Source organism: Treponema sp., from assembly GCF_052169735.1.
GTDB lineage: Bacteria > Spirochaetota > Spirochaetia > Treponematales > Treponemataceae > Treponema.
In genome coordinates this window covers 1-41287 of the sequence record NZ_JBQNBW010000018.1, presented here as the reverse complement: position 1 = coordinate 41287, position 41287 = coordinate 1, and the positions used below count along the sequence as shown (strand labels likewise).

28 protein-coding genes and 2 pseudogenes are annotated in these 41287 nt (G+C 45.0%); 17 read left to right on the top strand and 13 right to left on the bottom strand.

The window, feature by feature from the left end; genetic code table 11:
* Positions 1-403: 403 nt before the first annotated feature.
* Positions 404-1783, bottom strand: coding sequence for an MATE family efflux transporter (locus ACTTJ8_RS04610; RefSeq protein ID WP_442720454.1), 1380 nt, complete (start codon positions 1781-1783; stop codon positions 404-406).
* Positions 1784-2071: 288 nt separating this feature from the next.
* On the opposite strand from ACTTJ8_RS04610, the gene ACTTJ8_RS04605 reads away from it, so the two are divergent.
* A complete protein-coding gene (locus ACTTJ8_RS04605; protein WP_442720453.1) occupies positions 2072-3517 on the top strand; it encodes an aminoacyl-histidine dipeptidase in 1446 nt (481 codons plus the stop codon).
* 136 nt (positions 3518-3653) lie between these two features.
* On the opposite strand, the gene ACTTJ8_RS04600 is transcribed toward ACTTJ8_RS04605, so the two are convergent.
* Positions 3654-5954 carry a peptidase U32 family protein gene (locus tag ACTTJ8_RS04600; protein ID WP_442720452.1) on the bottom strand — a complete coding sequence of 767 codons (2301 nt, stop codon included), beginning with the start codon at positions 5952-5954 and terminating at the stop codon, positions 3654-3656.
* Positions 5955-6386: 432 nt separating this feature from the next.
* Here ACTTJ8_RS04600 and ACTTJ8_RS04595 point away from each other — a divergent pair, with 432 nt between their 5' ends.
* The 4 genes from ACTTJ8_RS04595 (at position 6387) to ACTTJ8_RS04580 (ending at position 12509) form a co-directional block, all read left to right on the top strand.
* Entirely contained in the window at positions 6387-6611 is a 225-nt protein-coding gene (locus ACTTJ8_RS04595; protein ID WP_442718242.1) for a hypothetical protein, read from the top strand.
* Positions 6612-6674: 63 nt separating this feature from the next.
* A complete protein-coding gene (locus tag ACTTJ8_RS04590) occupies positions 6675-8228 on the top strand; it encodes an ATP-binding protein (RefSeq protein ID WP_442720451.1) in 1554 nt (517 codons plus the stop codon).
* 858 nt (positions 8229-9086) lie between these two features.
* Complete coding sequence (locus ACTTJ8_RS04585) at positions 9087-10607, top strand: peptidylprolyl isomerase (RefSeq protein WP_442720450.1); 1521 nt, start codon at positions 9087-9089, stop codon at positions 10605-10607.
* Between the two features lie 141 nt (positions 10608-10748).
* On the top strand, positions 10749-12509 hold the full coding sequence (locus ACTTJ8_RS04580) for a 6-hydroxymethylpterin diphosphokinase MptE-like protein (RefSeq protein WP_442720449.1): 1761 nt from the start codon (positions 10749-10751) through the stop codon (positions 12507-12509).
* Positions 12510-12705: 196 nt separating this feature from the next.
* On the opposite strand, the gene ACTTJ8_RS04575 is transcribed toward ACTTJ8_RS04580, so the two are convergent.
* From ACTTJ8_RS04575 to ACTTJ8_RS04550, 6 genes are all read right to left on the bottom strand, one after another.
* On the bottom strand, positions 12706-13881 hold the full coding sequence (locus tag ACTTJ8_RS04575) for an SGNH/GDSL hydrolase family protein (protein ID WP_442720448.1): 1176 nt from the start codon (positions 13879-13881) through the stop codon (positions 12706-12708).
* A 16-nt stretch (positions 13882-13897) separates the two neighbouring features.
* The gene (locus ACTTJ8_RS04570; RefSeq protein WP_442720447.1) at positions 13898-15466 is read right to left on the bottom strand and encodes an MBOAT family O-acyltransferase; all 1569 of its coding nucleotides are present in this window, start codon (positions 15464-15466) and stop codon (positions 13898-13900) included.
* A 19-nt stretch (positions 15467-15485) separates the two neighbouring features.
* A complete protein-coding gene (locus ACTTJ8_RS04565; protein ID WP_442720446.1) occupies positions 15486-16109 on the bottom strand; it encodes a periplasmic-type flagellar collar protein FlbB in 624 nt (207 codons plus the stop codon).
* 199 nt (positions 16110-16308) lie between these two features.
* Positions 16309-17298 carry a protease modulator HflC gene (hflC, locus tag ACTTJ8_RS04560; RefSeq protein WP_442715092.1) on the bottom strand — a complete coding sequence of 330 codons (990 nt, stop codon included), beginning with the start codon at positions 17296-17298 and terminating at the stop codon, positions 16309-16311.
* Complete coding sequence (gene hflK, locus ACTTJ8_RS04555; protein ID WP_442715093.1) at positions 17298-18233, bottom strand: FtsH protease activity modulator HflK; 936 nt, start codon at positions 18231-18233, stop codon at positions 17298-17300. The genes hflC and hflK overlap by 1 nt, the downstream gene beginning before the upstream one ends.
* Before the next feature lie 26 nt (positions 18234-18259).
* Positions 18260-19213 (bottom strand): D-2-hydroxyacid dehydrogenase, encoded by a 954-nt coding sequence (locus ACTTJ8_RS04550; RefSeq protein ID WP_442715094.1) that lies wholly within the window; start codon positions 19211-19213, stop codon positions 18260-18262.
* 254 nt (positions 19214-19467) lie between these two features.
* Between ACTTJ8_RS04550 and ACTTJ8_RS04545 the strand changes: the two genes are divergently transcribed.
* The 7 genes from ACTTJ8_RS04545 to ACTTJ8_RS04515 all read left to right on the top strand — a co-directional run bounded on the left by ACTTJ8_RS04545 (position 19468) and on the right by ACTTJ8_RS04515 (position 29327).
* Positions 19468-20775, top strand: coding sequence for a M18 family aminopeptidase (locus tag ACTTJ8_RS04545; protein ID WP_442720455.1), 1308 nt, complete (start codon positions 19468-19470; stop codon positions 20773-20775).
* A gap of 151 nt (positions 20776-20926) precedes the next feature.
* The gene (flcA, locus tag ACTTJ8_RS04540; protein ID WP_442720445.1) at positions 20927-24760 is read left to right on the top strand and encodes a periplasmic flagellar collar protein FlcA; all 3834 of its coding nucleotides are present in this window, start codon (positions 20927-20929) and stop codon (positions 24758-24760) included.
* A gap of 249 nt (positions 24761-25009) precedes the next feature.
* Complete coding sequence (locus ACTTJ8_RS04535) at positions 25010-25294, top strand: CC/Se motif family (seleno)protein (protein WP_442720444.1); 285 nt, start codon at positions 25010-25012, stop codon at positions 25292-25294.
* A 647-nt stretch (positions 25295-25941) separates the two neighbouring features.
* Positions 25942-26868 carry a hypothetical protein gene (locus ACTTJ8_RS04530; RefSeq protein ID WP_442718255.1) on the top strand — a complete coding sequence of 309 codons (927 nt, stop codon included), beginning with the start codon at positions 25942-25944 and terminating at the stop codon, positions 26866-26868.
* Complete coding sequence (rdgB, locus tag ACTTJ8_RS04525; protein ID WP_442715099.1) at positions 26843-27448, top strand: RdgB/HAM1 family non-canonical purine NTP pyrophosphatase; 606 nt, start codon at positions 26843-26845, stop codon at positions 27446-27448. The genes ACTTJ8_RS04530 and rdgB overlap by 26 nt, the downstream gene beginning before the upstream one ends.
* Positions 27449-27558: 110 nt before the next feature.
* A complete protein-coding gene (locus ACTTJ8_RS04520) occupies positions 27559-28284 on the top strand; it encodes a GTP-binding protein (protein WP_442718256.1) in 726 nt (241 codons plus the stop codon).
* Positions 28281-29327, top strand: coding sequence for an ATP-binding cassette domain-containing protein (locus ACTTJ8_RS04515; protein WP_442720443.1), 1047 nt, complete (start codon positions 28281-28283; stop codon positions 29325-29327). The genes ACTTJ8_RS04520 and ACTTJ8_RS04515 overlap by 4 nt, the downstream gene beginning before the upstream one ends.
* 157 nt (positions 29328-29484) lie before the next feature.
* Here ACTTJ8_RS04515 and clpB read toward each other — a convergent pair whose 3' ends face one another.
* The gene (clpB, locus tag ACTTJ8_RS04510; protein ID WP_442720442.1) at positions 29485-32061 is read right to left on the bottom strand and encodes an ATP-dependent chaperone ClpB; all 2577 of its coding nucleotides are present in this window, start codon (positions 32059-32061) and stop codon (positions 29485-29487) included.
* A 461-nt stretch (positions 32062-32522) separates the two neighbouring features.
* On the opposite strand from clpB, the gene ACTTJ8_RS04505 reads away from it, so the two are divergent.
* From ACTTJ8_RS04505 to ACTTJ8_RS04490, 4 genes and pseudogenes are all read left to right on the top strand, one after another.
* Complete coding sequence (locus ACTTJ8_RS04505) at positions 32523-33077, top strand: cache domain-containing protein (protein WP_442720441.1); 555 nt, start codon at positions 32523-32525, stop codon at positions 33075-33077.
* Between the two features lie 338 nt (positions 33078-33415).
* Positions 33416-34525, top strand: a pseudogene (locus ACTTJ8_RS04500) (methyl-accepting chemotaxis protein); the annotation flags it as partial.
* A gap of 367 nt (positions 34526-34892) precedes the next feature.
* On the top strand, positions 34893-35615 hold the full coding sequence (locus tag ACTTJ8_RS04495; RefSeq protein WP_442720440.1) for an Rpn family recombination-promoting nuclease/putative transposase: 723 nt from the start codon (positions 34893-34895) through the stop codon (positions 35613-35615).
* 145 nt (positions 35616-35760) lie between these two features.
* Entirely contained in the window at positions 35761-36255 is a 495-nt protein-coding gene (locus ACTTJ8_RS04490) for a flavodoxin domain-containing protein (protein WP_442719725.1), read from the top strand.
* A gap of 634 nt (positions 36256-36889) precedes the next feature.
* Here the strand turns inward: ACTTJ8_RS04490 and ACTTJ8_RS04485 are convergent.
* From ACTTJ8_RS04485 to ACTTJ8_RS04475, 3 genes and pseudogenes are all read right to left on the bottom strand, one after another.
* Positions 36890-37921 (bottom strand): PTS sugar transporter subunit IIC, encoded by a 1032-nt coding sequence (locus tag ACTTJ8_RS04485; protein ID WP_442719724.1) that lies wholly within the window; start codon positions 37919-37921, stop codon positions 36890-36892.
* A 52-nt stretch (positions 37922-37973) separates the two neighbouring features.
* Positions 37974-39151 (bottom strand): annotated as a pseudogene (locus ACTTJ8_RS04480) (ABC transporter permease).
* A 2-nt stretch (positions 39152-39153) separates the two neighbouring features.
* Positions 39154-39654, bottom strand: a complete 501-nt coding sequence (locus ACTTJ8_RS04475; RefSeq protein WP_442720439.1) for an FMN-binding protein — start codon at positions 39652-39654, stop codon at positions 39154-39156.
* Between the two features lie 179 nt (positions 39655-39833).
* Here ACTTJ8_RS04475 and bioB point away from each other — a divergent pair, with 179 nt between their 5' ends.
* A complete protein-coding gene (gene bioB / locus ACTTJ8_RS04470; protein WP_442716882.1) occupies positions 39834-40811 on the top strand; it encodes a biotin synthase BioB in 978 nt (325 codons plus the stop codon).
* 85 nt (positions 40812-40896) lie between these two features.
* On the opposite strand, the gene ACTTJ8_RS04465 is transcribed toward bioB, so the two are convergent.
* On the bottom strand, positions 40897-41124 hold the full coding sequence (locus ACTTJ8_RS04465) for a hypothetical protein (protein ID WP_442720438.1): 228 nt from the start codon (positions 41122-41124) through the stop codon (positions 40897-40899).
* Between the last annotated feature and the right edge of the window lie 163 nt (positions 41125-41287).

The following is a 41287-nucleotide window of genomic DNA, read 5'->3' as shown; positions in this document are numbered from 1 at the left end:
TCGCTCTTTCCATCGTACACGGATGTACGATGGAAAGAAACGCATAATCGTTGGTAAGCGTTATCTGTAATTCGTCTTCCATAGCTGTAGAAAGTATAGGGTATCCGGATATAAAATGCAATGCGCGGAGTATAGGAGAAAAACACAAAGCGGGGCAAAAGGTATTGCCGTATACAATATTTTTAAGTAGTCATAATGCGGAATCCCTGTGAGATTATACGCATATGGGGAATTACAGTCAGCTTTAATGCCTTCATGTTACAAATCAAGAAGCATCAAGGCATTAAATCACCGCATAAAGAAATCCTATAGCACTACGAAAAGGTAATCGTTCTTCACGATGATTGATTATATCATGGAAGAGGAATACCTTCAAGAAAATTTATTTCACGCCTCTGCAGTTTTATTTCTGTGCGGCAGCCAAATTTACCAACCAGCGTTCTTTCTTCAGCCAGAAATAGGCAATCACCGCTTTAACTACATCGGATAGCTTGACGATGACATACATTACAACAGGTCCCAGTGCTGTAAACCATATCAAAAGAAACATACCGCCTACAAAAAGGATATTTGCAATAGTATCACAAAGTACCCCCATCATTGTATCTCCGCCGGTACGGGAAAGTGCATACTGACCATTTAAGTACGCCCAAAGCGGTAAATATGCAGCAGCAACAATAATAAGTCCTCGTGCAATCAGCTGTGAATGGAGACTCAGCTCCTTAAATACAAACGGAATTAACAACACAGTGGAAAAACCAATAAGCATAAAAATAGCACCGAATAGTACCGAACCCGATAAAACCCAGTTTTTGTATTGTTTTGCTTCTTCTAACTCTCCTGCCCCAAGCTTTTGCCCTACAATAACAGAAGTTGCGGTTACAATTCCTGAAAAACAGATAAAAAACAAATTAGCAATAGCAAAACCGGCAGACATGCCGGCAACAACTTCAGCTCCGCCGCGGGTATTATACAAGGCGGTAGACACTGTTTCTGAGACCGCCCAAGTCAATTCAGAATAGAGAATCATAGTAGATTTTTTGATAATAGTACTAAAAAGTTTCAGTTTTATATCAAAAAGCCTTAAAATATTAAAAAGAAATGGAGGCTTTTTTATCAACACATATATGATAAACAAAAGCAACTCAACTGCACGGGCAATAACAGTTGCAATACCAGCTCCTTCTACTTCAAGCCGCGGTGCACCGAGATTGCCATAGATGAATATCCAGTTAAAAAAGGTATTAACAAGGGTGGCTACAATAGAAATAACCAGCGGAGGACGGACAATTTCTATTTCCCGGAGCGAGGAAGCAAGTGATTGCGAAAAAACCAATAAAATACCGGAAAAAGCCACCGCACGGGAATAGCGCACTGATTGGTCAATAATTAATTCAGCATCAGTATTGACGGTCAGCATAAGACCGAATAAACCGCGCGGAGCAATCAATGCAATAATCGTGAAAAAAATACCTGCGATTCCGGTAAGCAGCAGTTTGAAGCGTAAACTTTGCTGCATTCCCTCCTTATCTTTTGCGCCATTGAACTGCGACATAAAAATGCCCCCGGCAGAACACAGCGTTGATACCAAAACAAGGAATACAAAAATCAGCATTCCTGCTGTATTAACCCCCGACATCTTAATATCACCAAGACCTGCGACCATAAAATTATCAATCAACGAAACAAAATTTTGAATAAGCAGCTGCGCCATCACCGGCAGAGCGATAGACAGAGCATGTTTATAAAATGATGCCGTACCCAAGTATTCGTGTTGTATCATAAGAAACCTCAAGTCGGCGCATTATAGCGGGTTTAGGAGTATTTGAATAGAGACATGGGCATCTCTAAAAACGGTGAAACGCAGATACGCCGTATATTTTTAAACCAGCGCTTTTGCAAAGAGACGGCGTAGATACAAGGAGTTAGGCAAAAAGTACCGCAGGCGTATCTATGATACGTTGAGGACACTTTTTTGCCGTACGACGCAGTAGATACGTCGTATATTTTCAAAAGATTAAGGGCTGGCTTATTTGCCAAACTATGCTATACTTCCTTCAGGAGAAGTATTATGAGTACAACAATAGAACAAGTTCAACCCAAAGAAGTGTTCCGCTGGTTTGCTGCAATATCGGCAGTGCCCCGCGGTTCAAAAAATGAAAAAGCGATCAGCGATTTCCTCGTACAGTTTGCAAAAGAGCGGTCGCTCGAAGTGTATCAAGATGCTGCACTCAATGTTATTATCAAAAAGCCCGGAACGGCAGGATATGAAAAATCCCCTACCGTCATTTTACAAGGGCACATGGATATGGTATGCGAAAAAACAGCCGATTCGCCCCATGACTTTCTCAAAGACCCCATCAAACTGATTGTTGAAGGTGATATGCTCCATGCCGACCGGACAACCCTCGGCGGAGATGACGGAATTGCGGTAGCATATTCGCTGGCTGTTTTGGATTCTCATTCGCTTGCCCATCCCCCGCTTGAAGTGTTAATTACCACAAACGAAGAAGTCGGCATGGACGGTGCACGGGAGCTAAAGGCAGATCACTTGCAGGGCAGAATCCTCTTCAATATTGACTCGGAAGAGGAAGGTATCTTTTTAGTCAGCTGTGCAGGCGGTGCCAATACCCGTACCGATTTTAAGATTGAAACGGAACCGCTCAAAGGAACAGCACTGGCTATTAAAGTAGACGGCTTACTCGGCGGACATTCCGGTATCGAAATTATTAAGCAGCGGGCAAATGCCATCAAAATGCTGGGGCGCGTACTGGCAGCAGTAAAAGCTGAACAGCCGGTACACCTTGTGTCGCTCTGCGGCGGCGCAAAGCATAATGCCATTGCAAAGGATGCAGAGGCTGTTATTACCGTTGAAGATTCTGCCCGTGCGGTAAAAACGATTGAAACAATTACCGCAGCACTGCAAGCTGAATACCGCGTTGCCGATAAGGGACTTAGAATCACTGCAAAAGCGGCAAGCGCTGTACCTCAGGTTATGTTCACCGGTGCAGTCAGTAAAGGAATCATTGATTTTATGATGATAGTACCCGATGGCGTACAGTACATGAGTATGGATATTCCCAACTTAGTACAAACCAGCTTGAACGACGGTATTCTTGCGGTGGATGGAGATACTGTATCCTTTACCATTTCAGTGCGCAGTTCGGTAAAAAGCGCGCTGGATGAAATTGTACAGGTATTACAGCTGTGTGCAGAACGAACAGGAGGCTCCTTTACCAAGCTTTCGGAATACCCCGCATGGGAATATGCCCCGCAGTCCCGCGCCCGTGATGCTGCAGTACAGACGTATAAAGAAATTACCGGCAAAGAACCGGTTATCTCTGCCATTCACGCAGGATTGGAGTGCGGACTTATCAAAAAAACAATTCCCGATATTGATGCCGTCAGTTTTGGTCCGAATTTATATGATGTCCATACACCGAATGAGCACCTGAGTATTTCTTCTGCAGAAAGAGTGTGGAAGTTCCTTGTGAAGCTCTTGGAAAATATGCGGTAAGTCTCCGGCTTATGCGAGGGCAGCCCGAAAAATACAGCTTAAATTTGGAGGGTTGCTACTGAATATTTTGAGTAAAATCACAAAATATTCAGTAGGATTAAAAAAATCGAGCATACAAGAAAATATGATAAGCGAATCAGAATCGCCGGTTTTTCCGGGGCTGTTTTGCCCGTCCGCCGGAGCGTTTGGTACCGCGCTCTTCCGCTGATTTTTGCCCCAGCTGCTTGAGTTCTTCTACCCGCTGCGGATCATAGAATCCTTCTTTCCAGTTAAAGCGTACGGAGTCGGGGAGGGGAGTGCCGCTCCGCAGGGACTGTAAGATAAACCGGTAAGCACGGCGTTCAATAGCCGTATGAGAAAAATCCAGCAGAAAGCGTGAGAATTGATGATTCTGTAAGGCATGATAGCGGTCTATAATCGAAAACGGCTTATCCGGCAGTACAAACGAGGCTGATGGTGTGGAAAAAGCTCTGAATGCCTCACCTTGTTTGTCTGAAAAGTAAAGGAAGTTGTAGTTTTTCGGCAATGTAAAGCGCATTCTGAACAGCACCGAGTACGAAAAAATCGGCAGCAGTACCTGCGGACGCAGCTCCGGTACAAACACTGTTTCGATATTGGATTGAGAGCTTTCAGCAGGGGGAATGTAGGCGCAGATGCCGTTTTCTTGCAGCCACGAAACCGCCCAGCAGTTAAAGGTGTAGAGGTACGGTCCTGCGACTAAAAAGTTCTTTTTATTGCGGAGCATGGAAATATGCGCCGGATTATTCACAATAAACTGCGTATAGCCCTGTGCTGTTAGCTGCTGTAGCTGCTCCGCTAGAATAGGCTCTTGTTCCTGCGGGAGGAAGGGATCAAGGGAAACAAAAATTTCCCGTTTGGAAAACGGCAGCGGTTTTATCTGCTGCTGATTCAACTGTTGCTGATTGGATTGCTGTCCGACTAGAGCCGGATAGGTGTCCTCATTCAAATTGATAATAACCCGTACCGGTTTATCCGTAAGGATGGTATGTAAATCCGCAATGGAGGAAACTTGAACGTAGAGCCCTTCGGGGAAAATATCCGCAGGCTTTTTCGCAAGGCTCTTTTTTACGGATGGTGCGGTTGTTGATGTTGTGAGGGCTGCTTTGTTTGTATCGCCGAGTGTAGGGACGCCTGCCTCCAGGGTAAGCATCGGCAGGGCTTCATCGTTGGGCTGCCTGCGGTATTTTTCAAGCGATGCTGGCAGCAAACGGGGGTAGCGCTTGGTCATCGCCCTGGTTTGCAAGAGGTATACGCTGTCCCCTTTGCCGGAATCTGCAGGCAGCTGCAGCCATGCGCCGGATTTGCTTTCCATTATGTCCTGAATTTTCCAGCTTTCCCTGCCGCTGTCGTCCTTCTTATGAATACGCACCGAGTCGCCTTTCTCCGGTGTATAATGTCCGTCTTTGAGTTGCACATAATGCACAGCCCGTGTGCCGTCTTTGAATGGGACTTCCTGTACGGGACCTTTTTTAATCCCGTCGATAACGCCGAGATAGATACCGGTGCCGCCTGCCTGATCAGGATTAAGCACTTCTTCTGCATGGGTGCTTTTAAAGCGGTAGCCGGTCTTTTTCCGGGCAAAGTCATTTGCTAAGATGCGTTTGCCTGTTTCAACCGCCCCTTTTTTATCGGTTTCCCAGTTGTCAATGACATACCGGTATGCGGAGACCACCGTGCCGACATATTCGGCGCTTTTCATTCTTCCTTCTATTTTGAATGAAGCAACCCCTGCTTGGATAAGATCGGGGATATACTCGATGAGCTGTAAATCTGCCGGAGAGAAAAAGTAGCCTTCACGGTCGCCCTCCGGTTCATGCGCTGTGTAGAGACGGCGGCAGGCTTGGGTACACATTCCGCGGTTCGCCGATTTGCCTCCGAGATAACTTGAAAACAGGCAAAGTCCCGATTCGCTTACGCAGAGCGCCCCGTGTACAAACACCTCCAGTTCGCAGGAGGTGTTGGCATGGACTGTCCGGATTTCTTCCAAGCTCAGTTCCCGTGCTAGCACCGTCCGTGACACCCCCCAGCGGCTCATCGCATTGGCTGCCTTTGCGCTCGCAATATTGAGCTGTGTTGAGGCGTGGAGCTTGAGCTTCGGAAAATGTTTGTGTGCCATCTGAATCAGCCCGAGATCCTGCACGATGATACCGTCCGGTCCAATATTGTTTAAGTATGTTAAAAACCGGTAGAGCCGCTCCATCTCATCTTCGGTTACAACCGTGTTGACCGTAACATATATTTTTTTATTCCGCTTGTGCAGCACATCAACTGTTGCCTCAAACTGATTCCATGCAAAGTTTGAAGACCGCATACGGGCATTAAAGCTCTTTAAACCTAAATAAACGGCATCCGCCCCTTCTGCGATGGCTGCTTCCAGTGCTTCAGGATTTCCTGCCGGTGCTAATAATTCGACCATTCCGCCATCATACTGAAAAAATGCAGGGCTGCATAGGGTATGGAAATATGTATGCTATTAGGTATCAATGTAAAGATCACATTTTATTCGTGCGGAGAGGGATTCACCGATGCACTGTGTCAGGTTTGTTGATTCACTCGAAAAATACAGCTGCTTATTGAATATTCGGTCAAAAGACCGTATTATCCAAATAGAAGTTATATATTTTGTGTAAGGATGTAATATTTTCTTTGAAAAATACTCATCATTTTTGATGATATGCAAAATTATTCACGAGCCGTACAGCCGCTTAATTACTTTGCCGCCGTAATCTGTACAAATATTGATCGGTATGTATGATTATCATCAGGTAGAAGCAATACAAGGGCAAATTATAAAAAGCGATACCTGAATTTTTGCAGATGTCCATATATCAAGGGGAAAAGAAGAAATATGCATGAAAATGATCAGTTGTCCGAGGCATGGGCAGGATGTTATAAAATAAAATACCTCAATGAAGAAGCTGCAGTAATGGAGCAAGAACTTTTCGATACGGTTTTTTCAAAGTTGGAAAAGATACAGCAGAAAGTAATGCTTACAAAAATAGAAAAACTGGAAGCTCAGCTTGAGGTGCTTGAAGATGAACTCAATTTATTTTTAGCAAAAGATGGACGATAGATGGCAGCTCTTGAGCACTATCCGGGAGCAAAGTGTATAAGAAGCTGTGTAAAAGGGGCACTGATGAAAAAACTACCGATAGGAATACACACATTCTCTAAAATTATCGAAGGAGATTATCTTTATATTGATAAAACCAAGGAAGCGTATGAAATTCTCTGTACCTATCAATATGTGTTTTTATCACGTCCGCGCCGGTTCGGGAAAAGCCTTTTTTTAACAACCCTACAGGCGATTTTTGAAGGGAAGAAGGAGCTTTTTAAGGGCTTATATATTTACGATAAATACGATTTTGAAGCCTATCCCGTGATTAGGATACATTGGGGCGGTAATTTTACATCGGAATTTAATTTTCAAAGTGAAGTACAATCCGCCCTACGGTGGAATGCCGAATGCCTTGGTGTAACACTTGATAAATCCCTATCGCTTTCATCTCAGTTTGATTCGCTCATCAAAGAAACGTATAAAAAATACCATAAACGTGTTGTTATTTTGATCGATGAATATGATAAGCCGATACTGGACAATATTACCGATCCTGCAATGCGCTCTTATGCGCGGAATATGCTCAAAGGATTGTATGAGCATATCAAATATAATGATGAGTATATAAAGTTTGCCTTTTTGACGGGGGTGAGCAAATTTTCCAAGGTGAGTATTTTCTCCGGATTAAATAATATTGTCGATATATCGTTACGTTCTGCGTATGGGAATATTTGCGGGTATACGCAAGCCGACCTTGAAACGAGTTTTCAGCCGTATTTGGAAGGCGCTGATATGGAAAAAGTGAAGCGCTGGTATGACGGTTATAATTTCTTAAAGGATAATGTATACAATCCGTTTGATATTCTTAATTTTTGTGCGAACGAGCTGTTGTATAAAAATTATTGGTTTGAAACAGGTAGTCCGAGCTTTCTCATTAAATTAATACAAGAAAAGAGCTATTATCTGCCGGACTTGGAAAATATTAGTATAGATGAAGAACAACTGGACGCTTTTGATATTGAAAAGATCAACTTTGAAGTGCTTTTGTATCAGTCAGGCTATTTAACCATACGGGAGAAAAAACAATTCGAAGACGCAGTGTTTTATTCACTGAAAATACCGAATTTGGAAGTGAAAAGCTCACTTAATAAGGTCGTTGTATCAAGCCTTACCGATTCGGGGTCGAGGTTGATAAGCAGTACGCTATATCGTAATATGCTGACAGCTCTACATAATGCCGATATGGAGGGGATCAAAGATACGCTGCACACGCTGTTTGCCTCGCTGCCGTATCAGAACTATGCGAACAACAATATCAGTTTGTACGAAGGATTTTACGCGAGTGTGGTGTATGCGTTTTTAGCGAGTTTAGGGGTTCCGCTGATTGGAGAAGATACGACGAACCGAGGACGGATAGATTTAACGCTCACTATGGAGCAGAAAGTCTACATTATCGAGTTTAAGGTGGGCAGCGGGAATGCCTTGGAGCAGATAAAAGCAAAGAAATATTATGAGAAATATCAGAATATGCATAAGGACATCTATCTGGTTGGGATCAATTTTGATGAAGCGGAGCGGAATATTTCGGGATTTACTTTCCAAAGACTTGAAGGAAAAATGCCATCGCTGTAAGTTCCGTTTGGGATCATGGTCAATGCAAATACACCGCCTATATGTCCCGCAATATAGTGCGTATGGAGAACCTCTAAAAACCTCAGTTTTTAATGCCGCTCTAAGACGGACTCCTCTGTTCTGCACAGCTGCTGTAGACGCATCCAATTTGTCATTTCCCATTAGCTGTCTTCCAGTCTCTTATTGTGCGTGCTTGTTCATCAAATCCCGCACCAATGAGCACAATCTTCTTTCCGCTTGTCTGATACCGGGCGGCTCAAGAAATACACCTTTCCATTATTCGTGCGGAGGGTTTAATACCCCGACGCTCTGCGTCGTAACAAAGGGTATTAAAGCCGACTGCAACCACCTTATGAGAACAACAACCCCGACGCTTGCGTCGGGGTTGTTGATTGACTAATCGAGATAGGTACTCCGTTTTGTCAACATAGAGAAATCTTTTTTCGCGTAAATCCTTAAAAGTCTATATGCAAACCGGCAATTTTTGTGGGATGTTCATAAGGATAGTATAGCAGTTTTTTATTATTAAGCTTATCTTTTATTTCCTTTATAAGGAGCTGCAAGAGAGCAGTTTTTTCAATATAACAGCAGAAGCACAGAGAAAACGCAAAGGTTTTATTATATGGTATGGATTGATACTGAGTAATCAAAGCCTGCCGGAAAACCTGTATAAATAGCATTTGTTAACAGAGCGGAATCCCTGAACATATTTCTCTGAGTGATTGACATTTCACGTTCAAGCTGGTAGTGTTATATACTGTCTATCGTAAAATAGTAGAAGGAACTGCTAAAACCGGGAGTTTTCAGCAGCTCCAATAGAACATTAGTAGAGATTATAAAGATTGGGGAAACATCATTATGGCAGGTCTTAAAAAAAATACGCTCGCAATCGGGAGTATTATTATTCTTGTGTTCTCGGTTATCACATTTGTCTTTATTCCTGCTGTCGGCGGACAGTCAGGCTCGAATGCAAAGACGTTACTCGGCAAATGGAAGAATAAACGGCTTGAGTATACTGCAGACGGACTTTTTCTACAGGAATACCGGCAGCTGCACCGTGCCGCTGAAATGAGCGGGTATCTCCGCAGCGATAATAAACTCCAGCAGGAATTTATGGAGCGGCAAGTTATGCGGACGGCATTTCAGTCATCGATGATTCAGCTTGCTGCGCAGAATGAGGTTCTGAACGCAGGGTTTTACCTGCCGAACAAGAATATCAATAAGGCGCTGATGGCTTTTTATACCGATTCAACAGGGGCTTATTCCGAGAAACTGTATACACAAACCTCTGAGCAGCAAAAGCTTGCAAATAGAAAGCAAGTTATCGAGTATCTTACTGCACAACGCTATATAGAAGATAATTTTGGTACCTATGACAAGCTGTTCGGTTTAAAAACCAGTTCTGCCGAGACGGCCTTTGTCCAAAAGATGGCAGAAAATGAGCGCAATTTTAATTATGTTGTTTTTGAGGAAAGTCAATTTCCCAAGGATAAAATCCGCACATATGGTGAAGAACATGCCGATTTATTTGCAGAGCATAGCTTATCAATGCTGACTTTTACCGCTCAAGATGAAGCTGATAAAACAGCACAAGCTTTGCAGAAGGGCGAAGTCAAATTTGAGGATGCCGTTGTAACCAATTCTACGAAGCTGGGAACAGATTCAGCAGGAAAAATGCTTTCTCCTTACCGCACGACAGTAAATAGGACATTCCCGGAATCAAAAGACCTTGATACCGTATTGAAGCTGGGGGTTGATGAGGTAAGCCCGGTGGTGAAGACTGCCTCCGGTTTTGCGATCGTAAAATGCACTGCACCGGTAAAAGCTGCGGATTTTGATTTGCAGGAAACGGAAGATCGCGTCTTTGCTTATATGAAGTCCAATGAGCGCGGGCTTATTGAAGATTATCTTGAGCAAAAAGCAAAAACTTTTGCCGATGCTGCAAAAGCCAGCGGATTTACAGAACAAGCGCAGCTTAATGAATTGGTTGTGCAGACCAGTAATCCTATTGCATTGAACTACGGTAATGCCGCAATCTTGCCGCAAATTTCTTCACAGGCTGATACATTCTTTGCTTCCGGTGTACGGAATGAAGCATTTTTCAAAAAAGCCTTTGCATTAAAGGCATCTGAAATTTCGGAGCCGATTTTGCTGGGTTCCAATGTTCTTGTATTGCAGTTGAATGAAGAGACAAAAGCATCGGAAGAAGTGCAAAACAATATTGCGACTTCTTATCCGCAGTATGCTTCTGCATGGTACTATCAATATCCGCTTGCACTGTTGGCATATCAGCCGCTTTCGTGGGGACAGCAGACCTTTATTGATTTTGTGTTAAAGAACAAAAACTTTACGGATAACTTTAACGAGGTCTTTAAATAACAATAGAGAACCTCTAAAAACTTCAGCTTTTAGAGATGTCCAATGGTGCGAAGGACTGTCAAAAGACTATAAGACAGCCCCATTGCAATACCGCAGACTGGAGTCCTTACATTACGAAGGATGCCAGTGAGATGTAGATACATGGATACAGATCAATTGGAGAAGCCTCTGCTCATACCAACACGCAGGGGCTTTTCTGTTTTATACCGCAATAAATACTTATATTCTAAATACGATCCTCCGCAGGCAATGAACCGGCTTGTTGAAACGCTTAAAATTGCGGATTCTACCCTCGTGGTATGTTTTTCGCCGGTGCTTCCGTATGGATTAAACGCATTGTTGGAGCAGCTGCCTCCCTCCGCATATATGCTTGCGGTAGAGTGTGATCAATCATTGATGCGCTTGTCGCTTGACAATGGAGAGCGCACAGTATTTGCGCACCGGCAATTTTCTTATATCCGCACGGATTCCGTTTCTGAGGTACTGCATAAAATTGAATCGCTGCCGCTCTTTCCCTTCAAAAAATGTGTTTGCATCCCCTGTTCAGGCGGGGTGCAGCTGTATCAATCGTTTTATGATGGAGTCCGAAATTATGCAGAAGAAGTGATTTCCCGGTTTTGGCAAAATAGGGTAACACTTATGCATCTCGGCAGAAATTATGTACATAACACATTCCGAAATCTGATCTCGGTATACGATAGCGCTGCAAAGACGGGGACTGGGGAGCCGAGGCTGGATAGCGGAACTCGGCGGCTGGTTCTGACAGGACAGGAACGTATTAGTAAGCCTATTATGGTTGTAGGTGCCGGTCCTTCGCTTGACCAATCGCGAGGTTTTATCTGTCAGCACCGAAACGAGCTGTTTGTACTTGCTGTTGATGCAGCAGCAGCAGCTCTTTTACCGGATATTGTTCCGGATGCAATCGTGTTAGTAGAATCTCAATATTGGATTGATTCCGCTTTTATCGGACTGCATGATGGTATAGAATATCATGCGTCTTCACGGAATATCCCTCTCTTTGCAGATATTACGGCTTCTCCCCGGGCTTTACGGGCTGCAGGCGGGCAGGTTTTTCATTTTTGCACGGACTATGCGCCTCTGCGTTACCTTACTCGGATATATTCTGTGTTGCAGCCGCTTATTTTACAGCCGATGGGTTCGGTAGGACTGACTGCCGTACAACTTGCATTGCTGTTGAGTCCTCCTGCGGCTCCGGTATTCCATACAGGTTTGGACTTTGCGTGGCAGAACGGCTTAACCCATGCCCGCGGGGCAAGCCCTGTTAAAAAACTCTTTGCAGAGACAGCACGGACGGAATCCATCTATAAGTTGAATTTTCCAGCCAATATCCGGTATATCACCGGAAAACAGGGGCTTTCATACCGGACAACAGCCCTGCTGTCGGGATATGCGGATCAGTACCGTCATGCCTTTGCAGGTAACAGCCGGGTAATTGACATTGGACAGCAGGGGTGTACACTCTCCGCCCGCCTGCCGGAATTAGCGGAGTCCGATGCAGTACGGATGCTTGCGGCATATACGGCGGCATACCCGGAGAAGTCGGCAATGAGGACAGCAGAGCAGGATGCAGCGCCGGTATCTGTATATCCGCATATAGCCGGCTTGTCTCATCCCGGTATGGAAACCCTGCCTATACAGCTGCAGCAGTATCTGAAAGAAGAGTATGAAGCCTTAACCATGCTGACCGGGCATTTACAGGGGGAGCAGCAGCTGTCTGAACAAGAGCTGCAGTCGATTCTTATGGAGCGGGACTATCTGTATAGCCATTTTCCCGATGCAGCACGCGGCTACGTGCATAATCTCAGTTTTTTAAAGCGTGTTAGTATTGAATTACGCAGCATTCTCAAACTGCTGGACGCTCGGTTTAGTGCTATATATTAGCCCTATTCGATAACTGCGTTTTCGAATAGGGCGACGAGTTCTAAATCGCGCAAATAGCACGATTTAGAACATCGCATTTCAAGGTAACCTGTTCAGAAACGGAAGTTTCCGAACAGGTTTATTAAAATAACATATTTATTCAACCTGAAAATCAACATACCCCGGCCTGGAGAGATTAGACAAAAATATATTCCTGTCAATCATGCGCATCAAAGAGATAATCCTGATGCAGCTGTGCAATAAACTTTTTCATCAGGTATTCACCGCCTTCTATTGTGTAGTGGATGCCGTCGCTTTGCATAAAAGAAACCCAGGCAGTCCCCTCCGGCTGGATTGCTCCCACATAGCCGTTTCCATACTGACTGACAAAATGCTTGAGAGAAACTTTGACGAGCTTTTGAGCGCTGTATTCTTCTGCAATAGAACGGTGTACGGTATCTAAATACGCCATCTTATCGTTGTAATCAGTGCGCCGCACAGCCGGCAATCCAAGCCAATAGACCCGCGGTACGGATTGCAGCACAATATCAAGATGCGCTTTTACCATTTTGCGGTACACCTCTTCCCACTCAGGTGTCCCTGCCGTTAAGATAATGCCGCCTGTAGTCCACATATCCTGATAATCATTCATACCTAAAAAGAGAACAGCTGCATCAAAACGAGTACCGTCTTTCTGTGCGGAAAAAACATCCTCCAATTTTTGCGGCCAGTTATAATAATCGGAGCGGAGAAAGCCGGAGGACGGCACACTGAGTTCTTCTATCACGATAGAAGTGTCAGAACCGAGCGCACGGGTCATACCTGCAGCAATACTGCGCATTTGGGAGTCGCCGAAAAAGAACATCCGGAGCGGCAGCCGGGCAGAATGAGTTACCGGTAGTGCAACATTGCGAAGCGCTGCTTGAGACACCTGCCCGAACAGCTCCAACGGTAAACTGCCGCCGGTATTGAGATTATCGGAAAACCCTCCTAAAGATTCAGCGGTACCGTGTTCACCGGTCATTGCATAAAAGGCTTCTACATCGCCGTCGTAGCGGGCTTGCCGGTAAAAGAAGGTATCCCACTCGCTGCGCTTTTCCAAACCAGCCATTTGTATAAAAGAGTTCCGCAAAAACGGAATCACCGCAGCAGCCGGAGAAGATTCGGTAACAGAAACAACCGGAGCCGTCAGTGCACTGTAAATATTTTTCAACGCCGGAGCCTTAATACTTTGCAGCGGATGATCAAGCCGCCGCCCTAAAAAGGGAATCAGAACTAGCAGCACAACAGCCGCAAAAAAAATACACTGATTGGGGCTATACAGCCCCTTCCGAGTCTGCGGCTCCTGTGTGCAGCCCTCTGTCTGTGCTGCCCGTTCTGTTTGCGTTCTCATACGGTACACCTGCAATTTAAAATCCAAAGTAGATAAATGGCGCAACCCCGGAGGTTGAAACAATGTTCAGTCCTATGCAAAACAAAACAAGAGCGGCGGCTTTTACCGCAACAGGCAGCTGTACATAGCGTTCAAAGCATTTCCGGCGTAAGTCCGTACCCGGGATTTGCAGCAGAAAGGCGGCGGCGAGCGGGATCAGTACAAACCAATGCACCGTATGCAGGGGCTGCGTAATATTTTTGAGCGAGGTAAGATACAAAGCAATTTCCCGCACAGAACTTGAACGGAAAATAAGCCAGCTCACATTTATAAAAAGGAAGACACCGGCAAGCCGGAGCAGCTGCAATCTCCTCCTCTGCTCTATCCCGATGCTGTCCTGAGAGGCAGAATATGCAACACCAAGGCTGTCAACAGAGGCTGCAACGGGGGAATCATCCAAGCGGCGGTGTTCTGCTTTGAACGCAACAGGGGTGTCAGCCGCACAGCCGTATTCTTTTTTGAACACGGAGACAATCCGTTCAACGGCACAGGCAACACCCTGCAGCAAACCCCATAGCACAAAGGGTATGGAACTGCCGTGCCACACCCCTGCAATCAGCATAGTACCGATCAGCGCAACCGCCGTCCGGAATAAGCCGTAGCGGGAACCGCCGAAAGAAAAATAGACATAATCACGCAGCCATGATGAAAAGCTGATATGCCAGCGCCGCCAAAACTCACTCACCGAGCGGGATACATAAGGGCGGTTAAAATTCTGCGGGGCTTCAAAGCCCAGCAGCAGCCCTATTCCGATTGCCATATCGCTATAGCCGGAAAAATCACAGTAAATCACAAAGGTATAGGACAATAGCCCGATGAGCAGCTCGACCGTATTACACTGCGCAGGATTCGCAAATACAGGATCAACTGCAAGCACGGAAAGGAAGGTTGCTAAAATCAATTTTTTATAGAGTCCCGACACAATGAGTAACGCACTGCGGTCAAGGGCTATCGGTTTTACGGCTGCATCGGCATCCCGCGTAAGGTTTGCAGGAAGGGCTGCAAAAAAAGCTTCTGCCTGTACAATAGGACCGGATGCCAGCTGTGGAAAAAACGAAATATACAGCAATACTTCCGAAAAAGACCGGGCAGGACGCATTTTACACAGGTAAATGTCAAAAATATAGCTCATCGAGCGGAATGTATAATAAGAAATACCGATGGGGAGCAGTAAAGAATAATTTTGCAGCTGGGTAAGCACGGGACTTGCAAGCTGCCCGCTAAAAAAGCGATAATTTAAAAAGGAAGTAAGGTCGTAAAAATACTTAAAAAAACCGAGGAACAGAATATGCAGCACTGTCCCGGTGATCATAGTGATAACGCGAGGAATATGGTTTTTCTGTAGCCCGAGTACTGCGCCGAACAGCGCAGACAGCGCAGACACTCCGAATAGCAAGATACAAAAACGCCAATCCCAGCCTGCATAAAAAACATAGCCTGCACACACAAGCAGGAGTACCCGTTGTTTGCTCTGCCGGAATACGTACCAGTACAGGAAAAAAACAATGAAAAAGAAGAACGCAAACCGGAGTGTCGGGAACAGCATCTCACATCGGTATTAGGTATTAGGGAAGGGATGCCGGTTTATTTGCCATCTTCCGCTGAATATCAGCTGCACGGTTCGCAGGCATTAACGAGAACCAGTAAGCAACAGAGGATGTTTTGTTCGCTTTTTTTGCAGTTGCCTCTACAGCCCGCAGCACATCGATAATATCCTGATCATCCATTTGCAGCAAATTCGCAACCGCCTTATCAGGCTGCATACCGTCTATATACTGCGCAATCTGATCGATATTTACTTCACGCTGATCCCGTTCTGCCATCATCTGCTTAAAAGACTTCTCTTTTTCTTCTATAATGGAAAGCCGGTCGTCCAATTCCTGCGATACCTGAGCCGCCTCTTTCTCACGGGTAGTAACTTCAGCTTCCTTTTTATCCAGCTCTTGTGAACGGACATCCAACGCCAGCAGCCGTTTTGCATAGCGGTCGGCATCTAAATCACCCTCAGCCTCTGCAGGCGATGCAATACCTTCCGGAGTCTTTAAGCCGAATAAAGAATATACCGGCGAAAAAACACCGCGGGCATTCACTAAACCAAGATAACTAAACCAAAAGAGTCCGCCAAAGGCTAATATAATAATCAATAAAAGCAGTACTATTACACGTCCAAAAGAACCTCTCCGTCTCACCGCACTCCCTCCTGCATAAGGCACCTCTAAAAACTGGCATTTTCAGAGATTACCCATATATCAATATCGGTATCAAGCTCAATAGATATTAGGGCATCTCTAGAAAAAACTCAGGTATAGTTTTTTTCGCAGATGCCCGGCGAATTCTCACCCGACGAGTTCTCAATCGTACAAATGGCACGATTGAGAACATCGCATGTTAATGTTTATATAAATATTGAAAATATTCCATATCGGTTGATAATATTTTTTCAGCTTCGGGCAGGGCATTTTGATACACCTCAAGGCTTTTCCAGAAGCTGTAAAACTCAGGAGACTTCCCGTATGATGCTGCGTACACTGCGGTAGCCTGTGCATCAGCCTCACCCTTGATTTTTTCCGATTCAGAGTAGGCTTTTGATAAAATGCTTTTTTTCTCGTTTTCCAATTTACCAAGCCATTCAGCCTTCTTCCCCTCGCCTGTTGACCGGAAAGTCTGGGCAATCTGATTCCGCTCTTTAATCATCCTATTATACACCGATGCTTGCAGCTCATCTGAATATTTTATCTCTTTAAAGATAACATCAATTACTTCTATCCCGAAATCTTCCAGCTGCATATTCGCCTTTTTGAGAATCTCTGCTGCAAGCACATCCCGCCCCTTTTCAATGGTTGTATATACAATCTTCTCGGAACCGGTTACGTCCTCAAGCTTTACTTCATCGGTATTCAGCCCGAATTGCTCCTTGTGCAGCGTTTCATTGATATTATTGGTAGTGCGAACCACATCATCAAGACTATTTACCGTGATAATATCCCGTACCGACGAATCGATAATATCTGAAAGCCGGGAGTATGCGCCTTCGTATGTAACCAAAGACTGATAAAACTTGCTTATATCGGAAATACGCCAGCGGCTTGTGGTATTTACTTCGATAAACTGCTTCTCTTTAGTGAGGATTTTTTGCGGATCGCCGTCTATACGGAGCAGCTTTGCCGTATAGCGGTGTACTTGATGCACAATCGGCATTTTAAAATGAAGCCCCGCGGCAGTTTCGGTTTTGACGATCTGCCCGAACTGGGTAATAATAACCGTCTCCCCCTCCTGTAAAACATAGAAGGGTTTAAGCACTGCCACCGCAGTGATGATAACCGCCGCAAGGATAATACCGCGCAGCAATTTTGTATTTTTTACACGAGATGCGTTCATTAGCGGACTCCTGATAAATCTTTGAGCGGTAAAAAGTTTTTAACATTTTTATCAATAAAGATAACCTTATCGGTATTTGCAAAAATTTTGTCGAGGGTTTCAAGATATAAGCGCCGTTTGGTAATGTCAGGTGCCTTATTGTATTCAGCATACACCGCATTAAACCGGGCAACATCGCCTTCAGCCTTGTTTACCCGTTCTGCAGCATAGCCGCGCGCCTCTTGTATCATCCTATCAGCTTCACCCTTTGCCTTGGGTATTTCTTTATTATACGCTTCCTTGCCCTCATTGATCATCCTATTCATATCCTGAATGGCAATGTTGACATCCTCAAATGCCTGCTGTACATCCTCAGGCGGCACCACATTTTGCAGCTGCACCGACGAGACTGAAATACCAAGTCCCAGCTGCTTGTATTTTTCGTTCATAATCTCTTTTGCGGAAAATTGAATGGCATCCCGTTCCGCCCCCATGATGTCCAAAATAGCCCGGTCTCCTATCAGACTATTGATAGCTGCTGTGGACACATCCCGCACGGTATTGATACGTTCCGACCGTTCAACATTAAAAAGCCATGCCTTGGGGTCAACAATGCGGTATTGCACCGTCCACTCAACATTGATGATATTGAGATCACCGGTCAGCATTGAAGATTCGCTGGTGATATTATTCCGGTACTGACTCCTGTCGGATGCCATGGTAGTACGGAAACCGAACTCTTCCTTTTGCACGGTTGTAACCGGAATATGATCAACACTCTCGATAAACGGGATGATAAACTGTAAGCCCGGCTGCAATGTTCTATTGTATTTCCCTAGACGGGTTACTACGCCGTTGTCCGTTGTCGAAACAATGGTAAAACTAAAAAAAGACAGAACAACGAGTACAACAACTACGCCTATTACAGCGAGGTGTCCATTCTTTAATTGCTTCATAATAATCCTCTATACTTCATAATCCTCTATACTTCGTTCTGCGGTTTACCGGCTAGAAAGCTTTTGAGATTTTCCACTGCAATGGCAAGCAGCCGGCTGCGTGCTTCAAAGGTCTGCCATGCAATATGCGGCGTGAGAAAACAGTTGGGACAGCCGAACAACGGATGATTTGCAGGAGGAGGCTCAGTACTCAGCACATCGCTTGCATAGCCCCCGATCGATCCATTATGAAGGGCTGCAGCAACGGCAGCGTCATCAATCAGCTGTCCCCGGCCGGTATTGATAATACACACATGGGGTTTCACCTTTGCCAACGCCGCAGCATCGATAATATTCCGGCTTTCGTTATTCAGCGGTGCATTGAGACTGATAAAATCAGACTCGGCAAGAAGGGTGTCAAGATCAACCTGCTGAGCTGCTGCAAGCTGCGGTACCGCCTTGGGGGAGCGGTTGACATAGAGCACCCGCATTCCCATTGCAAGCGCGATACTTGCAACCCGCTGTCCAATATGCCCAAAGCCGATAATACCGAGTGTTTTTCCCGTCAATTCAAATACAGGATAAGAAGTATAGCAGAAATGCTTGCTTTTGCTCCATGCACCGCGATGTACCTCATCACTATGTTCGCGTACATGCCAATAAAACTGCAAAATAAACGCAAACACGAGCTGAGCAACACTGTCAGTACTATAGCTGGGAATATTCGTTACGGTAATCCCGTGCGCATGGGCTGTCTCTCTGTCTATCACATTATATCCGGTTGCCAGAACACCGATATATCGCAGTTTAGGCAAGCGCTCAATCAATTCCTGAGAAAAAACTACTTTATTCGATAAAACAGCTTCGCAATCCTTTACCCGCTCATAGAGCTCATCAGAATCGGTTTTATCATATATCGTTACATCGGTAATATCCTGCAAAGCCTTCCATGATAGATCACCCGGATTAAGCGTATAGCCGTCAAGTACAGCAACTTTCATATATTTCCTCCTCAAAACAGCAGCAATCGCTAAAACCCCACTATGCAAAAAGCGTTTAAAGGCTTTTGTATACAAATCATGCTTGTATACAAATCAGTATATAAAAAGGATGGGTTTTCTTCAATGGAAAAGCAGAGGATTTCGCATAAACATACTAGGGCAATCTTCCTTAAAATGCAAAAGACCGTTATACTAGAAAGGTGTCTGCGCATGGAGCGCTGCAATATTTTACCGTCAAGGAGTACACGTATCCTATGCAAAAAAAATATGCCAAAGAATTGATGCAGTTTATTGATAAAAGTCCATCAGTGTATCATGTCGTTGAGAATGCTGCCCGGACGCTTGAGGCAGCCGGTTTTACCCGCTTACAGCTTTCCGACCCGTTCAATCTAAAGCCGGCAGGAAAATACTTTGTTACGGCAAACGGCAGCGCACTTATTGCATGGCAAATGAGTAAGGGGCAAAAATCACTTGGTTTTAAACTCATCGGTACCCATAGCGACTCACCCTGTCTTAGAATTAAACCAAATCCTGAGCTGACGGTGCAAAATCATTATCTCAAACTTAATACCGAAATATATGGAGGAGCAATCCTTTCAACATGGTTTGACCGCCCGCTTTCCGCAGCAGGCCGGGTAATTGTCAGAACAGATAATCCGCTCGCACCAAAGGAGCTGCTCATTTCGCTGAAAGATGCCCCGCTCATCATCCCTAATCTTGCAATTCACATGAACAGAGAGGTCAATGAAGGGTATAAAATTGAACGGCAAAAAGACATGCTGCCGCTTCTCGCTATTATCAATGAGAAATTTGAACAAAAGGGCTTCCTTACCAATCTGCTTGCAGAACAGCTCTCTATCGATCCTGATTCCATCCTTGACTTTGACCTGTATCTCTACGACACACAGCCTGGCTCCTTCTGCGGGTTATCCGAAGAATTTTTCTCTACGGGAAAAATCGATAACCTCGGAATGGCTTATGCCTCGCTCGATGCCCTCATTGCACAGGATAAACCGCTGGACTATGTAAAAGCAGCCTGTATCTTTGATAACGAAGAGGTTGGTTCAGGAACTATGCAGGGCGCAGGCAGTCCCTTCTTTGCCGACACACTGAAGCGGATTACCATTGCACAATGCAGCCCGGAAGAACCCTGGTTTGAGATATTCCAGCAGCAGCTGAGCCGGTCGTTTTTGATTTCTGCCGATCAAGCCCATGCGCTGCACCCGAACTATCCTGAAAAAAACGACATCACAAACTTCCCTGTGGTAAACGGAGGTCCAGTCGTAAAAATTGCTGCCGCAATGAGCTATGCAAGCGATGGAATTTCCGCTGGTATCTTTAAAGACCTGTGCAAACGGGCTGGGGTTCCCTGTCAGAACTTTGTGAACCGCTCTGATATTAAAGGAGGCTCAACAATCGGACCCATTACTGCAAAAAATTTGCGGATAAAGATAGTAGATATTGGAAATCCAATCCTTTCCATGCATTCTATCCGCGAACTCGGCGGTACAGCAGATCAGGAGTTTATCACAAAGGTATTCCATCAGTATTATAAGGAATAAAAAAGTCCCTCTCTTAACTTATGCTGTTTGTGAGGGACATAGCGGGCAGCAGCTATCGGAATACACCGCTATACGGAAATCCGATGCTTCTGCTCAAGAACTTCGTTAAAAATACCGAAATAACAAGAGAAAGGGGCTTTTGTGCGCGTTTATGCCGAATTTGAATGAAATTGCAAAGTTTAGACAAGAACTCAAGAATATTGCTCACGAAGGTGAGATATTAGCTAGTTGGGGAGACCGGCTGTATGACGAACTCCCGCCTCCCGACCCTGCTGAAGTGCCGGACATTGATTTGGATGCATTATTGACTACGATTGGACCTGATACGCAGACCGATACCCCTACTGCATCCGGCAATTCCGACCATTTTGATACAGTGCCGGTAACGGATGCCTCCGCTTTACCGGCAGATACAGCCTTCCAAAACAATTTTGGCGATAATACTCCGCAAAATACTGCTGCAGCTCCGCAAAACGCCTCAGGCTCTTCGCGCGCAGATGATACCATCACGAAAGATTTGGGTTCTGCCTATCCTGTCGATGAAGAGGGAATGCCCGAATTGGATGATATGGGAACCTTTCTTTCCTCCTTTGACGATCTTCTCGGCGGAAACAAAGAAGATGAACCCGGTCTATCCGGCAGCGATGACTCCGATTCCTTTGGTATGGAAGCTCCTTCTCAAGATGCAGTACAGCAGGGCAACAAGGATGAAGCATCTCCAGCAGATACCTCCTTCATGCCTGATCTTGATGATTTGGATTTCGGAAACCTAGAAGATTTTAGCATGCCTGCCCCCGAAGACAGCGGTACGGAATCTACCGGATTTGATGATAGCAGTGCACCGCTTACCGGCGATAATGGGCTTTCTTCTTCGATGGATAATGATACACCTACTGCTCTTGACGATGAAGATTCAGGTTTTTCATTTGATGATGATCTTTTCGGCAGTACATTCCCTGCTGATACGGATGAGCCTCAAACAGCCGATCAGCAAGATTCAACACCTGCTTCCGAAGATCCGCTTAATTTTGACGATATGCTCTCCTCGCTCAACTTTGATGACACCCAAACTCAAGCGGCAGCAGCGGACGAAGACGGCGCTTTAGATGCCGGTACGGAAGCGGATTTTTCTATGGATGATTTGGCTATCCCCGATATTGATCCGGCAGCGCCTGACACCGCTTTCGACACAGAACCCGAAAGCCTCGATACCTTTGACTCTTTAGATTCTCCCGGCAATGCCGATCCCATAGAAGTACCGGACTTTAGCGATGAGCCTTTTGATGTGTCGTCACTGAGCTTCCCGGACAATCCGCAGCCGGATGGAGCAGACTCGTTTGAGGCATTAGAACCCGACGCTGATGTCTCCTCCTTTGAAATACCGGATATAACCGATGACGGCTTTTCGCCGGATATGCCGGAATTTACAGACGATTCGGAGTCGCAGCTTGATACGGCAGCGGACAGTTCAGAAGCCCATGCAAAGGACAGCTTCGGCGGATACGATGACTCAGACGGGCTTTTGCTCTATTCGGAAGAGCGGGATGAGCCTGGCAGCGCACCGGAAGAGCCGGCAGCTGCCGATACGGCTTATACGGATGATCCCCCTGCGGATGAACTCCCAGCAGATGATGCTTCAGCAGATCAGCAAGAGGTTGATCTTTCCTCATTCAATTTTACCCCGGAGACCGATCCTTTTGGCGGCAGCAGTTCCGCATCACCGGCTGATACAATACCGGACAGCGCTTCAAGCTCCGGCATACCTGATGTCGGATTTGAAGGAATAGACTTTTTAGCGCAGCAGCCGGGAGCCGATACCGGCGATCAGACAGGTTTTTCTCTTGAAGAGAACCCCCTCGACACCGATATAACCGAAGTTTCCGATGATCAGTTTAATCTCCCTGATAACTTTAAAGAATTTACTGCAGATGCTCAAAGTAAGATGTTTGATTCCGTGATTGCAAAAAGCACGGGAACTACTGAGGAAGGTGATCCTCTTTCAATTTCCGACGATGATTATTTCAAATTCCTCAATAAATTGGAAGATTTCCCCTTTAATGTGCAGTTAGCCATTCAAAATTACATTGCCAATCATGAATCCCGTCCTGAAGACAAAATGAATTTTATCCGTTATGTGCTATCAGGCGCTTCTCTCAGAAAAATTGTCAGAAAACTCGAAGGGATCACCAACACCTCTATTCCGATACCGCGCGGATTCCACCGCAAGAGCGTTGAAGAATATGAACGGGAAAAGAAAACATTCAAATACTGGTTTGTTCATCGTTTCCTGCCGGTTGCGGTTATGTCCGGCATTGCCCTCATTTTAATATTCTGTATTTCGGTACTGTCATGGCAGTTTATCTATAAACCGGTAACATCGGAATCCCTGTATAAATCGGGTTATGCCTATTTACAAAACGAACATTACGAAACGGCTATAGAAAAATTTAACAAAGCGGGAGAATATAAGCGTAAAAAACGATGGTATTTCGCTTATGCGCGCGCATTCCGGGCAAAAAAACAGTTCACATCAGCAGAGAAAATGTATACGCGCCTTATCTACGACTTTAACTATGATAAGCAAGCAGGACTTGAATATGCCGATATGCTGAGCACGGATCTGCGTAACTACGAAAAGGCGGAAACCATCCTACGCCGCCGTCTGCTGGATCAGCATGTTAACGATAAAGACGGCTTACTAGCCCTCGGCGATATCTATCTAAACTGGGGAGACGAAGACCCTGAAAAATATGATGATGCCGTTAAAATTTACAGCAGGCTTATTGAACTCTATGGAGAAAATAACACATATCTTCTGCGGATGATGCGGTATTTTATCCGTACCGACAATTTGGCAGAAGTTCTCCGCTTAAAAGAGCTTTTTGCACCCCGGTTCTCAAAGGTAGGGGCATCGGATTTAACCGAATTGAGCGGGTACCTGCTGGAAAAACGGTATAACCCAAAACCGCTTGATTCCGAAACGCTCCGTACGCAGATTGATGATGTCCGTAAGCTGCTGGAAAAAGCGGTACAGGCAGATAAGACAATGCCCGAAGCCTATTACAACCTCGGCAGGTTCTTTATCTATAACAACCGTCAAGACGGCGCTATTGAAAACCTCACCGAAGCAATTAAGCACTTTAAAACAGCTGCTCCAATGACAAGCCGCCGAACCATGCAATATGTAGATTCAATGCGGCTTTTAGGCGAGCAGTTCGTCATGCAGAAAAAATACTTGGATGCGCAGACCCTCTATGCAGATGCATTAACGGTCTACCGCAATTATACCGCCTTTAAGCCCTTACCGGCGAATCAGAATATTGGAAAACTCTATGCGGATTACGGCGATATAGACTATTTTATTTCGTATAATTTTGACTCAGCCCTTGATAACTATCAGCATGCCGTAAAAGAACTGTATGATACCCCCTCTATCCAATACCGGATCGGATATATTCAGTATCAGCAGGAAAACTATGAACAAGCGATTGATGCAATCAGCCGTGCTTATGCAGAAAAACCGCGAGATGCACATTTGCTCTATGGATTTGGTAACACCTTCTTTAAACGAGGCGATTATTTTGCAGCCCTCTCTGTCTATGAACAGCTTTTCAGCCTGCTCACTGCACAGCGTGCACGTAAAGATTACATCCTATCAAGTGTAAACCCTGACGATGCAGCATTCATCGAACAGTATATGCAAACAGCAAACAACCTTGGAGCAACATTGAACCGCTTAGCGGAACGCACCGGCGATTCTCAGAAAAACGGGCGCTCGCTTGCGCTCTTTGCAGAAGCAACCCGTGCATGGGATGCACTTACCCGCAATCCGCAAACTATGATCCGCGCAAAGTCGGTTGGTTTAGCTTATTTGAATATTCAGAATATGCTGAACTCAAAGAGTCCTTATGACTCTGAAATTTACACCGATATACCCATGATTTTGGAAAATGAAACAGCATTGGAGCAAAACGAAACAAAGTAAACCTGTTCGGAAACGTACCTTTCTGAACAAGTTATCTTGAAATGCGATATTTTTGATAAGTCATAACCATGTCAAGACTTATCAAAAATACTCGTTATCGGCTTTGCTGATGCGGCATCTTCTAAAAACTATACCGGACTTTTTAGAAGATGCCTATTGTACTATTTGATTAAAAAGTTTGACGGATAAGCTTTTTTTATGTATCTTATAATAAATTTCGGAATCATTCTGAATTTAAGGAGGATACCTATGACTATTACTGTTGATGAAAAAGCTCGAGCCTATCTTGCAAAGCATAACGAAAACACAGTTTATGCATTCTTAGGCGGCTGCCGCACGTGAGGCGGGGTTATTCCCCAACCGACCGTGTATGTCGGCTCGCCTGATTCACCGGAACAATACGATATGTTTCCAGTAGATGGAATTACCGTGTATGTACGAAAAGGAACCAAAACCGAAAATGAGAGCTTAACCATTACAACAGCTAAAATGCTGTGGATGGAATCGCTTACCGTAGAAGGAATGGCATACTAGGTAAAAAACAGCGGGGTTCTGTGGTAAACTTAAAAACCTTTACTATGGAACTCCGATGCTGCCGGAATACATCCTCAGTACCCTTTTGTGGTTAAAAGATAAAAATCACCTAAATTAACTTTTACATTTAACGGCATTAATGTCTAAAGTCTACATGATTACTGGCTTTAATACCCTTATGTTATGTTCAAAAAGAGCCGAAAGTATTTACCTCTCCAGTTGAATAAGAGCGCACTCTACGAATCATATACACAGAATATTAAACCTGTTCGGAAACTTCCGTTTCTGAACAGGTTACCTTGAAATGCGATGTTCTAAATCGTGCTATTTGTGCGATTTAGAACTCGTCGACCTATTCGAAAACGCAGTTATCGAATAGGTCTATTGTCAGCTTCTATCATTTTATAGGACATACTGTCATATTATGACAAACCGCTTCACTTCTTACATCACTCCATCAGTTTTGCACTTATAGCAGAATAATATTTTTTTATGGTGTTTATCATATAAGTCATTGTTATACAAATACTTACAAAAGAAAAATTATTAATTGTAAAAAAATACGTTTTTAAAGAGCCTTAAGCAAAAATTGGCACGCATATTGCTTATAGAAAGGTGTAGCAAAAACACTTTTTAAGGAGAATCGTATGCAGCAAGAAATCATACAAGGCATCCTCAGTGATTTTTCACAACAAGATACGCAGAAAAAAGCCGTTGATACGCTCTTTCAGTATCTTTATTTCCACCTGCGTGATTTTGGGCTTTACCACATAACTGAGGATACTCGGAGCGATTTTTTAGTATGGCTCTATCCTCGGCTGAACAATATCATTGCAGGGTATAAGCCGAATCTTTCTCTCTTTTCAACTTATTTAAGAATGTCTGTTACCTATCATTGGAAAATTTTTGGGCGTAAGAATCGCGAGCAGGCAATTTATAGTGCGCTTGTCCAAGCCGATCAACAGCAAAAGGTTCAAGACAATTATATAGAGCAGCATAACCTCCATACATACGAAACCTATGCTGCAAGCGAAGTTCCCGCATATACCGTTTCTACTGAAAAAGAACAAGCCATCCAAGAAAAAATCAAGTGGAAATTAAAAAGAAAACAAATATACTCGCGGTATATCTTGGAACTTGTCTGTAAATCTTGCTTCTGTATTGATGAAGCATTGCTGAATACTGTCGCCGGGCATTTGAGTGTACCGGTATGGGAAGTTGAAAGGCTGATTGATAATCTCAAAGAGCAAACATATACGAAAGATACTCAATATCGGGAGTTGGCGGAGAAACGGGACTTCTATTATGTCCGCTATAAAAGCGCTGCCATTCAGCTCCGCAGTATTGATACTACGCATACATCAGTTGTAGAAAAGCTGAAAATACAGCAAAATTACAACTATAATCTATGGCAGCGCTATCTTAAACGGATGCAAGTATATAGCCGCAGTCCAAGTAACCGCACTCTGGCAAAGCAATTAGGTTTTTCACGCGGCACTATTGATAATGATCTTGCGGATCTTAAAAAAGCATGGTATGGTACATCCCATGCATATTTACCTAGCCAGCGGTAACCGCCATAAACAAGAAGAATTTGCCGCTATTTTAAAAGATCACCAGGTCAGTCTGCCCGCAGATGCAGGTATTGAGTTTAACCCCGACGAAACCGGGAAAACCTTTTTAGAAAATGCCTTGTTAAAGGCGCAAGCCCTCTATGAAAGTGTAAAATGTCCTGTTATCGCCGACGATTCCGGACTCTGCATTGATGCGCTCGGTGGTAAACCGGGAATTTACTCTGCCCGTTACGGTATGGAAAACGGCATACAACTTGAAGCTGCTGAACGGAATCAGCTTGTTTTACAGCAAATGAAAGGGATCACAAACCGCAGCTGCCGATTTGTCTGCTGCATTGTTATTATGCTTGATGCAAATAGATTTTTTACCGTGCAGGAAACCTGCGAAGGAGTCATTGCGGAAGAACCGCATGGCGAGCATGGCTTCGGGTATGATCCGATTGTATATCTGCCCGAACTCGGCAAAACGGTTGCCGAATTAACTGCGGAAGAAAAAAACCGGCTCTCCCACCGCGGAAAGGCAGGACGGCTTGCAGTACACTGTTTATCGGAAATCTCAAAAACCGAAAGTACTTTTTAGCGGTGTCTATTAGGAAGGCAGCTTTAAAAAATATCACAGGGTTGTTGGAGCGCTCAGCTGTTGCAAATGTTACAGAACAGAGCTGCACTATCTGCTATACTCATGGCATTATGAACCTTATTATTGTGTCAGGTCCGCCCTCTTCGGGCAAGACCAGTGTTATACTCAAAACCATTGATGCCTTAAAGCGGAAGGGGCTGCGTACCGGTGTTGTCAAATTCGACTGTCTCTATACCGACGATGATCTCTTGTATGAAAAAGCAGGCATTCCGGTACAAAAAGGTATTTCTGGTTCGCTCTGTCCCGATCACTTCTTTGTGTCTAACATCGAAGAGGTTGTGCAATGGGGGATAAAAGAAAACCTCGATTTGCTTATAACAGAGTCTGCCGGTCTTTGTAACCGCTGCTCACCGTACATCAAAAATATCCTTGGTATCTGTGTCATCGATAATCTCTCTGGAATCAATACACCGAAAAAAATCGGACCGCTTCTCAAAGCTGCGGACATCGTTGTTATTACCAAAGGCGATATTGTTTCTCAAGCCGAGCGCGAAGTTTTTTGTGCACGGGTCAACACTGTCAATCCCCGTGCCGTCATTATGCAGGTAAACGGATTGACCGGGCAGGGGGCTTTTGAGCTAAGTACCCTCCTTTTCAGCCGTGAAAAAGATATTGATTCTGTACAAGGGATGGAGTTGCGCTTCCCAATGCCTGCTGCCCTGTGTTCATACTGCTTAGGGGAAACCCGGATCGGTGAAAACTTTCAGATGGGCAATATCAGGAAGATGAAAATTGCAGAATCTCAAAAATCTTCGGCAGCGGAGGAACAGTCATGATAACACAGCAACACAACAGCGCTGAAAAACTTGGTAAAAACCTGCATCTTGCACACAAAAGCATTGCAGTCTTGCTGCAGGAATATCCGTTTATCGAGGATTTTTTTACGGAAAACCGATTGACGGAACTGCATATTCTGGATCAAAAACAGCTCACCTTTGAAGCCTTCCTCCGGAATATTCCCCAAGACCAATGCGAAGAATATGCTATTGATCCGGAAGCGCTCAGCAATTCGTTTTTCGAATATATTCTGCAAATGGAGCAGTTCCTTAATTACGATGATACACAGACCGTCAAAAGTCTTACCATTCTGCCCGGCACTAATAAATCGGGAGAGGCAGAGTCTTTCCACGACCTCGTACTCTATACTTCGCAGATCATCTCCATTGTCGGACCTACCGGTTCCGGGAAGTCCCGGCTGCTTGCTGACATAGAATGGACAGCACAGCGGGATACTCCTACGAACCGGACAATTTTAATCAACGGAGAGGTGCCTGATAAAGCAATCCGTTTTTCGATCAACAATAAACTTGTTGCACAGCTTTCTCAAAATATGAATTTTGTTATGGATCTTTCCGTACGTGAATTTATAGAACTCCATGCAGAAAGCCGCTTGATTGAAGAGAAAGAAGCAGCCGTGCAGCGGATAATTGAAGCAGCAAATAAATTGGCAGGAGAGCAATTCAGGCTGGATACACCGATTACCGCTTTAAGCGGCGGGCAGTCCCGTGCGCTGATGATCTCCGATACTGCTATTTTAAGTTCGTCCCCCATTGTACTCATCGACGAAATTGAAAACGCCGGTATTGACCGGAAAAAGGCATTACAGCTGCTCGTTTCAAATGAAAAAATCGTTTTGATGGCAACCCATGACCCAGCCCTTGCCCTCTATGCCGATAAGCGGATTGTCATTAAAAACGGCGGTATTGCAGCAGTTATCGAAACTTCCGAGCACGAAAAAGCATTGCTTGCCGAACTTGAAGCAATGGATGAAAAAATTCAGACCATGCGCGCACGGCTGCGTGCAGGAGAGCGGCTGTAGCCTAGGTACCGAATACCTTGAGCACACGCAAACATATCAGCGTTCCCCCCTTCCCCCCGCGTAGAATTAAAAATGTGTAAGAGAGGATATCCTATATCTCAATCAACAACCCCGGTATCCTTTCCCGGGATTGTTGATTCGAACGTTTATGGAGCGTTTACGCCTTAAATGTCAAGCCGCTCTTTCCGGCATCTACCGTAATGTCAGTTTTACCGACGAAGGCACCTGAAAGCAGCTCTTTTGCCAGCTTGTTTTCAAGTTCGGTTTGGATAGCCCGCTTTAAGGGGCGCGCACCGTACAATGGATCATAGCCGATATCGGCGAGGAAGTCTTTTGCTGCATCCGTTACAGTCAAATGCAGGCGGCGCGCTTCAAGCCGTGCCGAAACAGCCTGCAGCTGAATATCGACAATCTTGCGGATATGCTCTTTGCCGAGCCGTCCGAAGGTTAAAAGCTCATCTATGCGGTTCAAAAACTCAGGGCGGAAATGCTGTTTGAGCAGGTCTTTAATCTGCGCAGTCATTGCTTCTGGGGTGTCCGCCGATAGAAGCAGCTCCGAGCCGAGGTTGCTCGTCATGATGATAATCGTGTTGCGGAAGTCGATTACCCTGCCTTGTCCGTCCGTCAGCCGCCCGTCATCCAGTATCTGCAAGAAAACATTGAACACATCGGGATGCGCTTTTTCAATTTCGTCAAAGAGCACCACGCTGTACGGGCGGCGGCGCACTGCTTCGGTCAGCTGTCCGCCTTCGTCATAGCCCACGTAGCCGGGCGGCGCTCCGATTAAGCGGCTCACCGAATGCTTTTCCATGTATTCGCTCATGTCGATACGGGTAAGCGCCCTGTCATCGTTAAAGAGGAAGTCTGCAAGGGTACGCGCCAGTTCGGTTTTACCCACACCGGTAGGTCCGATACAGAGGAAGCTGCCGAGCGGGCGGTTGGGGTCGGAAAGTCCTGCCCGGTTTCGTCTGATGGCATCGGCAACCGCCTGCACCGCCTGATCTTGTCCGACAACCCGCTTCTGCAATACTGCTTCAAGGTCGAGGTACTTCTGCTGTTCACTTGCCAGCATCTTTGCAACAGGAATCCCCGTCCACATCGAAACGATTTTGGCGATATCCTCTTCGGACACCTCTTCGCGGAGAAGCTGTCCGCTGCTGCCCGCTTTTTTTGCCAGCTCTGCGGAAACCGCGGCGATCTTTTTTTCCAGCTCCGGTATGCGTCCGTATTTCAGCTCGGCAGCCTTATTCAAATTGCCATCGCGCGTAAACTGCGTTTCTTCGCGGCGCAGCTGCTCAAGCTCTTCTTTATATTTCCGCGACTCGTTGATGCGGGTCTTTTCGTTTTGCCACTGCGCCTGCATCACATTCCGTTTTTCGGTTAAGTTGGATAGTTCTTGTTCCAGCTTTTCCAACCGCTCTTTTGAAGCCGCATCCGTTTCTTTGGAAAGTGAAACCTTTTCAATATTCATCTGGAGAATTTTGCGCTCCACCTGATCAAGCTCAACCGGTTGGCTTTCAATTTCCATTTTAAGCCTACTGGCTGCCTCATCCACGAGGTCGATTGCCTTATCAGGCAAAAAGCGGTTGGTGATATAGCGGTTGGAAAGTACCGCCGCTGCGATGAGCGCCTCGTCCTTAATGCGCACACCGTGGTGTACCTCGTATTTTTCCTGCAAGCCGCGCAGAATGGCAATCGTGTCCTCTACATTCGGTTCGGGGCAGTACACCTGCTGGAAGCGGCGCTCCAGGGCGCTGTCCTTTTCAATATACTTGCGGTACTCATCCAAGGTGGTAGCGCCGATCGCCCGCAGCTCACCGCGCGCCAAGGCAGGCTTTAACAAGTTGGAAGCATCCATCGCCCCTTCGCTCGCACCGGCGCCGACAAGGGTATGCAGCTCATCAATAAAGAGGATGATACTGCCCTCGGCTTTTTGAACCTCGGAGATAACCGCTTTGAGGCGCTCCTCAAATTCGCCGCGGAACTTAGCGCCGGCAACTAAGGCGCCGAGGTCAAGCGACAAGAGCTTTTTCCCACGCAGGCTATCCGGCACGTCTCCGGACACAATCCGGCGGGCAAGCCCTTCGACAATAGCGGTTTTACCGACACCCGGCTCACCGATCAATACGGGGTTGTTTTTGGTGCGGCGCGACAGTACCTGCATCACCCGCCGGATTTCTTCATCGCGTCCGATAACGGGATCGATTTTTTCTTCCCGGGCAAGTTCGGTTAAATCGCGGCAGTATTTTTCGAGGCTATTGAACGTCGCTTCGGGATCTTCGCTCGTAACCCGCTGATTTCCCCGCACATCCTTTAAGGCTCTCAGCGCCGCATCATAGGTAATGCCATGCGAGCGGAGCAGTTCGCCAACCTCATCATCGCTTTTAGTAAGCGCAAGAAGAATATGCTCCGTGGAAACATACTCATCCTTGAGCGAAGAGGCGAGCTTTTCCGCCTGAGCGCAGAGCTTTGTTAAAACCGGCGACATATATACCTGTGCAGAGTCCCCGGTTACCCGCGGTTTTTTATCCAAAATAGTATCGAGTGTATCAAGAATCTGATCTGTTGATGCACCGATCTTCTCAATGAGCGGCGGCACAATCCCCTCTTCTTGATCTAAGAGTTTATACAAGAGATGAACCGGCTCAATCTGACTGTGATTGTCTTGTTCGGCAAGCGAGGCTGCTTCTTGCAATGCCTCGCGTGCTTTCACTGTGTATTTGTCTATGTTCATACAATGAATCTACGCACAAAATGGAAAAACGGCAATAAATAAAAGAAAAAAAGGCATCTGCTCAAAGACTCCACTTTTTTAACAGATAGGTATCTCTAAAAACTCAGGTATAGAGTTTTAGAGATACCCGATAATATGTAAACTCTCCTATACCTATTCACTATGGGAGCTTTATTCGTACAGAGATGTTACTCCCCGAATATTCTTGCCGTATGTTAATTTATAGTTGTATTTATCGTTTTGCTGGGCTATAATATTATAAAGATACAAGGGAGACAATATTTTGCTTTCTCATAGACATATACACCGGCGGAAATATTCACTTCAACTAAGGCTCACCTTCATCATATCGTGTATTTTTACGATTTTCATAGCAGCTATCGGGATATTTATCTCAATTTCAATTAAAAGTTTATGGTACCGGCAGACTATCCGCTATGCAGAGCAATTGACGCTGCATTATGCAAAATGTGTATGATACTAATCGTACGATTGCACAAAATTTTGAAGTATGTGAACAGATGCCTCCTGAATTTCGCCGTGAATACTGCAATGTATTACAAAAAAATATCCTGCAGGCAAATCCCGGTTTTATTGATATTTGGACCATCATGGAACCGAACGCCCTTGATAACCGTGATGAACAATATAAAAATACTGACTTTCATGATAAAACCGGCCGCTATATTCCATATTTTACCCAAATTGATTCGGTGATTTCCCTTTCTCCGCTTACCGATTATGAAAATAGCTTTTGGTACAATGAGCCGCTGCAATCACAATCCGGCGTATTAATTGAACCGAATGAATATGAATTGCAAGGGAAACGCATGACAGTTGCCGGTACCGCCCATCCGATTTTCAATTCCGATAAGAAAGCGATCGGTGTGGTTGGTATTGACTTCAGCCTTGATTCTATGCAGCGGATGTTGTCAAGTATCAAGCTCTATGAAACAGTTTTTTTTATGCTGATTTCTGAAAAAATACGGTCGTCAGCCATGCGGATGAGTCTTTGATTTCAAAAAGCTATCCGCTCTTTTCAGATGCTAAATTTCAAAAGAGTGTCGCTGATGCCCGAAAAAATTTACAGCCTATCACACATATCACTAGCGCAAACGGGCATAAGATTATAGAACTCTTTATTCCTTTCAAAGTTGGTAAGGCTGATAATGTATGGTTTGCCGGAACGCACATCCCCCTGCATGAAGCATTACGCGAAGGAAGGAAATTGGATATACGGATTATCATATTTCTTGTTTGTGTCGAAATACTCATTTTGATCATTTTGTATTTTGTCATTTACACTATAATGAAACGGATTTTACAAATGCTTCCTTTCTTACGTCATATATCTGAAGGGGATTTTACCGTACGCTTGCCTATTGCCGGTGATGACGAAATTACCGGTTTATCCGAATATTTTAATCATACTATAATGACCATCGGTACATCGATTCAAACAATTAATACGAATACCGTTGTGATGAATACAATAGGATCGAAACTTGCTGATAATATGACGGAAACAGCTTATGCCGTTAATCAAATCAGCGTAAATATCGACGAAGTTAAGCGTCAGTCTCTCACGCAAGCAGCAGGCGTTACCGAAACGGCTGCAACCGTTGAAGAAATTGTCCGCACCATTAAGCAGCTGAATACCAGTATCGAAGCACAGGCTGCAAGTGTTGCGCAGTCTTCATCTTCTGTAGAAGAAATGGTGGCAAATATTGCGTCCATCGGACAAACTCTCGGCAAAACCGATGAGGTAATAAGAAGTCTTACAACCGCGACCGGGGATGGAAAAACCACACTTGTAAGCTCCAATACTGTAACACGGAAAATTGTCGAAGAATCCAGCTCGTTGATAGAAGCATCAACTGTTATTCAGCATATTGCAAGCCAGACAAACCTATTAGCTATGAACGCAGCCATAGAGGCAGCTCATGCCGGAGACGCTGGTAGAGGCTTTGCCGTTGTTGCAGACGAAATCCGTAAGCTCGCAGAGGATTCTGCAACGCAGGGTAAGGCAATTACCGCAACACTGAAAATGTTAAGCGGAGAAATTGAAATGCTTTCCGCTTCCTCTAAAACAGTAGAAGCAAAATTTAATACGATATTCACTCTTGTTACGCAGGTCAAGGAAATGAGTGACCGACTGACCGAAGCAATGATGGAACAGGAAAAGGGCAGTAGAGAAGTGCTTACTGCCATTAAAAACATCAATGCGGTAACAATAGAAGTACAAGCAGGTTCCGAGGAAATGTTGAAAGGCGGAGAAGGCGTTGCAGAAGAGATGCAAAAGCTCAATAGTCTCACCTATGCTATCACGGAGAGTATGAACAAGATGGCCTCTGGCGCCATGCAGATCAACAACGCTGTGCAGGAAGTCAATGAGATTACACAGAAAAATAAACAGAGCATTGCCGCTCTTTCTCTTGAGGTGAGTAAGTTTAAAGTAAATTAGGAGATGTTTTTCTCCTGTACTCCACACATTGCATTTTATATTCGGATACCTATACTTTCTACAAGTATGGAAGACGAATTACAGATAACCCTCACCAACGATTATGCGTTTCTTTCCATCGTACATCCGTGTACGATGGAAAGAGCGAGTTTCAGCACAGCTGAAACATCGTTTCTGCTGTAACCAGCGGCATCCGTGCCGCTACTGAAACTCAGTTGCGCAAAAAAGCTTAATTGCTCAGCTTTTTTAGAACCACACTTGGGAACCAAGGCGGGTTCTTAGGGTGGAACCCTAAGTCGCCGTTTTTCTTTTGGGGGTTATAGGGGGACTTTTCTTTTTATCGAAAAAAAAGAAAAGCCTCCCTAATATGTTCTACTGGGCAAAGATGTACACAGCGGATTTTAAAGCCGGAGAATCGTATGATAAACTGCATAGATGTATCGCCATCAATATTATTGCAGACGGTTTTAGGCTCAATGACGCTATTCATTCAGAGTACCTGCTACAAGAAAAGACAGCGCATACCGTACTGACGGATGTGCTTGAGGTACATTTCTTGGACTTGCAAGCAGCAAAAAAGGCGAAAGAAGAAGGGAAAGCAGCTGGTAAACAAGGTCAGCTTATTAACTGGTTGCGATTTATAGGAGCAGCTAACAAAGAGGAGCGTAGAATGATAGCAACGAAGTCACCGGTATTACAAATGCTGAATGAAAAAATAGATGTATTAACTTTATCGCCGACAGAACGGAAACTGTATGAGTCAAGAATGAAGCTGAAAAGCGATATAACAACCATCTCAGAGACGCAATTCAGTGCGGGGGTTGAGCGAGGTCTTGCTGAAGGTAAATCGCTCGGTCTTGCTGAAGGTAAATCGCTCGGTCTTGCTGAAGGCAAATCGCTCGGTCTTGCTGAAGGCAAATCGCTCGGTCTTGCTGAGGGCAAATCGCTCGGTCTTGCTGAAGGCGAAGTAAGAGGTTCTCGGCAAAAAGCACTCGAAACAGCACGGAACTTACTTGTGATAGGTTTATCTATTGACAATATCGCAAAAGCAACCGGCTTGACTGTACAGGAAGTAGAAACACTTCATTAATACTGATAAAAATACTGATAAAAAGTTTCTAGCTTCTTATAATGAGGAATCCCTGTTAAGACTTATTCTTGATATTATCATCATACTCGTATATACTTATACTTGTCCGGTTGTTCGGAATATCAAATAATAAAAGGAGTTTCCTATGAGCAAAACAGGAATTTTTTATGCAAGTAAAGGCGGTGTAACCGAAGGATTTGCAAAGCAAATTGCAGAAAAACTCGGTGCCGATCTGCACAATATGAAAGATGCAAAAGTTGAAGCAATTGCAGGGTACGACAATGTTGTTCTGATGGCTTCCAGCTATTTCTTTGGTGCGTTAATGGAAGATTGGGGTAAAAACGTAAAACTGCTGCACACTGTTGATTTTAGCGGTAAGAACGTAGCAATCGTCGGTGTCGGAAGCCAAGAACGCCACCCCGACAGCTTCTGCTCCGGTGCTGCTGATTTCTATGATAAGCTCCGCTACAGCGGTGCGCGCTTTGTCGGCGATGTATGCCCCTGCGGTTATGAATTTTCATTCTCCCGCATGGAAAGAGGCGGAAGAATGCTCGGACTTTGCTTGGACAAGGGCGATGCAAAGGCTGCAGAAAAAATTGATGAGTGGGTAAAAGCCGTTCAGCCGGTATTTGCAAAATAATCAACCACTCCGGCGCGGTGTGTGAACATTAACCCACCGCACGCATAACCCTCCCAGCGTTCTGATAATAGAGCGCCTACAGAGAACAGGGCTGTTCGGTATGGTTTATCACATTATTAGACAGTCTGAACAGTTCTGTTTCTCAAGATGTAATAACAAAATGCACTCAATACCCCCTGTGCAGCATGTATGTATTAACCTTCCGCACGAATAATAACATAAAATATATATCTTTTAGTAGTATTCCAATGTAGTAACAATTCTGTATAAGGGGGGGAGGGGGGGGAGTCTCATCTCTAACCTCTTTTGCTATAAAATAACTATTTTTTTGTAATTTATCTAAGATATCTGCTTAAAAGCAATATTTTCGATAAATTCAATTGGATATCCAAAAAACTAATTAGGCTTTTAAAGATGAATAATTATACCATAGGAAAAACCTAGTTGCAAGAAAAATCTTTCCATTCTGTATACTTGCCAGAATATTCAAAGGGGGCGATTTTTCAAGCTCGTATCATGTATATCTTAAAAAAACACTGTATACACCATAGAAGGACACACACATCCATGATGTGCGTCACAGCTCATCAGAAACACTGATGGGGATTCTTAAACACAAAGAGAGCCTGTATGCTTAAAGAGCGAGTTTCAAATCTCCATCTTTAATCCAGCCTATTTTACGAAGCGGCACCGTAAAAAGGAAGGTAAGCACAGCCGGAGCAACAAAATGCAGCAGTAGAATGGAAAGATACACCGATGCGCTGCTGCGCCCAGCCTGATCCATCGCGGTTAATGCCCCAATCTGCCCTACAAAACCACAGGTTCCCATCCCGGAACCGATAGGCGTATTTTCTAGTTTTAAAAGCACCGTCGAAATAGGACCTAATACCGCAGCGGCAGCGGTCGGCGGGATCCATATGCGGGGATTCTTCATAATATTCGACATATGGAGCATACTGGTGCCGATACCAACGGCAACACAACCGCCGAATCCGTTATCCCGATAACTCATTACCGCAAAGCCTATCATCTGCGCACAGCAGCCTGCCGCCGCAGCCCCGCCTGCAAGCCCGGAAAGAGAGAGCATCATACACAGTGCAGCACTGCTGATCGGCAAGGTGAGGATAACACCCACCAACACCGCAAGACTCATACCCATCCAGAACGGACGCAGATTGGTTGCCGTCATAATAACCTGTCCAAGCCAGTTCATAAACGAGGACATATACGGTCCAAAGAACACAGCAACCAAGCTGCCTGAAAGGATGGTCACCATCGGAGTGACAATGAGGTCTATCTTTGTTTCCCGCGAAACCAATTTTCCAAGTTCGGTTCCGATAATGACGGATATAAATGCCCCGACAGCACCGCCGAATTTGTTGCCGGCATAACCCGCAATTGCCGCAGAGAAGAACACAAAGGTATGGGCTTTGAGGGAGTACGCAACCGCCACCCCGATGGCGGCACCTGTCATATCACGGCATATAGGCCATACGGTATCAGTTAGAAATGCAATATGGAGCTTTATACCAATGGTGTTGAGAATTGTCCCAACAAGCAGAGATGAAAAAAGCCCCATTGCCATTGCACTCATGGCATCAATAAAATACCGCTTAGCAGAAATTTCTACATCTTTCTTTTGAAAAAATTTTTGAATCCTATTCATAATACTCTCCCATAGATATGAGCCGTAGGTTAAAAGCATATACTACAGACAATTATATCTGCAATGCCGGCTCCTGCTTGGTAATACTGCGGATAGTGCTAAAGGCGGAAAGCGGACCAATGGCTGCAATAGCCGAAAAGGTTATGGCTCCGCACATAAGCGTCCACACTATCGGCGGATTGAGAAAAGGCATCTGGAGCCCAGCTATAATCGCTTGATTAAATAACAGAACAACTACGCATCCCATAATGGTACCGATACCGGCACCGGCTGAGCTGATCAATAGTGCCTCCGATAACCCTGAGCATACCAAACTCTTGCTTCCGTTCATGGAAGATTGACGAAAACGACACAGCCAGTACGATAAACGACAAGAGCCACAGAAGGGCAAGCAGCACATAAATATATACATTCAAGTTTGTAATGCTTGCTGAAATATTTGTCATCATCCGTTTTGAGATGAGCGGATAGATTTGTTCCCCCTCAAACGCTGCAAGAATACTCTTTGCAACCGTCCGCGCGTCGGCATTCGGCTTGATCCTCACCATAACACTGGAAATAAGGTCTTCATCCTGCGCAACCGGATGTTCCATAATCCGCTCATATTCTTTTTTTTGCAAGCCGCTTTGCGTTTTCGATGGTCATAAACACGGAATTATCAAACCCCATCCCGGTTTTTGACAATCTGCCTGCAATAGTAAAGGGCTGATTAAAAAATTTCACCTCAGAATGTGTGTTGCCGACAATATTGCTTCCGACTACAATCTGATTATTTGTAAGCGGCAGCTTTACCTGTTTTTGCAGCCACGGTTTAATGGTAAAGTCGCTATCAAAGTCAATACCGATTACTTGCAGCGGAAACGAACAGCAGCCGGCAGACAGGGTGGCAACAAACAGCTGCGGAGAAGCAAGCTCAACGCCTTCAATCTTTTTCAGCCTATCTACCACCTCCGGCTTAAAATAAAAGCTGTTCGGCTCTCCCCGCAGCAGGGCGCTTTCGATTTTTGAATCATAGCCTTGCGGCACCACAATGATGTCTGCGCCCAGCCGGTTTGCCAGCGACTGCATACCGCCGTTTAAGCTTTTAACTAAAAAACTCCCGCAAAAAAGACTGAATGCCAGTACGGAAGTCAGTGTGATCAAGCTTGCTGTTCTAAAGGGCTTGCGCTGAAGGTTCATTTTGGCAAGCTCGATAACCGTCAATTTTTGAATGGGTTGTACAGCAGACATTATCAGTTTGCCGCCTTTGCTTGTCTAAGTGCGATACCGGCTGCGTTTTGGAATAGCTCATGCGAAACGGTTGCTCCGGCAACAGCATCTACCATATCAGGCTGCTGTGTTTGTATCAATTTTTGACCGTACTGAGCAGCTCCTGCAAGCGCAGCTTGGGCAATTTTATATAAGCCGGCATTTTTAATCACCCCATCCGTTTTACCGTAATCTTCACCCTTGAGCTTACCGTCTTTGTCATAGGATAAAAATTCACAAGCAGTAATTTTACCGTCTGTAATGGTAATCGTTATCTCCGCATTTCCGCCCCAGTCATCTTTAATGTCGGTAAATGCATGGTATGTACCGTCTTTGTAGTGTACGGTCTGTACTGCCGGTTCAGTTTTTGCAGCCGGTTGCTCCTGTGGTTTTGCAATAGCTGTTTCTTTTTTGCTGCATCCTACAACACAAAAGGCTGCAAGAGCCAATACAGCCGTGAATATACGCACAGTTACTTTTTTCATTCTTTACTCCTATAAAAATTCACACGACGGGGAATCTTTCATCTGAATGTATGAGATACCGTAACTATAGCACGTTTGCCCGATAATTTCAACTTTCTGTAATAATACGGCAAAAATTCGCGTTCAAAAAAGGTATGCCTTCAGTTGACACAGTATTTGCATTCTCTTAGTATACCTGTATGAATATCCGGCAAACGGCAAAAGACATTGTAAATGGTAAACGGCTTTCAAAACACGATGAACTCAATTTTCTGATTACCTGTGATCTGCACGAACTATGCAGTGCAGCGGATTATATCCGGCAGGAATTATGCGGCGATTCCGTCAACTTATGCACAATTATCAACGGAAAAAGCGGGGCTTGCAGTGAAAATTGCCGATTTTGTACGCAAAGCGCATCCAGTCATTCCGGCTGTACCGTACACAATTTCCTTTCTACCAGCGAAATCTGTGCAGAGGCAGCTTTAAATGAACAAGAAGGAGCTCACCGCTTTTCGATTGTAACCTCAGGACGCGCATTAAGCGGCAAGGATTTTGAACAATCCTTGGAAGCCTATCGGCAAATCCGCCTGAACCATAACATCAACCTCTGTGCTTCGATGGGGCTTGTAACCTTCGAGCAGCTTGTAAAATTGCATGAAGCCGGTGTAACGACCTATCACTGTAATCTTGAAGCGTCTGAACGTTTCTTCCCGTCTATTTGTACAACACACACATTTGCTGACAAAATACGGACGATACAAGCTGCGCAGAAAGCAGGACTCGCGGTGTGCTCAGGCGGTATTATCGGCATGGGTGAAACATGGCAGGACAGAATAGACATGGCTTTGACACTCGCAAACTTGAATGTTGTTTCTATCCCTGTCAATATTTTGACTGCGATCAGCGGTACGCCGCTCCAAAACCGCCCACCGCTTCAGGAAGTTGAAATTCTCCGCACTGTTGCAATTTTCAGATTTATAAATCCGGCAAAAGATATTCGTCTTGCAGGAGGTCGCCGTCTCTTAAACAACAATGGGCGTGCAGCCTTTCTTAGCGGCGCAAACGCAGCCATAACAGGCAACTACCTCACCACTGCCGGCTACACCATTGCTCAAGACCGTGTCATGCTCTCCGCATTAGGCAGACGGATAGAGGAATACAAACCTGCACAATAAAAGTACGCTTTACCGCACAAAAAAACAGCAGCCTTACTCATGCGGAGAAGATAATACCACCGTATTCCCTCCTCTATTAAGTCTTCTATCTTTTAACCAGATCAGTTGCAAATACTTTTATCATAATGATTATAGAGAGCAGCACCACAACACCGTCAACAAGCGGCATTGCAAGCCATACCCCGCGCGCCCCAAAAAAGTGGGGCAGGAGGAGTACTGCCGGTACAAAGAGCAGCAGCTGACGGGAAATTGCCAAAAGACCGGCAGGTTTCGGTTTCCCGATCGCTTGGAACAAGGTCATATTCAGTATCATAATAGCGAGTGCAGGGAAAATCAGCATTGCAATCACCGCATTTGTTTTTCCGTTTGCTGCACCAGCGAAAGCACCTGCATAATCATACCCGACATACCGATTGCAACGGTCTCCCCGACAATCGATGTATCCAATTTAAAGGTTTTAAACCGGACATTTTTGC

Excerpts from the sequence above, each read along its gene's own strand:
- ACTTJ8_RS04610 (WP_442720454.1), bottom strand. The coding sequence starts at position 1,783 with ATGATACAACACGAATACTTGGGTACGGCATCATTTTATAAACATGCT.
- ACTTJ8_RS04605 (WP_442720453.1), top strand. The coding sequence starts at position 2,072 with ATGAGTACAACAATAGAACAAGTTCAACCCAAAGAAGTGTTCCGCTGG.
- ACTTJ8_RS04600 (WP_442720452.1), bottom strand. The coding sequence starts at position 5,954 with ATGGTCGAATTATTAGCACCGGCAGGAAATCCTGAAGCACTGGAAGCA.
- ACTTJ8_RS04595 (WP_442718242.1), top strand. The coding sequence starts at position 6,387 with ATGCATGAAAATGATCAGTTGTCCGAGGCATGGGCAGGATGTTATAAA.
- ACTTJ8_RS04590 (WP_442720451.1), top strand. The coding sequence starts at position 6,675 with ATGAAAAAACTACCGATAGGAATACACACATTCTCTAAAATTATCGAA.
- ACTTJ8_RS04585 (WP_442720450.1), top strand. The coding sequence starts at position 9,087 with ATGGCAGGTCTTAAAAAAAATACGCTCGCAATCGGGAGTATTATTATT.
- ACTTJ8_RS04580 (WP_442720449.1), top strand. The coding sequence starts at position 10,749 with ATGGATACAGATCAATTGGAGAAGCCTCTGCTCATACCAACACGCAGG.
- ACTTJ8_RS04575 (WP_442720448.1), bottom strand. The coding sequence starts at position 13,881 with ATGAGAACGCAAACAGAACGGGCAGCACAGACAGAGGGCTGCACACAG.
- ACTTJ8_RS04570 (WP_442720447.1), bottom strand. The coding sequence starts at position 15,466 with ATGCTGTTCCCGACACTCCGGTTTGCGTTCTTCTTTTTCATTGTTTTT.
- hflC (WP_442715092.1), bottom strand. The coding sequence starts at position 17,298 with ATGAACGCATCTCGTGTAAAAAATACAAAATTGCTGCGCGGTATTATC.
- hflK (WP_442715093.1), bottom strand. The coding sequence starts at position 18,233 with ATGAAGCAATTAAAGAATGGACACCTCGCTGTAATAGGCGTAGTTGTT.
- ACTTJ8_RS04550 (WP_442715094.1), bottom strand. The coding sequence starts at position 19,213 with ATGAAAGTTGCTGTACTTGACGGCTATACGCTTAATCCGGGTGATCTA.
- ACTTJ8_RS04545 (WP_442720455.1), top strand. The coding sequence starts at position 19,468 with ATGCAAAAAAAATATGCCAAAGAATTGATGCAGTTTATTGATAAAAGT.
- flcA (WP_442720445.1), top strand. The coding sequence starts at position 20,927 with ATGCCGAATTTGAATGAAATTGCAAAGTTTAGACAAGAACTCAAGAAT.
- ACTTJ8_RS04530 (WP_442718255.1), top strand. The coding sequence starts at position 25,942 with ATGCAGCAAGAAATCATACAAGGCATCCTCAGTGATTTTTCACAACAA.
- rdgB (WP_442715099.1), top strand. The coding sequence starts at position 26,843 with ATGCATATTTACCTAGCCAGCGGTAACCGCCATAAACAAGAAGAATTT.
- ACTTJ8_RS04520 (WP_442718256.1), top strand. The coding sequence starts at position 27,559 with ATGAACCTTATTATTGTGTCAGGTCCGCCCTCTTCGGGCAAGACCAGT.
- ACTTJ8_RS04515 (WP_442720443.1), top strand. The coding sequence starts at position 28,281 with ATGATAACACAGCAACACAACAGCGCTGAAAAACTTGGTAAAAACCTG.
- clpB (WP_442720442.1), bottom strand. The coding sequence starts at position 32,061 with ATGAACATAGACAAATACACAGTGAAAGCACGCGAGGCATTGCAAGAA.
- ACTTJ8_RS04505 (WP_442720441.1), top strand. The coding sequence starts at position 32,523 with ATGCAAAATGTGTATGATACTAATCGTACGATTGCACAAAATTTTGAA.
- ACTTJ8_RS04495 (WP_442720440.1), top strand. The coding sequence starts at position 34,893 with ATGTTCTACTGGGCAAAGATGTACACAGCGGATTTTAAAGCCGGAGAA.
- ACTTJ8_RS04490 (WP_442719725.1), top strand. The coding sequence starts at position 35,761 with ATGAGCAAAACAGGAATTTTTTATGCAAGTAAAGGCGGTGTAACCGAA.
- ACTTJ8_RS04485 (WP_442719724.1), bottom strand. The coding sequence starts at position 37,921 with ATGAATAGGATTCAAAAATTTTTTCAAAAGAAAGATGTAGAAATTTCT.
- ACTTJ8_RS04475 (WP_442720439.1), bottom strand. The coding sequence starts at position 39,654 with ATGAAAAAAGTAACTGTGCGTATATTCACGGCTGTATTGGCTCTTGCA.
- bioB (WP_442716882.1), top strand. The coding sequence starts at position 39,834 with ATGAATATCCGGCAAACGGCAAAAGACATTGTAAATGGTAAACGGCTT.
- ACTTJ8_RS04465 (WP_442720438.1), bottom strand. The coding sequence starts at position 41,124 with ATGATACTGAATATGACCTTGTTCCAAGCGATCGGGAAACCGAAACCT.